Origin of the sequence: Agrobacterium tumefaciens, assembly GCF_013337285.1 — a bacterium.
Taxonomy (GTDB): Bacteria; Pseudomonadota; Alphaproteobacteria; order Rhizobiales; family Rhizobiaceae; genus Agrobacterium; species Agrobacterium burrii.
Genome location: NZ_SUPW01000005.1, coordinates 115,343 through 170,607, shown reverse-complemented (window position 1 = coordinate 170,607; position 55,265 = coordinate 115,343). Strand labels below are relative to the sequence as shown.

Sequence of the window (55,265 nt, the reverse complement as noted above, 5' to 3'; positions counted from 1 at the left end):
GCGCAGTCCGTCGTGCGGGAGCGTCGTGGAGCATCATTCACCGAGCTTGTAGTCGAGGAACCATTTCTTATCGAGCGCGGCAAAGGTGCCGTCCGCCTTCAGGGCTGCAATAGCGGCGTTGACAGGGGCGACGAGATCGGAGCCCTTCTTGAAGATGAAGCCGAAATCGTCTCCTCCCAATGGCTCGCCAACCAGCTTCAGAGCGCCGTTGGAAGCATCGACATACCCCTTGCCGGCGACGCCGTCGGTGAGCACCAGATCGACATCGCCGGTCTTCAGAGCCTGAACGCTGGCGCCGAAGGTTTCCATCAGCCGCAGACGCGGGTTCTGTTCGTTACCATCGAGAACGTCATAAACGGCGGTATAGAAGGGCGTCGTGCCGGCCTGTGCGCCGACGAGACCTTTTTCGAAGGCGGCGAAACTCTTCGCATCGGTGAAGCGGGTCTCGTCGGCCCGCACGAGCATGAACATTTCCGAGCGCATATAGGGTGCTGAGAAATCCACCTTTTGCATGCGGTCTTCCTTGATGCTGATACCGGTCATGCCGGTGTCGTATTGCCCGGCGGAAACGGCCTGTATCATCGCATCCCAGGAGGTGTTCTGATATTCCAGCTTGAAATTCAGCCTTTTGGCGATTTCCTTCATCGCGTCATATTCCCAGCCGATGGCCTCGCCGGATTTCGGATCAACGAATTGCAGCGGGGGATAGGCGTTTTCCGTGACCACGACGACGGCGCGTCCCTTCAGATCCGGCAGATCGGCGGCGGCGGCGAGGGTGGGTATGATGGCAAGCGCGGCAAGGGCGGCAATAAATGGGCGTCTGGCGATCATGGGAGGCTCCGGCAACGATTTTTTTGAAAATGCACGCTTGCCGTAACGCGCGCAAGTCACGTCGACGCAACAAAAAAGGCGATCCGAAGACCGCCTTTCCCGTAAATCCATCTAAATGGAAATCTTATTCCGCTGCAGTTTCCGCAGCCTTTGCTGCTTCTTCCGCTGCCTTGGCTTCTGCGGCTTCGGCTGCTGCCTTGGCTTCCGCTGCCTCGGCGGCTGCCTTTTCGGCGGCGAGAGCCTGCGCTGCTGCTACCTTTTCGGCTTCCAGACGTGCCTTTTCTTCGGCTGCTGCCTGGCGCTCGGACTCGTTCAGCTTGCGGGCGCGCGTACCGGTGTTTTCAACGATACGGGCAGCCTTGCCGCGACGATCGCGCAGGTAGTAAAGCTTCGCACGGCGAACCTTACCGCGGCGAACGATTTCAACGCCTTCGACCAGCGGGGAGTAGATCGGGAATACGCGCTCGACGCCTTCACCGTAGGAGATCTTGCGAACGGTGAAGCTCTCGGAAAGGCCACCGCCGGAACGGGCAATGCAAACGCCTTCGTAAGCCTGAACACGGGTACGGGTACCTTCCGTCACGCGAACGTTGACGCGCAGGGTGTCGCCCGGAGAAAAGTCAGGCAGAGTGCGCTTTGCTTCGATCTTGGCAGCCTGTTCGGCTTCCAGCTGCTGAATGATATTGGTCATATTAACCTCTGATTTCTTCTGAAACAGCCAGAGCGCTCAACGTTCATCCTTCGGTCAAAGCCTTGGGATCATGCCTAGCGGCAGGAGCGGGTTCACCATTCTTTGCTTGCGGTTAAAGGGGGAAACCCCAATTCCAAGCGCGCACATATACTAGCAGGCGCCATTTGTCATCCCTTTCATGACAAAATTTTATCAATTCTGCGTCGCGTTGCAGCAGTTGCGAAGCGGCGTCTTGCCGGATATGGCATGAGAACCTTGGGAGGGGCCATGTCCATCTTTATCATTATTATGCTGTTTGCGACCGGTTTTCTGTCTGGCGTCGTCAATGCGATTGCCGGTGGCGGCACCTTCCTGACCTTCGGGGCGATGACGCTTGCCGGTCTGCCGCCCATCGTCGCCAATGCCACATCGGCTATCGTGCAGTTTCCGGGCTATATTACCTCCGTTATCGCCTATGGGCCGGAAATCCGGGCGCATTGGCGCGAGGCGATCCTGCTGTCAGCCGTGTCCGTCGTCGGCGGGCTGGCCGGGTCTCTACTGCTGCTGTCGCTCGACAACCCCTCTTTCCGCCAGCTGGTGCCATGGCTGCTGCTGGCCGCCACCGCCGTTTTCGCCGCCGGCCCGTGGCTGCGGCCCAAGACGAGTGCCGAACGTTCACCCGGCAATCTGCCGAGCCTCGTCTTTCAGGGGCTCGCCTCCATCTATGGCGGTTTTTTCGGAGCGGGCATGGGCATCATGATGCTGGCCATCCTCGGAATAACCTCGGGCGGCAGCTATCATCACCTGAACGCGCTGAAGAACCTGCTGTCGGTGGTGATCGCCGTCATAGCGATCACGATCTTCGTCAGCGGCGGGGTCGTGTCCTGGTGGGCTGCGCTCATCATGTTTCCGGCAGCCGCACTGGGCGGCTATGTCGGCGTTCACACCGCGAGGCGGGTGCCGCAATGGATCATCCGCTGGCTGGTGATTGCGGTCGGGCTGGTGTTGACAGCTTATTATTTCGTCTCGGCCTGAGCTTTTTTGAGAAGGTCGGGGCGTCTTTCGTGGGTCAACGCCAGCGCCTGTTCGCGCCGCCATTTTTCGATGGCGGCATGGTTGCCGGAGGTGAGAACGGCGGGAATTTCCCTGCCTTCCCAAACCTGCGGGCGGGTGTAATGTGGATGTTCCAGCAGTCCGCCTTCGAAGCTCTCATGCACGCCGGACAGATCGTTGCCCATGACACCAGGAAGTATGCGGACGATGGCGTCCAGAAGCGTCAACGCGGCCGGTTCGCCACCGGAGAGGATGTAATCGCCGATCGACACCTCCTCCAGCCGACGGGCCTCGATCACCCGCTGATCTACACCTTCGAAACGGCCGCAGATGATGATCGCGCCTTCACCCGCCGCCAGTTCGCGCACGCGGTTCTGCGATAGCGGTTTGCCGCGCGGACTCATCAGCAGGCGCGGCCGCGTATCGCCATCCGAAACATGGTCGATGGCTGCGGCCAGAATATCGGGTTTCAGCACCATGCCGGCGCCGCCGCCCGCGGGCGTGTCGTCGACGCTTCTGTGTCTGTCGGTGGCGAATTCGCGGATTTGTACGGCCTCGAGCGACCATTGCTCGCGCTCCAGCGCCTTGCCTGCCAGCGAATATCCCAAGTGCCCCGGAAACATTTCCGGGTAGAGCGTCAGAACGGTAGCCTTGAAAGTCATGGCTTTATTTCTTGCCGAAAGGCGGTACGCCGGTTTCGTCCTTGTCGTCGGGATTGTCGATCAGGCCGGCAGCCATCGGATCGATGAGAATACGCCCGGCCTCGAGATCGATCTCGAGCACGGCCGCCTCCGAAAACGGAATGAGGGCAGGGCGTCGGCCGGCGCCCTTCAACTCCAGCAGATCGCCCGCGCCGAAATCGTAAACGGCGCTGACCGCGCCATAACTTTTGCCTTCAGCATCGACGGCCTCCAGCCCTTCGAGATCGGCATAATAAAACTCATCGTCATCAAGCTCGTCATCCGGAAGATTGTCGCGTTCGATGAACAGTTCCAGCCCGTTCAGCGTTTCGGCCGCATTGCGGTCGTTGATGCCCCGGAAACGCACGACGACGACATTTTTGCCCTCGCGAACCTCCAGAATTTCAAAGACGCGGCCATCGGCTGTGACCAGATTGCCGTAATCGCCGAGCGCCATCGGGTCGTCCGTATAGGTGCTGACACGAACTTCGCCGCGCAGGCCCTGCGCGCCGCCGATTTTTGCCATGAGTATCGGGTTTTCCAGCTTTGCCATCGGGCCGTCCGTCTTCTGGTGTTGGTTGCGTCAGCTTTAAGGTTTGTTGACGCCAAAATAAACAAAAAACGGGTGGCATGGAAAACCACGCCACCCGTTCTTTAGAAAATCCAGCGCAGATTATTCTGCGGCAGTGGCTTCTGCTGCAGCAGCTGCTGCATCTTCAGCCTTCTGCTTCTTTTCAGCAACGCGCTCCAGGGCGCGCTTGCCCGGCTTTGCTTTTTCCGGGTTGTTGCGAGCTTCGCGCTCGGTGATGCCGGCTTCAGCGAGGAAGCGCAGAACGCGGTCGGTCGGCTGTGCGCCCTTGGCGATCCATTCCTTGATGAGGTCAGCCTTCAGCTCGATGCGCTGCGGGTTGTCCTTGGCGAGCATCGGGTTCCAGGAACCGACCTTTTCGAGGAAGCGGCCGTCGCGGGGCGAACGGGCGTCTGCAACGACGATCTGGTAATACGGGCGCTTCTTGGAACCACCGCGTGCGAGACGAATTTTAAGTGCCATGTGATATACTCCTTAGGATGGCTTGTCCGCCGGTCAGGCGGTCTTTTCGTTACCGCCATGTTCGGCGGCGATTGCTTCATGATGCCGGATGACTTCCCTGATGATGAAGTTCAAGAACTTCTCAGCGAAATCCGGGTCCAGATTGGCGTCCTTGGCCAGATGGCGAAGGCGTTCGATCTGGTATTCCTCGCGCGCCGGGTCTGCCGGCGGCAAATTATATTTTGCCTTCAGCACGCCCACCGCCTTGGTACAGCGGAAACGTTCGGCAAGAATGTGAACCAGTGCGGCGTCGATATTGTCGATCGACTGGCGATATTCGGAAAGCTGGGCTTTCACTTCTATGTTGTTCACTGGCGTCCCCTCACTTCTTCTTCGGGAAGCCGGGCAGGCCCGGCATACCGCCAAGACCCGGCAGCTTTGCGCCACCAAGACCAGGCAATCCACCCGGCATCCCACCAAGACCCGGCATTGCGCCCGGCTTGCCGAGACCGGCAGCTTCAGCCTGCTTCTGGAGCGCTTCGAGCTGCTTCGGATCGATGTTCGACAGATCAGGCATACCGCCGCCGAGGCCACCGAGACCCATCTTGCCGGCAAGGCCGCCCATCATCTGCTTCATGATGCCGCCTTTGCCCTTGCCGCCCATGGCTTTCATCATGTCAGCCATACCGCGGTGCATCTTCAGGAGCTTGTTGATTTCGGCAGCATCCGTGCCGGAACCGGCGGCGATGCGTTTCTTGCGGCTGTGTTTGAGAATATCGGGATTGGCGCGTTCCGCCCTGGTCATCGAAGAGATAATGGCGATCTGGCGGTCGAACATCTTGTCGTTCATACCGGCCGAAGCCATCTTGTCCTTCATGCCTGCCATGCCGGGCATCAGCCCCATAATGCCGCCCATGCCGCCCATCTTCTTCATCTGGCCAAGCTGGTCGGCCAGATCGTTGAGGTCGAACTTGCCCTTGGCCATCTTCTCGGCCATGGCACGGGCTTTTTCTGCATCGATGTTTTCAGCGGCCTTTTCGACCAGCGACACGATGTCGCCCATGCCGAGAATACGGTCGGCGATACGGCGCGGATGGAACTCGTCGAGTTCATTCATGCGCTCGCCGATACCGATCAGCTTGATCGGCTTGCCGGTAACGGCGCGCATGGAAAGGGCCGCACCGCCACGACCGTCACCATCCATACGGGTCAGCACGAGGCCGGTAATGCCGACGCGCTCATCGAAATTGCGCGCCAGATTGACGGCGTCCTGACCGGTCAGCGAATCCGCGACCAGCAGGATTTCGTGCGGGTTGGACTTCTTCTTGATGTCGGCCATTTCCAGCATCAAGGGTTCATCGATATGGGTGCGGCCGGCGGTGTCGAGGATCACGACGTCATGGCCGCCGAGCTTTGCGGCCTGCACGGCGCGCGCGGCGATATCTGTCGGCGACTGGCCGGCGATGACCGGCAGCGTGTCGACGCCGGTCTGGACGCCCAGCTGGCGAAGCTGTTCCTGTGCGGCCGGACGACGCGTGTCGAGAGATGCCATCAGCACCTTCTTCTTCTCGCGGTCGGTCAGGCGCTTGGCGATCTTGCCGGTCGTGGTTGTCTTGCCCGAACCCTGAAGGCCGACCATCATGATGACGACGGGGGCGGCCGCATGCAGGTCGATGGAGACGCCTTCGGTGCCGAGCATTTCGACAAGCTCGTCATGGACGATCTTGACGACCATCTGGCCGGGCTTGATGGATTTGAGAACGGCTGCACCAACAGCCTTTTCACGCACCCTGTCGGTGAAGGAGCGCACGACTTCTAGCGCCACGTCCGCTTCCAGAAGCGCACGGCGAACCTCGCGCAGGGCGGCGGCAACATCGGCTTCCGTCAGCGCGCCACGGCCGGTCAGTCCATTCAGAATGGAACCAAGGCGGTCCTGGAGGTTTTCAAACATCGTTTCTTCCTTCTTCGTTCCGGGGTTCCCGAAACGTCGGTGCTTTCGCTGGCAAAAACAAGACGCAAAGCCAAAAAGCACCCGAGGGCGCATCGCGCTGTCGGGTGTTGACCTCCGGGATCTCTTTATACCTATGCGGGTCCCGGTCGGCGGCTTGGAGTCGTGAAACTGCCAGCTGATTGGCGGGGATAAACAGGAAAGTGGCGGGAAAGTCAAGGCGGCGGCAGTTTTCAGCTGCGCGGCCATGCATTTCATCTTTGCGTGATCGGCTGCAAGCCGCGATTGGTGCGGCTTGAACGGCACCATTCCGCTCCCTATACCTTTAGCATGAACCGTCGAAACTTCTTTCGTTTTTCAACCCTTGGATTGCTCGCTGTCGCGGGCGGGGCGCTGTTTGCCCGCCGTTCGAACGCCAGCGCCTATTATAGCGGCCCGATCTCCGATCATTTCGACGGGGTGCGCTTCTTTAATCCCGGCGGCTCGCCGCCCGGCAATTTCATGGGCCTGTTGAAATGGCGTTTCAACGGCGAGCGCGCCACATGGCCGGAAAACTATCCGAGCCCTTTTCCTTTCGCAAAGCCGGAAATGCGGATTGGCGGCAAGGACATCCGGGTGACCTTTGTCGGCCACGCCTCGTTCCTCATCCAGACGGCAGGGATGAATATTCTTATCGATCCGGTCTGGTCGCAGCGCACCAGCCCGTTCAGCTTCGCCGGTCCAAAACGGGTCAATCCGCCCGGCATCCGTTTTGAGGATCTGCCTCCCATCGATCTGGTGCTGGTGACGCATAATCACTACGACCATCTGGACATGGAAACGCTGAAGCGGCTGCATGTGGCGCACAAGCCGCTTTTCATCACGCCGCTCGGCAATGACGCGATCATCCGCACCGGCGTGGAGGCAGCGCGCATCAAGGTGGGCGACTGGGGCGATGTGGTTGAGGTCGGTTCGTCGGTTAAAATTCATTTCGAACCCTGCCACCATTGGTCAGCCCGCGGGCTCAACGACCGCAGCATGGCATTGTGGGCCGCCTTCGTCATCGAGGGGCCGGGTGGGAAAATCTACCACATCGGCGATACCGGCTTTCACGAAGGCCTCAATTATCACGCTGCGCGCAAGAAACATGGCGAATTCCGACTCGCCAACCTGCCCTTCGGCGCTTACGAGCCGCGCTGGTTCATGAAAGGCCAGCACCAGAACCCGGCGGAAGCCGTTGAGGGCATGAAGCTTTGCGGTGCCGCGCATGTCTGCGGCCACCATTGGGGTACGGTGCAACTCACCGACGAGGCCGTCGATGCGCCACTTGCGGCGCTGAAAACGGCGCTTGTGGAGCAGGGTGTGGAGGAAAGCCGTTTCCGGCCCATGCGCCCTGGTGAGGTTTTCGACGTACCCTCCGCCTGAGCGCTGCCCGGTTTGCGCCGCAACAGTCTGGTAATTTGCCGGTCTTTCCGCCATATAGGGCGAAAGCGCGGGGTAAATCCCGTATGCAATCCGATTTCAGATAGTTTTCAGGTTCAAGGCGATGGCGGATACGGTTGAATTTGCGAAGATGAACGGGCTTGGCAACAAGATCCTCGTTGTCGACATGCGCGGCCGCAAGGATATGGTCACGCCTGCGGCGGCCATCGCCCTCAATGCCGATCCCGCGACCCAGTTCGACCAGATCATGGCCATCCACGATCCGCGTGTCAGTGGCACGGATGCCTTTATCGATATTCTCAATTGCGATGGCACGAAGGCGCAAGCCTGCGGCAATGGTACGCGCTGCGTGGTGCAGGCTCTGTCTTCCGAAACCGGCAAGACCAGCTTCACCTTCCAGACGGTGGCCGGCATTTTGAATGCCGTCGAGCATGAAGACGGCATGATATCAGTCGATATGGGCCTGCCGCGTTTCCGCTGGAGCGATATTCCGCTTTCGGAAGAATTCCACGATACCAGCCGTATCGAATTGCAGATCGGGCCTATCGATGCGCCAATCCTGCATTCGCCCGCCGTCATGTCGATGGGCAACCCGCATGCGATTTTCTGGGTGGACCGCGATCCGATGGATTTCGATCTTGAGCGGTTCGGGCCGCTGCTCGAAAACCATCCGATGTTTCCGGAAAAGGCCAATATCACGCTCGCACAGGTAATGTCCGACAGCGCGCTTCGCACCCGCACCTGGGAGCGTGGCGCCGGGCTGACGCTCGCCTGCGGTTCCGCAGCTTGCGCCGCCGCCGTTTCCGCCGCCCGCACTGGCCGCACGGGCAGAAAGGTCACCATTGATGTGGCTTCCAGCCCCATTCGGGTGCCGCTGACAATCGACTGGCGCGAGGACAACCACGTCATCATGACAGGCCCGGCCGAATGGGAATGGTCCGGCATCGTCGATCCCGTCACGGGTGTCTGGTCACGGGATGCGGCGGCCGAGCAGGGGGCCGTATGAGCGGCGTCGAGGTCATAACCTTCGGCTGTCGTCTCAACACCTATGAATCGGAAGTGATGCGGGCGGAGGCCGAAAAGGCCGGGCTGAACAATGCCGTACTGGTCAATACCTGCGCCGTGACGGGCGAGGCGGTGCGCCAGGCGCGTCAGGCCATCCGCCGCGCCAGGCGTGACAATCCGCATGCGCGCATCATAGTCACCGGTTGCGCTGCCCAGACGGAAAAACAGACCTTTGCCGAAATGCCCGAGGTGGATGCGGTGCTGGGCAATGAGGAAAAGCTGAAAAGCGCCTCCTACCGCGCGCTGCCGGATTTCGGCGTCTCGGCGGAAGAGAAGCTGCGCGTCAACGACATCATGAGCATCAAGGCGACCGCGCCGCAGATGGTCAAGCACATTGACGGGCATGTGCGCGCTTTCATTCAGGTACAGAACGGCTGCGATCATCGCTGCACCTTCTGCATCATTCCCTATGGGCGCGGCAATTCCCGCTCCGTGCCGATGGGTGCGGTGGTGGATCAGGCGCGCAGACTGACGGAGAGCGGTTATTGCGAGATCGTGCTGACCGGAGTGGATGCGACCAGCTATGGGGCTGATCTGCCGGGTGAACCTTCCCTCGGTTACCTCGCCAAGACTTTGCTGAAGCAGGTGCCGGACATTCTGCGCCTGCGGCTTTCCTCCATCGACAGTATCGAGGCCGACCATCATCTGATGGATCTGATTGGTGGTGAGCCGCGTTTCATGCCGCATCTGCACCTGTCCCTCCAGCATGGCGATGACATGATCCTGAAACGCATGAAACGCCGCCATTCACGGGCCGATGCCATTCGCTTCTGTCGTGACGTGCGGTCGCTGAGGCCCGACATCGCCTTCGGCGCGGATATGATTGCCGGTTTTCCGACCGAGACGGAAGAGATGTTCGAAAATGCCGCGACGCTTGCGGAAGAATGCGGCATTTCCAGCCTGCACGTGTTTCCCTACAGCCCGCGTGCCGGTACGCCGGCGGCCCGCATGCCGCAGCTGGACCGCGCGCTGGTGAAGGACCGGGCGGCGAGGCTTCGCGAACGCGGCGAAGCGCTTAAGGTGGTGCAGTTGCAGGATATGGTCGGTTCGGTGCAAACGATCCTGGTGGAAAACACCGGTTTTGCCCATACCGATAATTTCACGCTTGTGGCGGCGCCTGATCTTGCCCCGCGCACTCTTGCGCAGGTTGCGATTACCGGCCACAACGGCAAACATCTGAACATGCAGCTTCTGGCGGCGAACGCTGCCTGAGGCGGCTCAAGAGAAAAGACACGGGAACGACCATGGCCCTCGGCTTCATCAAAAAAGTCTTTTCGTTCGGCAAGGACAAAGCCGAAACGAATGAGCGGCCGCAAGAGGATGCTGTGTCTGAACACGGCAACGAAAATGCCTCTTTCGAAGCGGCGCTGAGCGAGGCCGAAGCGCATAACCCGGTAGATGAGGATCCCGTTTCCGAGCTGGAGATGGAGACGGCCGGCGGTCCCGCTCCGGACGAGACAGCGGATGCCACACCTTCTGAAGAAGAAGACGAAGAAGAAGCTCCGCTTCTGCCCGGTGCCGAGCTTTCCGGCGATATGGGGTTGGTGCCGTTGTCGCTGCTGCAGGCGGAAGCCGCTGCCGAAGAGCAGGCCGAACCTTCGCGGGAGGTTGTTGATGCCGTGCTCGACGCGGATGTGATGGATGCGCTGCTCGATGAGGCGGAGTCCGTAGATGCAGTCGACCTCCCTGTCGTGCCGCAAGCTTTGCCGAAGGGCTTTTCATCGGCAAGCGAGCGTGAAGAGCCTGTTGTCGCTGCGCCTGAGCCGAAGCTCAGCTGGTTTCAGCGCCTGCGGGCCGGGCTTGCGCGCACGTCGTCGCAGCTGACCACACAGATTTCGGCGCTGTTCACCAAGCGCAAGCTGGACGAGGACACGCTTGACGAGCTGGAAGACCTTCTCATCCAGTCGGATCTGGGCGTCGAGACCGCCATGCGTATCACCGGCGCTTTGTCTTCAGAGCGGTACGGCAAGGATGTGAGTGGTGAGGATGTGGCGCGCATTATGGCGGGCGAGATCACCAAGGTCCTGAAACCTGTTGCGAAGCCGCTGGAACTCGATCTTTCGCACAAGCCGCATGTCATTCTTGTCGTGGGTGTGAACGGTACCGGCAAGACGACGACCATCGGCAAGTTGGCTGCCAAGCTTTCCGGCTCAGGCCTCAAGGTGATGCTTGCGGCCGGTGATACTTTTCGCGCGGCGGCCATCGAGCAGCTGAAGATTTGGGCCGACCGCACCGGTTCGCAATTCATCGGCACCAAGCTCGGCGCGGACGCCTCGGGTCTCGCTTACGATGCCTATGAACAGGCGCGGGCGGAAAAAAGCGATGTGCTCATCATCGATACGGCCGGCCGTCTGCAGAACAAGACGGAACTGATGGCGGAACTGGAAAAGATCGTGCGGGTGCTCGGCAAGCTCGATCCGGATGCGCCGCACACCGTGCTGCAGACACTGGATGCAACGACCGGCCAGAACGCCCTGAACCAGGTGGAGATATTCCGCAACGTTGCGGGTGTTTCGGGCCTGATTATGACAAAATTGGATGGCACGGCGCGGGGCGGTATCCTCGTCGCCATCGCTGCCAAACACAAGCTGCCGGTCTATTTCATCGGCGTGGGTGAAGGTGTTGATGATCTGGAGCCCTTCGAGGCGGAAGATTTCGCCAAGGCCATTGCGGGAGTTTGAGTATGGATATTGAAAGCAATTCCAAGGAAAGCGAAAAAATGGTGGCGGAAATCAGCCCGCTGCTGAAATTTGTGCTCGAGCTTGGCCCGCTCATGGTGTTCTTTTTCGCCAATTCCCGCGGCGAATGGCTGGCCTCAACTTTTCCGGTGCTGACGGAGTTCGGCGGGCCGATCTTCATCGCCACCGGCCTGTTCATGATCGCGACCGCCGCCGCCCTGACCGTGTCGTGGATTTTGACGCGCAAACTTCCGATCATGCCGCTGATATCAGGCATCGTGGTTTTTGTGTTCGGCGCGCTGACGCTGTGGCTGCAGAACGATACATTCATCAAGATGAAGCCGACCATCGTCAACACGCTGTTCGGCGTCATCCTGCTGGGCGGCCTGTTCTTCGGCCAGTCTTTGCTGGGTTACGTGTTCAATTCCGCCTTCAAGCTGACGGATGAAGGCTGGCGTAAGCTGACGTTGCGCTGGGGTTTGTTTTTCCTGTTTCTCGCGGTGCTGAACGAGGTTGTCTGGCGTGGTTTCACGACGGATCAATGGGTGGCCTTCAAGGTGTGGGGCACCATGCCGATCACCATCATTTTCACCATGGCGCAAATGCCGCTTGTGATGCGCCATTCTGTAGAACCGCTTGGCAAGGACGAAAAATGACAGTTGCGGAGATGTCGGCTTCCCGTTCGCGTTCGCTCAAATGGTTCGGCTTGGCTGCCGGGCTGCTTCTCCTGCAGATCGTCATTCTCTACGCCATGGGCCGGGTTCCCATCTGCGAATGCGGTTATGTGAAGCTGTTCGAGCCGGGCGTGAACACGCCGGGCAATTCCCAGCATCTGGCTGATTGGTATACGCCGTCGCATATTATACACGGCTTTCTATTCTACTGGTTCGCTTGGCTGCTGTTCCGCAACAAACCTTTTTCCATGCGGCTTTCTTTCGCGGTTCTGATCGAGGCGGCGTGGGAACTTCTCGAAAACTCGCCCATCATTATCGATCGCTATCGCACGGCGACCATGGCGCTGGGTTACACCGGCGACAGCATCCTGAACTCGGCGATGGACACGGTTTTCATGGCGCTGGGTTTCCTTTTTGCCGCCCGCGTGCCGGTGTGGCTGACGGTACTAATCGCCATCTTCTTCGAAATCTTCACGGGCTGGCTGATCCGCGATAATCTGACGCTGAACGTGGTCATGCTGGTCTGGCCGCTCGATGCGATCAAGGAATGGCAGAACGCGCTCCCGCAAATGTGAACGAGCCGGCGGACGATATAAGCCAGTTTCTTAATGGCATTGCGGTAATGTTCGGTGCTTAAAGGCTTGTCTCTCGTTCCGGCAGAACACATTGCAAGATAATTTCGCCTATCTTCTCCCCTTCATCATGCTGACATTTGGCGTCGTGTTCCTGTTCCTGCAAAGGATAGGTCACGTTTCGGCGCGGTATTGGGGTATCGGCTATCTTGCGGCGGCTTTTGGTTTTGCCTCCCCTCTGGTGCTCGGTGGCCTGCCCTTCGAATTGCAGGCGATTGTCTCGAACCTGCTGTTCTTCTCCGCATTTTTTCTTTACGGCCATGCGCTGCTTACCCATTTCGGGCGGCCGCGCCATACGATGGCGCGCCTGTCGCTCGTGCTTGCCGCTGTTTTGCTGGTTTCATTTCACGTTTTCATCACGCCCGATCTGAAGCGCGAACTCGTCATCGGCGATCTTGTTTGCGCCCTGCTGCTCGCTTTTCCGGTCTGGCTTGTGCGAAAGCGGCCTGTCGCCCTTGCCGATCGGCTGATGGTGGCGATCGCTTCGCTTGTGGTGCTGGAAACGCTGGTGCGTATCGGCATGCTGCTGGTAATGACGCCGAACGGCTCGATGATCGAGCTCAGCGAATTTTTCGAGTCGGATTATGCCTTCTATATGCAGCTTGCCGCGAGCATATTCGGCTTCCTGCTGGCGCTTTCCGTGCTTGCAAGCCAGATTTCCGTAACCGTCGACCGGCACCTGCATGCCGCGGAACAGGATCCGTTGACGGATGTGCTGAACCGCCGCGGGTTCGACCGTCGCGTTCCCGATTTCCGCAACGACACGCCTGATGGTGCGGTCATTGCCTGCGATATAGACCATTTCAAGCGCATCAACGATGTTTACGGCCATGCGGCCGGAGATATCGTGCTTATCGGCCTTTCCGATCTCCTCAGGCGAAATTCGCCCGAAGACGCGCTGGTGGCGCGTTTCGGTGGTGAGGAATTCGTGGTCTTCCTGCCCGGCCACACGGCTGCTGCTGCCGGTCAGCTTGCCAATGGCATGCGTTCAAACCTCCTGTCGCTCGATTGGCGTAACCGGGGTGTGACCACCCAAATTACGGCAAGCTTTGGCGTTTCGGCTGTCGCGAGGGGAGACCATTCCATCCATGATGCCATCAAGCGGGCCGATGACAGCCTTTATGCTGCAAAGCGCGGCGGTCGCGATCAGGTCGTGCTGGAAGGTATACGTATGCCGGCCGAAGGCCCGTCGCTCCGGGTTATTTCGAAGAATTGAACCTTCCCGCCCGGGGGCTATTTTCCGGCTGCGGTCGTGATGGCCGGCAGCAGGTCGCGCTCGACGCTACGGGCATCGAAGGGGCCAACCTTTTTATAGAGGATCGTGCCGTCTGCGCCGACAAGGTAACTTTCGGGGATGCCGTAAACGCCCCAGTCGATCGCGGCTTTGCCGTTCGGATCGACGCCTATTGCGGCAAAGGGGTTGCCAAGTTCGCCAAGGAAGCGGAGTGCATTGTCCTGCTTATCCTTGTAATTAATGCCGACGACGGTGATGCGGCTGTCTTTCGCCAGTTCCTGCAATAGCGGATGCTCCTGCCGGCAGGGAATGCACCAGGAGGCAAAGACGTTGACCAGTGTCAGTTTGCCTTTGATGGCGGCATCGGTGAGCGCCGGCAGGTTCGAGCCTTCCAGCGGCGGCAGCGACAGGGAAGGCGCCTTGGTGCCGATGAGTGCGGAGGGAATGGCGCTGATATCCAGCCCGTTGACATCCTGATCATAGAGCATCTTGCCGGCGATGAAGGCAAAACCGCCGAAGAGCAGCAGTGGCAGCAGCGCCAGCCCGTAACGTGCGCGGCCGGTGGTTTTGGTTTTGGTGTCCTGATCCTGGCTGGCCTGCGTCATTGCGCGTCACCTGTAGAACCGGCTCTTGCCCTGCGGCGCACACCGGATGCCTCCAGCTGCTTCAGTTCCCGTTTGCGTGCCTGACCGTCCACAACGACCCAGGCGATGAGACAGAGAACGACAAGGCCGGTGGCCGCGTAAGACATGCCGATATAAAAGGCGTGCGTCATGCCTCAGCCCTCCCGGTTGGCCAAACGGGCGGCAAGCCGCCGCTGCGCGGCCACGCGCCGGCGCCAGATTTCGTTGCGCATGGCGGCGATGTGTAATGTGAAGAACAGCAGTGTGAAGCCGATCGCCATGGTCAGAAGCGGCCAGAGAAATTCCGCATCGATGGCGGAACCACCCATGCGGATGACGCTGGCCGGCTGGTGCAGCGTGTTCCACCATTCGACCGAAAATTTGATGATCGGAATATTCACGAAACCAACGAGGATCAGCACGGCGCTGACACGGGCGGCTCTGGAGGGGTCATCCATGGCGCGGTTGAGCGCGATAAGGCCGAGATACATCAGGAAAAGCACGAATACGGAAGTCAGTCGCGCATCCCACACCCACCAGGTTCCCCACATGGGTTTGCCCCAAAGCGAGCCGGTAATGAGGGCGATGAGCGTGAAGGCGGCACCGATGGGGGCGGCGGCCTTGTGGCTGACATCTGCGATTGGGTGACGCCAGACCAGCGTGCCGATCGCCGAGACCGCCATGACAGTATAGCACATCATTGAAAGCCAAGCGGAGGGCACATGCACATACATGATGCGCACAGTGTAACCCTGCTGGTAATCGCCTTCTGTCGTAAAAGTCAGATAGAGACCGGCGGCTAGCACCAGCGCCGTCAGGACAGCGAGCCAGGGCAGAATGCGTGCTGCCAGCGCCAGAAACCGCGTGGGATTGGCGAGATCACTGAATTTGGTGATGGTGAAGGTCTGCTCGTTCATGCCGCCTGTGTAACCCGAGAATGGCCGCCCCGCAATTGATCCCTGTCAACAGGGGATCGTCAATCGCGGCTTCATCAATCCATAACATTGCGCAGGGCCAAAGCGGCAAAGAAAGGGCCGGTCACAGCTGAAAATAACGTGATCGCGCAGAGAATGAGGAATGGCGGCATAAAGGGCGCTGGATCCTGCACCGCCGCATAAGAAGCGCTGACGCCGAAAATCAGCACCGGAATGGCGAGCGGTAGCACGAGGATGGAGACCAGAAGCCCGCCTCGCGGCAGGGCGACCGCGACTGCCGCTCCTACCGCGCCGATGAAGGTGATGGCCGGTGAGCCGACGAAAAGCGTGAGCATCACAGCGCCGATTGCCACCTCGTCCATATTCATGAACAGGCCGAGCAGGGGGGAGGCCAGCACCAGCGGCAGGCCGGTTCCCACCCAGTGCGCCAGGCATTTGACGAGCACCGTCAGCACCAGCGGGTTTTCCTGCATGAGAATGAGGTCCAGCGACCCGTCATCCCGCTCTGCCTGAAACAGCCGGTCGAGGCCGAGAAGGGCGGACAGAAGTGCGCCGATCCAGACGATGGCGGGGCCGATGCGGGCGAGTAGGTTGAGATCGGGGCCGACACCGAAGGGGATGACGGCAACGACCGTCATGAAGAAGAGTACGCCGATCAGGGCACCGCCGCCGGCGCGGATGGAGAGTTTGATGTCGCGGAGGAGGAGGGCGGTCATTGGAAAGGCCTCTGCGGGTGTGGTTTACCCCCCTCTGCCCTGCCGGGCATCTCCCCCTCAAGGGGGGAGATCGGCAGGATGCCCTTCCACCACTCCATTCTCGAGCGTTGAGATTGTCGAGGCCTAGCCGCGAGTCGATCTCCCCCCTTGAGGGGGAGATGCCCGGCAGGGCAGAGGGGGGTATTTCCCGCGCGCATACGCATCATGCCCAAGCCTCCACACCCGCAAAACCCGTCATCTGCAATTCCCGGGCATTCGCCAGCCCAAGCGGCTGATGAGTTGCTGCAATGACGATACCGCCCTTCGATAAATGGCCTTTGACAAGATCGGTAAACATGCCATCCGCAGCTTTATCAAGCGCTGCCGTCGGCTCATCGAGAATCCATACCGGCCGCCAGGCGATCAGAAGTTTCGCCATGGCAAAACGCCGTTGCTGGCCGGCGGAGAGATAACCGAAGGGCAGATGAGTAATGCCGGCGAGACCGACGATCTCAGCCGCCTCATCGATTGTGATGCCAGTACCACCGGAAAAATCACCGAGGAAATTTTTCCAGAAACTCAGATTTTCCGAAACGGTCAGTTCCATTTTCATCGCGTTGCGATGGCCGAGATAATGACAGGCTTCTGATGGGCGCATGTCCTTTTCTATCTCTTCGCCGGCTATCTTTATCCACCCCTGTTCGGGGCGTAGCAGGCCGGCCACGGTGCGCAGGAGAGTGGATTTTCCCGAGCCGTTTCGGCCGGTCAGCACCAGTGCCGCACCGTCGCTTAACTTGAAGGAAATATTCATGAATATGAAATCTTCGCCGCGTCGCACGCCAAGATTTTCCGCCGTCAAATCCATGCTGCGGTTCCGTTTCAGATTTCGTCGTCTCGATAAAAAAATCGATTAGCTTCGTTGAATGGTCTGGCACGTTTCTCCGAAATTATCTATATGAGTGTCAACCACGCCAGCGGCCGGCGTGAACATCATCTTGCGCCGGACCTGAATGTTACGAGGAGTAACTTTCACGTGCGGACAGCGGAAATGGTCGTACCCGCATCCTGATGTGCTTGCGAGCACAGGGGTCCGCACGCGCGTGTTGGCTAATCAGATTATGCGGGGTTTTAAACCGTGGCCAAATCTCTCGACAGTTTCCAATGTCGTTCCGTCCTTACCGTGGATGGTAAGGACTATGTTTATTTCAGCCTTCCCAAGGCTGAGGCAAACGGTCTCAAGGGCGTTTCCAAGCTGCCTTATTCCATGAAGGTTCTTCTGGAGAACCTGCTTCGTTTCGAGGACGGCCAGTCCGTCACAAAGGAGCACATTCTGGCCGTCGCCGAATGGCTTGATAATAAGGGCCTCACCGAAACGGAAATCGCCTATCGTCCAGCCCGCGTTCTCATGCAGGACTTTACAGGCGTTCCCGCCGTGGTCGATCTTGCCGCCATGCGTGACGCCATGGTGTCGCTCGGTGGCGATCCGGAAAAGATCAATCCGCTCGTTCCCGTCGATCTCGTTATCGACCACTCGGTCATCGTCGATGAATTCGGCACGCCGACCGCGTTTGCCCGCAACGTCGAGTTGGAATATGAGCGCAATGGCGAGCGTTACCGCTTCCTGAAGTGGGGCCAGCAGGCGTTCAAGAATTTCCGTGTGGTTCCGCCCGGCACCGGCATCTGTCACCAGGTCAACCTCGAATATCTCGGCCAGACCGTCTGGACCAAGGAAGAGGACGGCGAAACGATCGCTTACCCGGATACCTGCGTCGGCACCGATTCGCACACGACGATGATCAATGGTCTTGGCGTTCTCGGCTGGGGCGTGGGTGGTATCGAGGCTGAAGCGGCGATGCTCGGCCAGCCGGTTTCCATGCTTTTGCCTGAGGTCATCGGCTTCAAGCTGACCGGTAAGGTGAAGGAAGGCGTGACCGCGACCGACCTCGTTTTGACCGTCGTGCAGATGCTGCGCAAGAAGGGTGTCGTCTCCAAATTTGTCGAATTCTTCGGCCCGGGCCTTGATTCGATGACGCTTGCCGACCGCGCGACCATCGGCAATATGGGTCCGGAATATGGTGCGACCTGTGGTTTCTTCCCGGTTGACGGCGAGACCATCAATTACCTGACCATGTCCGGCCGCGCCAAGGACCGCATCGCGCTCGTTGAAGCCTATTCGAAGGCGCAGGACATGTGGCGCACCGGCGACGGTTCCGACCTCGTCTTCACCGACACGCTGGAACTCGACCTCGGCGACGTGGTGCCGTCCATGGCTGGTCCAAAGCGTCCGGAAGGCCGCCTGCCGCTCGAAACCATTGCGCCGAATTTCGCAACGGCTCTCGAAAACGACTACAAGAAGCCCGGCCAGCTCACCAACCGCTATGCGGTTGACGGCGAAGACTTCGATCTCGGCCACGGTGATGTGGCGATTGCGGCCATCACCTCCTGCACCAACACCTCCAACCCTTCGGTTCTCATCGCCGCCGGGCTTCTCGCCCGTAATGCGGTTGCCAGGGGGCTGAAGTCCCAGCCGTGGGTGAAAACCTCGCTGGCGCCGGGAAGCCAAGTGGTTGCCGAATATCTCGACAAGTCGGGCCTGCAGAAGGATCTGGACGCGATCGGCTTCAATCTCGTCGGCTTTGGTTGCACGACCTGCATCGGCAATTCCGGCCCGCTGCCGGCGCCGATCTCCAAGACGATCAACGACAAGGGTCTCATCACCGCCGGTGTTCTCTCGGGCAACCGTAACTTCGAAGGCCGTATTTCGCCAGACGTTCAGGCGAACTACCTCGCTTCACCGCCGCTCGTCGTGGCCTACGCCCTTGCCGGCACGGTCCAGAAAGACCTGACGAAGGAGCCGATCGGCGACGACCAGAACGGCAACCCGGTCTATCTCAAGGATATCTGGCCGACCTCTAAGGAAATCCAGGAATTCATCCTGAAATACGTCACCCGCGAACTCTACGAATCGAAATATGCCGATGTGTTCAAGGGCGATGAAAACTGGCAGGCCGTTCAGGTTCCGCCGGGCCAGACCTATGCCTGGGACGACAAGTCGACCTATGTGCAGAACCCGCCTTATTTCGTCGGCATGGGCAAGAAGGGCACTGGTCTCAAGAACATCAAGGGCGCGCGCGTCCTCGGCCTGTTCGGCGACAAGATCACCACCGACCATATTTCCCCGGCCGGTTCGATCAAGGCTGCCTCGCCAGCCGGCGCCTATCTGACGGAAAACGGCGTTGCTGTTATCGACTTCAACCAGTATGGCACGCGGCGCGGCAATCATGAGGTGATGATGCGTGGCACCTTCGCCAATATCCGCATTCGCAACCACATGCTCGGCCCGAACGGCAAGGAAGGGGGCTACACCATCCATTATCCGTCCAAGGAAGAGATGTCGATCTATGACGCCGCCATGAAATACAAGGCGGAGGGCGTTCCGCTCGTCATCTTCGCCGGTGTCGAATATGGCAACGGTTCTTCCCGCGACTGGGCGGCAAAGGGCACCAACCTGCTTGGCGTGAAGGCGGTCATCGCGCAGTCCTTCGAGCGTATCCACCGTTCGAACCTCGTCGGCATGGGCGTCGTGCCTTTCGTCTTCGAGGAGGGCACGACCTGGGCGAGCCTCGACCTCAAGGGTGACGAAGTCGTCGAGATCGACGGCCTCGAGGGCGACATCAAGCCACGCGAGAAGAAAGTCGCCAAGATAACTTACAGCGATGGTTCGGTGAAGGAAGTTCCGCTTCTTTGCCGCATCGATACGCTGGACGAAGTGATTTACATGAACAATGGCGGCATTCTGCAGACCGTTCTTCGTGATCTGGCTGGCTGATAAAGCTTAAACCAACAAAAGACGCCGGGAAAAATCCCGGCGTCTCTTTCGTTTCTTGATCTCTTTTTTTGTGATTGCCGCTCACCCCTTCGTGACTTTCTATTGAGGGGCATTAGACGTTATTTTCCGGTTTGCATCCCGGCAGGATTGATCGCATCAATTCGTCTGGATATCTTGCCGGACAAAGGTTTTTGTAATGCCACTGAAATTTCCCCTGTCGATATGTCTTCTCGGCACGTTCCTTGTCACCTCCGCGCAGGCGCAGGAGGCAGTGAAGGGCGTTGTCGAATTGTTCACATCGCAGGGATGCTCATCCTGCCCGCCGGCGGACGAAGCGCTGCGCAAGATGATCCAGAAGGGTGATGTCGTCGGTCTTTCCTACCACGTCGACTACTGGAATTATCTCGGCTGGACGGATTCGCTGGCGTCCAAGGAAAATACTGAACGGCAATATGGGTATATGCGGGCGCTCGGCCGTAATGGGGTCTATACGCCGCAGGCAATTCTGAACGGCCGTGACCACGTCAAGGGCGCGGATGTTCGCGGCATCTATGACAGGCTCGATGCTTTCAAGCGCGAAGGCCAGGGGCTGAGCGTGCCGGTCTCGTCAAAATTCGCCGGTGACGAGGTGGAGATCGATATTGGCGCCGGTAGTGGCAAGGCCGATGTGGTCGTTGCCTATTTCTCGCGCGAGCAGACGGTGGATGTACAGAAGGGCGAGAACCAGGGAAAAAAAATGTCCTACTGGCACAGCGTTTACGATGTGCAGACGGTCGGCATGTGGGATGGTTCGCCGATGACGGTGAAGCTTCCGGCAAGCGTCGTGGCAAAGGTGAAAAAGGGCGGCTGCGCCGTGCTGTTACAGACGGCCAATGCCAGCGGCGATCCGGCGGCAATCGTCGGCGCAAGTATCCTGCTTGGAAATGAACCCCCCTGATCGCCTGTCAGGCGACTGAAGATCCGGTCCGGGCATTGGGGGCTGGGGGTAAAGGGTCAATGCACCGGACCGGGTCATCTTGGTGCCTAGGCATCAATTGACAATAGGACTATTCCATCCAATTCGGGCCATGGTTTGACCGAAATACGGCAGGCTATGCCAAAATGGCTGCCTAAATGGTTACCATTTTTTACCCCTGCTTTTGTTGCGGGCAGCATCTTCGGGGTTGTTTGGCAGCATTTTTCAATGTCACTTTCTCCCGGTTTTATAGCCGTCTGAAAGCCATTCTGGCCCCTGCCGCGACTTCTGCGCCGGTGCGCAAGCGTCTCGCGAGGCTTGCAATTTTGTTTTCACAGGCTCACATTGATGGGAAGACTTGGGTGGAATCGGAGGTATTGGATGACCGATCAACCGGATGTGCAGCAGGTGCAGACCGCTTCACGCGATAATTCCACCGTTGTCGATCTCCGCGAATACAAAAAAGACAAAGACCCTTTGCCGGTCACCTTTCACCGGCGCGAGCTGGATGCGATCCTGCGCATCTATGGCCGCATGGTGGGAGAGGGAGAGTGGCGCGATTACGCCATTGACCACCTGAAGGAAAAGGCGGTGTTTTCCGTCTTCAAACGCTCAGGTGAAATGCCGCTTTACCGGATTGAAAAGAACCCCAGGCTGGCGGCGAAGCAGGGCGCTTATTGTGTGGTGAATTCGGATGGCCGCATTCTCAAGCGTGGGCACGAACTGCCGCAGGTTCTCAAGGTTTTCGATAAGGTTCTGAAGCTTATCGAGTGAGTTTCGGACGAACAGCTACCTGTTGTCACTCGATGCGGATAAGCGGGTCGACAGGCTGGCAGATTTCGAATCTTCATAAATAAAAAGGCGGCCGATGGGCCGCCTTTCATTTGTTTGCCGTTCGGGTTCTTACCCTTACTTGTCACGGTTACCCATGAACTGCAGGAGGAACATGAACAGGTTGATGAAGTCGAGATACAGCGTCAGCGCACCCATGATCGCCTTGCGGCCGGCCACGGCAACCTCGTCGCCATCGAAATACATTTCCTTGATCTTCTGCGTATCGTAGGCGGTGAGGCCCGCGAAGATCAGCACGCCGATTGCGGAGATCGCAAACTGCAGAGCGGAAGAAGCGAGGAAGATATTGACGATGGACGCGATGATGAGGCCGAACAGACCCATGATCAGGAACGAACCGAGACCGGAAAGGTTCTTCTTCGTCGTGTAACCGTAAAGCGAGAGCGCGCCGAACGAAGCAGCGGTCACGAAGAATGTCTGCACAACGCTCTGGCCGGTATAGACCAGGAAGATCGAGGACAGAGACACACCCATCAACGCCGCATAGACCCAGAAGGTCATCTGGGCGGCGGAAACGCTCATGTTCTGGATGCGGAAGCTAAGGAAGAACACCAGTCCCAGCGGTGCGAGCATGACAACCCAGCGCAGCGGCGACGCATAGAGCAACTGGGCGAAAGCCGGATTGGTCGTCGCGAGCGTATAGGTGGCGAACGCTGCAACGCCGGTGATGACCAGAGCCAGCGCCATCAGGTTGTAAACCTTCAGCATATAGGCGCGAAGACCTTCATCGATCATCGCACCAGTCTGTGCACGGGTCTGCGCCATGCGGTTCTGGTAGTTATTGAAGTCAGCCATTGTTTCCTCTTTTGAGCTCCGTAATTGCTACGGTGTCGGGATACCTCCCGGGCGCCGCTGCGGAGCTTCAGCAAGCCTGTCCAAGAATATGATGGCAGAACGTGTCTGATACAAGGCCTTTTGCAGTCGAAAAGACACCATATGCGCGAAAAGCGCTCACGTTTTGGCGATCATTACAAAGAATTAATCGCTAAAGTTAAGCGGGGCACAACCGATGATCATTCCCCTGCCTGCCTGAGAACCGGCGCCGCTTTCTGGCCGAGAATCCGCCAGGTGCCGATAAGGCCGATGCCGACCGTCATGACGAGGGCGACAACGAGGGTTCCGATCGCCACATCCGGCAGGAAACTGGAGGGCAGCTTCATGATGCGGGCGATCACGAACCATGCGGAGACGCCGCCGGCGAAAAGCGCGAAGACGGCGGTGGCGAGACCGAGCATCATGTATTCGTAGGAGAAAGCGCGGATGAGCAGATTTCGCGTGCCGCCGAGTGTTTTCAGGATCACCGCATCATGGGTGCGGGCCCGGTTTCCGGCGGCGAGAGCACCGGCGAGAACGAGCACGGATGCTATCAATGCAACGGCTGCGGCGGCGCGAATGGCGGTGGCGAGCTGGCCAACCAGTCGGTTGACGACATCGAGAGCGTCCTTCACGCGCACGCTGGTGATCGTCGGGTAGGTGTTGGTAACGGAGCGCAATATCCGGCCTTCGTCGCTTGCGGAAGCGGAAGGATCGGCAAGTGTCGCCAACCAGGCATGCGGTGCGCCGCGGAACGTGTTCGGCGAAAAGACCATGACGAAATTGATCGACAGGGATTCCCATTCGACATTGCGCATACTGGCGATCTTTGCCGTGATGCTGCGGCCAAGGACATTGACGGTCACTGTGTCGCCGATCTTGAGGCCGAGTTCCTGTGCCTCTTTTGCCGCGAAGGAGACCAGCGGTTCGCCGCTATAGTCCGGCCCCCACCACGCTCCTTCCGTCAGTTTCGTGTTTTCCGGCATGTTTTCGGAATAGGTGATGCCGCGGTCGCCACGTAGTAACCAGCGGCCGGATGGCGGCACCTCCATCTTCGTCACATCTTCGCCGTTGAGCGCCAGAATGCGGCCGCGCAACATTGGCACTTCGGTCAGCGTGCCTTGTGGTGCTTCCCGTTTCAGCAAATCACGGAAGCCCTGCACCTCGCTGCCCTGAATATCCACAAAGAAGAAATTCGGCGCGCGTTCCGGCAGGCTGTCGGTCAGCTCGCGGCGCAGATTGCCGTCGATCAGTGTCAGGGTCACGAGCAGGGTCAGGCCGAGGCCAAGTGAAAGGACGACCGAGGGCGTGAGCGCTCCAGGCCGGTGAATATTGCCGATCGCCAGCCGAAGGGCGGCGGAATGAACGCGCGGGCTGCGTTTGGCGATGGCCTTGACCCCGGAAGCCACCAGCCGCAGCACCACAAAGGCAAAAGCGATGGCGGCGAGGAAAACCGAGGCAATGAAACGGTCTTCCGCCGAGAAGATGGCAAGGGCGGCCAGCGCTGCCAGCAACAGGCCCGTTGCGGCCAGATAGGGCCAGGACGGCCAGCTGCCTTCCTCGAAACCCTGTTCGCGGAAAAGTGCCGTTGCCGGAACCTCACGTGCCTGACCGAGCGGCACGATGGCGAAAGCGAACGTCGTCAAGAGGCCGAACAAGGCGGCGAGGCCGAGCGCACCGGGATAGAAGGCAAGTTCTTCCGGCACGGGCAGCACACCTTCCAGAAACCGCATGGCAATCAGCGGTGCAATGGCGCCAACAACGAGGCCGATGACGATACCGACGGCGGCAATGAAGGCGATCTGGAAGAGATAGGTCATGGTGACCACGGAGGCCGGCGCGCCGAGGCATTTCAGCGAGGCGATCGTGGTGCGCTTGGAATCGAGAAAGGCGCGAACGGCGTTGGCGACGCCAACCCCGCCGACGATGAGGGCGGTAAGGCCCACCAATGTGAGGAATTGCGAGAAGCGGTTGACGTTTTCGGTGAGCGACGGTGCTGCCCGGTCACTGGTGCGGATGGACCAGCCGGCATCGGGAAGAGCCTTGTTGGCGGCATCGGTCATCGTTGCCCGCGCTGCGGGATCGTTCAGTTTGATCTTATAGGCGTGTTCAACGAGGCTGCCGGTCTGAACGAGGCCGGAGGCGAAGAGCGCGTCGCGGCTGACCATCAGCCTTGGGGCAAAACCGAAACCGTCGGATAGTGCATCCGGCTCATCGACGACGGTGCCGGTCAGTTTCAGCTTCACATTGCCGAGCAGTATTTCGTCGCCAACCTTGATGCCCAGCCGTTCCAGCAATAGCGGCGCAGCAATGGCGCCATAGCTGTCGCCGTTGCCGGCCAGAAGTTCACTCAGCGGCCGGTTGGGATCGGCCGCGAAGGTGCCATAAAGCGGATAGGCGCCGTCAATGGCTTTCACTTCCGTCAGGGTCTGTTCGGAGCCATCGGCAAGGCGGGCCATGGAGCGAAGCCCGGTGGAAACCGCGACGGCGCCGAGGCCATCGAGATAGCTACGCTCTGTTTCCGTCGCTTCCCTGTTGCGCAGTTCGAAACGCACGTCGCCGGCCAGAATCGACTGGCCTTCGGTGGCAATGGCGCTGGTGACTGCGCGCGACACGGAATTGACGGCGGCGATGGCCCCGGTTCCAAGCGCGATACAGGCGAGGAAAATGTAAAAGCCGCTCAACCCGCCGCGAATTTCGCGCCGTGCGAGTCTCATGGCATTTCTGATATTCGCGACAGATGGAAGAAGGGATCCGATCATGCCGATACCGCCCGCGCCATCTGGGGGCGGGCGCTGTCGCCCTCAATCTCGCCGGAGCGCACCTTGATCTGCCGCGAGCAGCGGGCGGCGAGCGACGGATCATGGGTAACGAGGACCATTGTCATGCCGCGTTCGGCCTGTTTGGCAAAAAGAAGATCGGCGATCTGCTTGCCGGTATCGGTATCGAGATTGCCCGTGGGTTCATCGGCGATCAGCACGGCGGGGGAGGGGGCAAGCGCGCGGGCGATGGCCACACGCTGTTGCTCGCCGCCGGAGAGCTGGCCGGGATAATGGCTGAGGCGTTCTCCAAGGCCAACGGCGACGAGTTCGCGCCTGGCGATCTCGAAGGGGGTGGGGGTATTGGCCAGTTCCAGCGGAACGGCGACGTTTTCGAGCGCCGTCATATTGGCGATGAGGTGGAAGGACTGGAAAACGATGCCGATATTCTTGCCGCGAAAATCCGCCAGCGCATCTTCACCAAGCTTGTGCAACTCCGTATCCGCGATGACGATCTCGCCGCTATCCAGCCTCTCGAGGCCGGCCAGCACCATCAGAAGGGTCGATTTCCCCGAGCCGGAAGGGCCGACGATGCCAACCGCCTCGCTTTCGTCGATGACAAGATCGATGTTCTTGAGAACGTGAACGGAGGCGGCGGCGTTGCCGAGCGTGAGGTCGGCTTTCTTCAGCTCTATGATGCTTTTCGTCACAATTCTCGTTCCTATATAGAAAGATGAAAACGGGCTGGCGGCGTCGATGCGGTCGGTATTTCAGGCAACGAGAACCAAGTTAGGAAAGCCGTGATGAGATTTAAAGCTGCCCTGTTTCACTTCATCGTCATTTTAGCCACCGTCTTTTTCGCTTCTGTGGCCACGGCTCAGGAGCGGACATTGCAACTGGTTGGCCTCGGCGACAGCCTCATGGCCGGGTATCAGCTGCCGCCCACCGACAGCTATACCGCACAGCTTGAAGCTGCATTAAAGGCTAAAGGCATCAATGTCGTCGTCACCAATGCCGGGGTGTCCGGCGATACCTCCTCCGGTGGTCTGTCGCGGGCCGAATGGTCTGTGCCTGATGGAACGGACGGGGTCATTCTGGAACTTGGCGCCAATGATGCACTGCGCGGTATTGCCCCGGAACAGACGGAAAAGAACCTCGATGCCATCATTTCCGGTTTTCAGAAGCGTAATATAGCCGTGCTGCTGGTCGGTATTATGGCGCCGCCGAACATGGGTGACGACTATGCCAGGCGCTTCAATCCGATCTTTCCAAAGCTTGCGGGAAAATACAACCTGCCGCTTTATCCCTTCTTTCTGGACGGTGTCGTGACAGATGACAAGCTGAAGCTGGAGGACAAGATGCACCCGAATACGCAGGGTGTGGCGATGATGGTGGAGAAATCTTTGCCGGCTGTTGAAAGCTTCATCAAGACAATCGGTGCGCAAAAAAAATAAGCACTTGCGCCCGTCTGCATTGCGTGATTCGCTATGCTTGTTCTGCCAAGAGATTCGGGGAGCTCGCCATGCCGAGACTGTTTACCGCCCTCGAAATTCCGCGCAATGCGGCTATGAGCCTCTCATTGTTGCGCGGTGGTCTGCCGGGAGCCCGGTGGATCGATGTGGAGAATTATCACATAACCCTGCGTTTTATCGGTGATATCGACGGGCGAACCGCCGATGAGGTTGTCGACAGGCTGGATCGGATCGAAAGACCGGAATTCCAGCTCAATCTCACCGGTATGGGTTCCTTCGGCTCCAAGAAACCGCACTCCATCTGGGCCGGGGTTTCTCCCTCACCGGAAATGCAGGCGCTGCAGGCGGAAGTCGAGAGAATTTGTCAAAGGATCGGTCTCCCGCCTGATCCGCGCAAATTCATGCCGCATGTGACGCTGGCGCGGTTGCGCTCATCCCGTCTGGACGATGTGGTGCACTATCTTTCCGGACGCGGCAATTTCCGCACGTCGCCCTTCACGGTGGGACGTTTCGTGCTGATGTCGTCGAAGGAATCGGTGGGCGGCGGCCCCTATGTCGTGGAAGAGGCGTTTCCGCTTCACGAAGCGCGGTCGAGCTCCAGCTTTTCGAGCAACGAGCTGCATCCCGCCAAAAGCATGTTGTAGACGGTCAGAAAGCCGTCTTCACCACCGAAATAGGGATCCGGGACGCTCTCGTGGCGTCCCGACGCGTAGTGTAGAAACAGGTGGATTTTGTGCCTGCGGTTTTCCGGCGCCTTTTGAAGCAGTTTCGCCAGATTGCTCGTATCCATGGCAAGGATGAGATCGAAGGTGTCGAAATCGGCATGACTGACCTGCCGCGCGCGCTGCCCTGAAATATCGATGCCATGCTTGCGGGCTACCGCGACTGATCGGCGATCCGGGGCGGTGCCCGTGTGCCAGCCGCCGGTGCCGGCGGAATCGACGGTGAGTTGGCGGGATACACCCTCTCTATTGGCGAGGTTTGTTAAAACGCCTTCGGCAAGCGGTGAGCGGCAGATATTACCCATGCAGACAAAAAGAACAGCTATATGTTTCATGGAATATGCGTCGATCCGGTCGTTGAGGCGTTAATGGGTATCAAGCGGAGGCAAGATTGATGAAATATCCCAGAGTTGAACCGGATGCTATCCGGCAGGCATTGTCGAAACTCGAAGGATGGGCTTTGCGTGAGGACGGAGCGGCGATCGTCAGGTCCTTCAAGTTTTCCAGTTTTGCGGAAGCCTTCGGTTTCATGGCTGAATCGGCTCTTGCGGCGGAAAGGCTCAATCATCACCCGGAATGGTCCAATGTCTATTCGCGCGTGAAAGTCTGCCTCACAACCCATGATTCACAGGGCATAACCGAGCGGGATTTTCTTCTGGCCGAAGCGATGCAGAAGGCAGCGGCGGGCCGGGGGAATTGAATGGCGGGCGTTAAGTCCCATATAATAGCCGTGACCGGAGGACCGTCGATCATGGATGATGTGAAAATCGGTGAAATTCTTCTGCCGGGTGAAACCGACAAGCAGCAGGAGCGCGAGACTGTGGTGCGGGCGAAATTCTGGCCCAAGCTGAAGCGCGTCATGACAAAGGTGCCCTTCGCGCGCGATGCGGCGGCTGCCTATTATTGCGCGATTGATCGCGACACGCCGTTGCGCGCCAAGGGCATTATTCTTGCTGCGCTCGCCTATTTCATCATGCCCATCGACGCCGTGCCGGACATGCTGGCGGTCGTCGGTTTTACCGATGATATCGCCGTCATCACCGCGGCACTCGCCATGATCCGCGCCCATATCAAGATGGAACATTACGATGCGGCGGATGCCATGCTGAAGAGACAGCAGGAAGCCGGGTAACGCCTCTGTGATGTGCCTTCCCGGCGCAGCCTGGCGGGCGACAAATTCTTGCCTGAATTTGTGTGTCATACACAAGAAGGAAGGTCGTTCCGCGCCCTTCCTTCAGGGTGCGGGGAGTCGCCAATCTGTAACACTGCAAGACGTTTTAGGCATTTTATGCGTGTTGTTGACGGTTTGGTAACCGCTTCCTGACCACAATGAGAAAAGACGATCCGCACCCGAATGTGGCCGCTCCATGAACATGGAGCCCGCCGCCGCCTCGGGCTAATGGAAGACAATAACCCGGCAGGAAATTTTATGTTTGTAAGAAGTGTAGCAACCGCAGTGGCCATTCTGCTGACCAGCGTCGGCGTAGCATCTGCACAGTCGCCCACGCGCATCCAGCAGTTCAATGCCTGGGGCGCCTATTCGTACAAATCGGGTAACAGCACCGTTTGCTATGTTCTTTCCATTCCGACATCGAAGGAACCGGCGAGCGTCGATCACGGTGATATTTTCTTCATCGTATCGCAGCGCCCTGGTCAGAACATTTCCTATGAGCCGCAGGCCATGGTGGGTTATCCGCTGAAGCAGGGTTCCAAGGTCAACGTCACGATCGACAACAAGAACTTCGTGATGTTCACCAAGGACAAGGCTGCCTGGGTTGAAAACGCTGCCGAAGAACCGGCCCTCGTCGCAGCGATGAAAAGCGGCAAGTCGATGACGGTGAAGGCGACGTCTGGTCGCGGAACCGGCACTTCCTATTCCTATTCACTCTCGGGTATTTCGGCTGCTCTCAAGCAGATCGAGAGTTGCAAGTAATTCTGACGCCTCGTCAGCTTTGTGATTGGCCGGTCATCGACCGGCCATTTGCGTTTTTGCCAGTTTGATGCTAAAGGCGCGGCAACATTGACAGGCGGATGCGCGAAAGGTGCTCCGCCTTTGATTTTCTCGACATGCAGACGATTTTCCGCCTATCCCACAGGCCGGTCGTGCGATGCATGGAATGATTGGATAGCGTGATGTCCGTAATGCAAGCCCCTGCCGGCCTGGCAGTCAAAGCCCCCTTGATCGCCAACAGCGATCTCATGTCCGGCAAGCCGTCGCTGATCGGCTTGACGCGTGAGGAAATGGGCGAGGCGCTGGCCGAGGTCGGCGTGCCGCAAAAGCAGGTGAAGATGCGTGTCAGCCAGTTGTGGAACTGGCTTTATGTGCGCGGGGTCTCGGATTTCGACAATATGACGAATGTCGCCAAGGAGCTTCGTGAGACGCTGAAGGCGGCCTTTACCATCGCTCGCCCGGAAATCGTCGAGGAGCAGATCTCCAATGACGGCACCCGCAAATGGTTGATGCGGTTTCCGCCGCGCGGCGCGGGACGTCCCGTCGAGATCGAAACGGTTTATATTCCGGAAGAAGGGCGCGGCACGCTGTGCATTTCAAGCCAGGTGGGCTGTTCGCTGACCTGTTCCTTCTGTCACACCGGCACGCAGCGTCTGGTGCGCAATCTGACAGCCGAGGAAATTCTCGCCCAGCTTCTGCTGGCTCGTGACCGGCTTGGCGATTTTCCGGATGGTTCGACGCCGGTCGGTGCTTATGTGCCGAGCGAAGGCCGCAAGGTGTCCAACATCGTGATGATGGGCATGGGCGAACCGCTCTATAATTTCGAGCATGTGAAGACTGCGCTTCTGATCGCGACCGATGGTGATGGCCTGTCGCTTTCCAAGCGCCGCGTGACGCTCTCCACCTCGGGCGTCGTGCCGGAAATCTTCCGCACGGGCGATGAGATCGGCGTGATGCTGGCGATTTCACTGCATGCGGTGCGTGATGATCTGCGCGACATGCTGGTGCCGATCAACAAGAAATATCCGCTGAAGGAGCTGATCGAGGCTTGCCGCAACTATCCGAGTGTTTCCAATGCCCGCCGCATCACCTTCGAATATGTGATGCTGAAGGATGTGAACGACAGCCTGGAAGACGCCAAGATGCTGGTGCAGCTGCTGAAGGGCGTTCCGGCCAAGATCAACCTCATTCCGTTCAATCCATGGCCGGGCACGAACTACCAGTGTTCCGAATGGGCGCAGATCGAGAAGTTCGCCGATTTCATCAATCAGGCGGGTTATGCCTCGCCGATCCGCACGCCGCGCGGCCGCGATATTCTCGCCGCCTGTGGTCAGTTGAAGTCGGAATCGGAACGCATGCGCAAGACCGAAAGACTGGCTTTCGAGGCGATGATGATCGCCAATCACGGCGCGGATGACTGAATAAGCCGCAATTGCGCCATAAAGCTGGTTTTGCGGCGGTTCTCCGATTGATTTCGCGCTGTCTTGTTCCTAAAAAGACGACAATAGGGAACCAACAGGAGGATATCCATGCGCGCATTCATTATGGCTCTCGCTGCCGCGAGCGCCCTCGTTCTGCCGGCCAAGGCTGAAAACGTCACCGTTGCCGTCACCGCCATCGTCGAACATCCGGCGCTTGACGCCGCCCGTGATGGCGTCAAGGCAGCGCTTGCCGAAGCCGGTTACAAGGAAGGCGAGAACCTCAAATTCCTTTACGAGTCCGCGCAGGGCAATCCTGGCACCGCAGCGCAGATTGCGCGCCAGTTCGTGGGTGACGCGCCGAACGTTATCGTGCCGATCTCCACGCCGTCGGCCCAGGCCGTCGTTGCGGCCACGCGCGATATTCCGGTCGTCTTCACGGCCGTGTCCGATCCGGTTGGCGCACAGCTCATCAAGAGCATGGAGAAGCCCGGCGGTAACGTGACCGGCCTTTCCGACATGCTGCCGGTTGGCGAACATCTGGCGCTCATCAAGGAAATCTCGCCGAATGCCAAGTCCATCGGCTTCATCTACAACTCGGCCGAAGCCAATTCCGCCTCGACCCTCGCCCTGCTGAAGGCCGAAGCCGACAAGGCCGGCCTGAAGATCGTCGAGTCCGTCGCCACAAAGTCCGCTGAAGTTCAGGGCGCGACGCGCGCTCTGGTCGGCAAGGCCGACGTGATCTACGTTCCGACCGACAACACCATCGTTTCCGCTTTCGAGGCGGCAGCCGGTGTTGCGAGCGAAGCCAAGATCCCGCTTTACGCCGCTGATACGGATTCCGTCGCGCGTGGTGCGGTTGCAGCCCTCGGTTTCAACTATTTCGACGTGGGCAAGCAGACCGGCGCCGTTGTTGTCCGCATCCTCAAGGGTGAAAAGCCCGGTGAAATTCCGGCAACCGTGGCTGTCGGCACCGATCTCGTGATCAACAAGAAGGTTGCCGAAAAAGTTGGCGTCACCTTCCCTGAAAGCGTGACGAAGCGCGCCACCAAGGTCATCGACTGAACCGAAACCTGACTGAATTGCGGGCGGCGGTATTTCGCCGCCCGTTTTACGTGGCACGAGACGGTGCCCGTATCCGCCTGATGGCGGCAATAACAAGGACATTACCGTGAGCCAAATCGCCTTCTGGGGTGCCGTGGAGCTGGGACTGGTCTTCGCTTTCGTGGCGATCGGCGTCTATCTCGCTTTCCGGGTGCTAGATTTTCCTGACCTGACCGTGGACGGTTCGTTTCCGCTCGGCGCTGCTGTTGCCGCCGTGCTGATCATCGCCGGTCTGAATGCCTGGGTCGCGACGGCGGTTGCGATGGTTGCCGGTGCCGCTGCGGGCATGGTCACCGCAACGCTCAACGTTCGTTTCAAAATCCTCAACCTGCTTGCTTCGATCCTGACGATGATCGCGCTGTTTTCCGTCAATCTGCGGGTGATGGGAAAGCCGAATGTGGCGCTGCTCAATCAGGATACGATGGTATCGCCGTTTTACGGCCTCGGCCTTTCCGAATATCTGGTGCGGCCGCTCTTCGTCGGCGCGCTGGTGCTGATCGCGGTCATTCTCGTCTGGCGTTTTCTTGAAAGCGATGCGGGCCTTGCCATGCGGGCGACGGGGGCCAATGCGCGAATGGCGCGGGCGCAGGGCGTGAAGACGGGTAACCAGATCTATCTCGGCATGGCGCTTTCGAATGCGCTGGTCGCCCTCGGCGGTGCGCTGTTTGCGCAGACCAATGGTTTTGCGGATGTGACAGCCGGTGTCGGCACCATCGTCGTTGGGCTTGCGGCCGTCATCATCGGCGAAACGCTGTTTGGTGCACGCGGCATTCTGATCGCACTCATCGGCTGTGTTTTCGGCTCCATTGCCTATCGTCTCGCCATCCAGCTTGCCTTGTCGAGTGATGTGCTGGGTCTCAAGGCATCCGACCTCAATTTCGTAACGGCGGTATTGGTGGCCATCGCATTGATCCTGCCCCGACTGCGCCGTGGGGGAGCAACATCGTGATTTCCCTTTCCGATATCCAGGTCGTCTTCGGGCGCGGTACGCCACTGCAAAAACAGGCGCTGGCCAAGATCGACCTCACCATCGAAGATGGTTCCTTCGTCACCGTCATCGGTTCCAATGGCGCCGGTAAATCCACGCTTCTCGGTGTATTGGCCGGCGACGTCCTGCCGACGGCGGGCAAAGTGGTGATCGGTGGTGCCGATGTTACCCGCAAACCGACGGCCAGCAGGGCCGGTCGGGTGGCACGCGTGTTTCAGGATCCACTGGCAGGCAGCTGCGGCGCGCTCACCATCGAAGAAAATCTGGCGCTGGCGGCGTCACGCGGCGAGCGTCGCGGTTTGTTGTCGGCACTTGGACGCGGCAGGCGGGATTTCTTTAGAGAACGTATCGCGTCGCTCAATCTCGGTCTCGAAAACCGACTGAAGGATCGCATGGACCTGTTGTCCGGCGGACAAAGACAGGCAGTGTCGCTTGTCATGGCGACGCTTTCCGGCTCGGATGTGCTGCTGCTTGACGAACATACGGCAGCACTCGATCCCGGCATGGCGGAATTCGTGATGGAATTGACCCGTAAGGTTGTGTCGGAGCGCAAGCTGACGACGTTGATGGTCACGCATTCCATGCGTCAGGCGCTGGATTATGGCACCCGCACCATCATGCTGCATGCCGGCGAAATCGTGCTCGACGTGTCCGGCGACAGCCGCAAGGATCTTGAAGTCGAAGATTTGATCGATATGTTCCGCAAGATACGCGGCCAGAAGCTGGATGACGACGAGCTTTTGATCGGCTAATCATTCCTAAATGCGCCTTCCGGCGCCTTTTTTATTTGCGGTCAGCGCGTTTGCGTGAAGAAAATCTTGACGGCGAAGAGTGAAAAGACGCCGGCGATCGTGTAATCCAGCCCGCGCAGAACCTTCCGGTTGCGTTGCAGCCACGCGGACAGGACATCGGCGGCGACAACGATGCCGATACCGATCGGCAATGCCACGATGATGGACCAGATGCCGAGGAAGATCAGCTTGCCGGTGACGTGTGGGTCGGAGGCGCTGACGAATTGCGGCAGGAAGGTCATGAAGAAAATAATGACCTTGGGGTTGAGCAGATTGACCCAGATGCCGTTCAGCAAGGCTGATCTGAGCGAGGATTGCTGCTTTTCTCCGTTGGTTTTCACCATCACGAAATCCGAGCCTTTACGGATCGCCTGAATGGCGAGCCAGACCAGATAGGCGGCCCCGCCGGTTTTCAGGATCATGAAGGCCGTGGGCGAGGCGACGATGAGGGCGGCGACGCCAAAGGCGACCAGCATCGTGTGCACGGTGATGCCGATATTGGTTCCGACCAGTGTCATGAAACCCGCCGCCCGGCCTTCGCGCAGCGAGCGGCTGATCCAGAGCGTCATGTCTGGCCCCGGCGTCACCGCCAGAAGCAGAATGGCGATGGTAAAGGCGACAAGTGTTGGCAGGCTTGGAACGAAATCCATCGCGGCACCCATGAAAGCGGCAAATGATGGCGTTGCTTAACGCGATTTCGCGCTTCTGCCAATGTTTTTGAGCCGCAACGCGCGATGCGACTATGGGGAGCCGCCACACCGTTCAAAGCGCGGCGGCTGACTATTCAGTTCTTGAGGAAGCTTGTGAAGGCTGCGGAATATTCCGTGTGCCAGCGCGAAAGTGGCGGGCGGTTCTGGACGATGTCCTGGGCCGCCCAGAGAATGCGTTTCTCGTCTGTCGGGCGGTCTACTTCGCCGTCCGGGCAGAGAATGTAGAAATCGCCCCGGCTGATACTCTCGATCATGAAATCGACGGTCTGCTCGCCGGTCCATGCGCCCTGTGGCTTTTCCGTCCTGCCATTGGCGGTCAGGCCGGTGAAGACGAAGCCGGGGATTAGCAGATGGGCGGAGGCCGCGCCGTTCGGAATATTGCGCAATTCGTGCTGAAGCGCTTCCGTGAAGGTTTTGACGCCTGATTTGGAGACATTGTAGGCCGGATCGCCGGGCGGCGTGGTGATGCCCTGTTTCGAGCCGGTATTGATGATGAGCGACGCCTCGCCATGGGCGACCATGCCCTGGCCGAAGACACGGCTGCCGTTCACCACGCCCATCAGATTGACGTTGATGACCTTTTCCCAATTGGCCTGCGGGCCGAATATGGCGCTTCCTGGCTGGATGCCGGCATTATTCATCAATACGTGAACCCTTCCGAAACGCTGGATGACGGCGCGCTCCAGCGCCTCCAGTTCATCGAGTTTCGATACGTCGGTCGGGATGGCGACGATCTGCGCTTCGCCGTCCTTGGCGACGTTCAAAATATCCGCATGCGCTGCGGCGAGCTTTTCCCCGTCGAGATCGACGAGCACGACACTCATGCCAAAACTCGCAAATTTGCGGGCGGCGGCAAGTCCGATACCGGATGCCGCACCTGTTATGACAGCGACATTATCTTCCTTGAATGCGGGGTGGATGTTCGTCATAGGTTTCTCCTTCGCGTCGTTTCTGCTGTTTCCAGCGGTTTGCAACGTTGCCTGAACCTGAGTGGCTTCATTCACGGTCTTCAAGTCGATCGCGCCGCTTCATGATAAAGCGCGAATTTTCTAAATGCATGTGACAATTGCTTCGTTCCCATCGGCAGCGGTCGGTCATCACCCGCCGTCATATGCGCCCATCAATTGTTTTGTCGCGTATCTTACGGAAAATCGCTTCACACATTTCGGGTTGCACTGTAAAAGTGCCGAAATCCCAAGGAAATGACGGTACGCGGATGCCGTCATCATGCAGATGGACATCACTATGGCTCTCCCGAAAGACGTTAAGAAAGTCGTTCTCGCCTATTCCGGCGGCCTCGACACCTCGATCATCCTGAAATGGCTCCAGACGGAACTGGGCGCTGAGGTCGTGACCTTCACCGCCGATCTTGGCCAGGGCGAAGAGCTTGAGCCGGCGCGCAAGAAGGCCGAGATGCTGGGCATCAAGGAAATCTTCGTCGAGGACGTCCGCGAAGAGTTCGTACGTGATTTCGTGTTCCCGATGTTCCGCGCCAACGCCGTTTATGAAGGCGTCTATCTGCTCGGCACCTCAATTGCCCGTCCGCTGATTTCCAAGCACCTGATCGAGATCGCCAAGAAGACCGGCGCCGACGCCATTGCGCATGGCGCCACCGGAAAGGGCAACGACCAGGTCCGTTTCGAGCTTTCGGCCTATGCGCTGAACCCCGACATCAAGATCATTGCGCCGTGGCGCGACTGGACGTTCAAGAGCCGTACCGATCTTCTGCAGTTCGCCGAACAGAACCAGATCCCGGTTGCCAAGGACAAGAAGGGCGAAGCGCCTTTCTCGGTTGATGCCAACCTGCTGCATTCCTCTTCCGAGGGCAAGGTTCTGGAAGATCCCGCCAAGGAAGCGCCGGAATATGTGCATATGCGCACCATTTCCCCGGAAGCTGCTCCCGACAAGGCAACCGTCATCAAGGTCGGTTTCCGCAAGGGCGATGCCTGCTCCATCAATGGCGTTGAAATGTCTCCAGCCACACTTCTGGCGACGCTCAACAATTACGGTCGTGAAAACGGCATCGGTCGTCTCGATCTGGTCGAGAACCGTTTCGTCGGCATGAAGTCGCGCGGTGTCTACGAGACGCCCGGCGGTACCATCCTGCTTGCCGCGCATCGTGCCATCGAATCCATCACGCTCGACCGGGGTGCAGCGCATCTCAAGGACGATCTGATGCCGCGTTACGCCGAGCTTATCTATTACGGTTTCTGGTTCTCGCCGGAGCGTGAAATGCTCCAGGCCCTGATCGACAAGAGCCAGGAACATGTAGAAGGCGAAGTGACGCTGAAGCTCTACAAGGGCAATGTCATGGTAACCGGCCGCGAGAGCGAAAAGTCGCTCTATTCCGACGCGCTGGTGACGTTCGAAGACGACCACGGCGCTTACGACCAGAAGGATGCTGCGGGCTTCATCAAGCTCAATGCGCTGCGTCTTCGCACGCTGGCCAAGCGTAATCTCAGCAAGTAATTCAGCTGAGATGAGAACAGGAACCCGCAGGCGGTGACGCCGGCGGGTTTTTTCATGACTGCCTTTTGGAGACGATGCGGAAGCCGATGTAGCTGGCGACTGCCGTGAATTCCATGACCGGGATGATAATGCCAAAACCGGTCAGCGGGGAACCGATGAGTGAGGCCGCAGTCCCACCCGCAAAGCCCGATCCCATCTGGATGAAGCCCATCATCGCCGATGCCGAACCGGCGATGTGCGGAAAGGGGGCAAGGGCCGCCGTCACCATCGAGGGTGTCAACAAAGCGATGCCGACCGTTGCGACCGCCACGGGTACCATGATGGAAAGGAAGGATGGCGGCACCAGCAATACTGACAGCATGATGAGAAGACCGCCGGTGCCCGAAAAACAGAGGCCGAGCATCACCGAACGCCGGTCACCCAACTTCGGTGCGATATAACGCAAGGCAATGGAGCCGAAGAAATAAGCGCCGGTCTGCATCAGCATTCCGACGCCGAAGGCGGTGGGGGTCATGCCGACTTCGTTAATAAGAATGAAGGTCAGCATGGTGGCCTGCGCATAAAGCGCGCCGATGGAGCCGCCGAGCACGAGTGCGGCGAATAGAAACCGTGGCTGGGTCAGCAACGTGCCATAGGCAGACAGGAGACGGCAGGGGCGGATCAGGTTTTTGTCCGGGACTGTCGTTTCGCGCAGAAAGACAACCACGGCGAAGATGGCCATGGCCCCGAGGCCGGCCATGAGGAAAAACACCGATTTCCAGCCGAAGGCTGCAAGGGATAGCCCGCCGATTGTCGGTCCCATGGCCGGTCCGACGGCCAGCATGATGCCGATGAGGTTCATGATGCTGGAGGCATCAGCGCCGGTGAACTGGTCGCGCACGACGGCGCGCGCCACCGTCATGCCAACGGAGGCGCCGATGCCCTGTACCAACCGGGCGAAGAGCAGGACTTCAATTGTCGGGGCAAAAACCGCAAGCAGTCCGCCGCCGAGAAAGATTGAAAGAAAGAACAGACTGGCCTTTCGCCGCCCGAAGGCGTCGGATGCCGGTCCGGCGAGCAGCTGGGTTATGGCGAAACCGGCAAAATAGAGCGACAGGCTGAGCTTGACGGCGGACTCGGTGGTGGCGAAAACCCGTGTCAGTTCCGGCATGGCCGGTGTATAGATTGCCATGGAAATGGGTGCCAGCGCCGTCAGCAGCGCACCGAGTATTGCCGTGCGCTTTCTGGACATGATTGTTTCTGACGACATTGCGATCAGCTGTTTTGGCCCGGCTGTTCCGGCTGCAGATTGTTGCGAAGCGTCTGCAGGAAGCTGCGGAACAGCGCGACCTCCTCCTCATTCATGCCCTGCGTGGCGTGGCTGACGAGCTGGTCGATTTCCAGTCGTACGGCTTCCAGCATGTCGGTGGAGGCCTTTGTCAGCACGATGCGTTTGGAGCGCCTGTCCTGCGGGTCCTGCTGGCGTTCGACGAGATTGAGGGACTGCAACTTGTCGAGATAGGCGCAGATCGTCATGGGCTCGATGCCGAGGCGGGCGGCGATCTCCGACTGTTTGCTGCCATCCACGACCGCAACCGTCAGCAATGCGCGTGCCTCACCGGGGGTCAGGCCCAACCCGGCCTCGGAAATGCGGCGCTCAAATGCACTGTTCAGCAGGCGTGCGCCGCTGTTCAGCAAAAATGCCAATGAATCTTTTTCGCGTTTCGTGCCCATGCTTCGCCTTTTGTAAGTCAGCCTTACTAAATTCCGGGCGATAAGCAATGGTACGCAAATCATATTGTCGAAAATCGAGTAAAGTATGTGTCAGTTCGGTTGCTTTATGTTCAGCAAGATAGTCGAAGATCGTTACGCCAAAGCAAAAAAAGACAGGACGTCCTGCATTTTTTGTGCCTCATCCGTCGTGCCGATGGAGCTGGCGATTTCGGCCCGGTCGGAAAAATACGACAGGAAGTCGAAATCCGTATCATCGGTCACGCCGGATATGTCGATTACCTCGCCATTGGCGTTCAGAGTTTGGGCCGGCAGTTCGGAGGAAAGCTCAAGCCAGGTATCGTGGCCGATTTTCCCCGCATCGTAATATTCCTGGGCGATTTCGCGCAACTCGCGCAGGCTGAGGCGGGTGAAATCGATGCGTTTCACCGTCTCCTCGAAGCCTGCACCTGCGTCGGATTTGGCCGCCTTGCCGAAATCGGTATTGCCCACGGATCTGGCGTTTCTGGAATTGTCCCTGAAAAGGAAATTATTAGAGGACCTTAAAGAATAAATCTCCATAATACATATCTCCATCATGGGATATTATTTCAACAAACCAGATCATGTCGCCGTGGCACCGGTCAATACTTTGCCGTGAAGACATCGGCGTATTCCACACCAAATTCCGGATATTGAATTGGCGGTGGGGGCGTGCCCATATGGCTTTAATCTAGAATTGTACAAGGAAGATGAAATGCCATCCAAGACCGCACTTTATCCTGCACTCGTTACCTGGAACGGTCACAACGGTCTGCCGAAATTCGATGCGGTCAAAGATGAGGATTTCGGCCCGGCCTTCGAAGCCGCCCTTCTGTCGCACGAGCAGGAAATCAATGCGATTGCCGGCAATGCGCAGGCGCCGAGCTTCGAAAACACCGTGACCGCGCTCGAAATGGCGGGCGACGAGCTTTCGCGCATTTCAGCCCTGTTCTGGAACAAGGCGGGGGCGCATACCAATAGCGCCATTCAGGCATTGGAGCGGGAAATCGCACCGAAAATGTCGCGGCACTATTCGAAGATCGGCATGAATGAGGCCCTGTTCAAGCGCATCGATACATTGTGGGAAAAGCACGAGTCGCTTGCGCTGACGGGCGAGGAGAAGCGCGTTCTCGAGCGCCACTGGAAGGGTTTTGTGCGCTCCGGCGCAAAGTTGCCGAAGGACCGGCAGGAGCGGCTGGCGGCGATCAACGAGGAGCTTGCCGGTCTCGGTGCGAGCTTCGGGCAGAATGTGCTTGCGGATGAAAAGAGCTGGAAGCTGCTGCTTTCCACGGAAGACGAACTTGCCGGCATTCCCGGTTTTCTGCGCGATGCGATGGCGGGTGCTGCCCGCGAACATGGCGAAGACGGGAAATTCGCGGTTACCCTCTCCCGTTCGATCATCGAGCCTTTTCTAACCTTTTCCGAACGCCGTGATTTGCGCGAACAGGCCTTCAAGGCCTGGGTGGCGCGGGGTGAAAACGGCGGCGAGACCGACAATCGCAAGATTGTCCACCGCACGCTCGAACTGCGCGAGGAAAAGGCAAAGCTTCTTGGTTACGCGAATTTCGCCGCCTATAAGCTCGACGATACGATGGCGAAAACGCCTGATGCCGTGAACGGCCTTCTGGGTCAGGTCTGGGAAAAGGCGGTGCTGCGCGCCGGTGAAGAAGAGGCCGAGCTTGCCGCCATCATTGCCGAGGAAGGCAGGAACCACGAGGTTTTGCCGTGGGACTGGCGTCATTATGCCGAAAAGCTGCGGACGCGGAAATTCAGCTTTTCCGAGACTGAGTTGAAGCCCTATCTGCAACTGGAAAAGATCATCGAGGCCTGCTTCGATGTGGCCAACCGGCTCTTTTCCATTCGCGTCACCGAAGTAAAAGGCATCGCAGCCTACCACCCGGATGTGCGGGTTTTTGAAATCCGCGACGAAAAAGGCGATTTGAGAGCCATGTTCCTGGGCGATTATTTCGCCCGTCCTTCCAAGCGTTCCGGTGCGTGGATGAGTTCGTTCCAGTCGCAGCACAAGCTGCCCTTGAAGGACGGCACCGTCGGTGAGATACCGATCATCTACAATGTCTGCAATTTCGCAAAACCGGCTGAGGGAAAACCGGCACTGCTGTCGCTGGATGATGCGCGCACGCTGTTTCATGAATTTGGTCATGCGCTGCATGGCATGTTGTCCGATGTCACTTACCCTTCTGTTTCCGGAACGGGTGTCTCGCGCGATTTCGTTGAGTTGCCGTCGCAGCTTTACGAACATTGGCTGACGGTGCCGGAAATCCTCGAAAAATACGCAGTTCATTATGAAACCGGCGCGCCAATGCCAAAGGCGTTGCTGGACAAGGTTCTGGCCGCGCAGACATTCAATGCCGGTTTCAGCACGGTGGAATTCACTTCTTCGGCCATCGTCGACATGGCGTTTCACACCCGCGACGATGTCGGTGATCCAATGGCTGTGCAGGGTGAGGTGCTTTCCGCGCTCAACATGCCGAAGTCCATCGTCATGCGGCATGCGACGCCGCATTTCCAGCATGTGTTCTCTGGCGACGGCTATTCCGCCGGCTATTATTCCTACATGTGGTCGGAAGTGCTGGATGCCGATGCGTTTTCCGCTTTCGAGGAAACCGGCAATGCCTTTGATGGTGAGATGGCGCGCCGGCTGAAGGACAATATCTATTCCGTCGGCGGTTCCGTGGATCCTGAAGAGGCTTATCTCGCCTTCCGTGGCAGGATGCCGAGCCCGGACGCCATGCTTTTGAAGCGCGGCCTTGTATAAGAGACTGTCATAATTCTCAGCTAGAACCTGAGCGCAGGGGGCTTATGACACAGGCCCCCCTTTCGCATTTGCAAAAAAAAGGTTATGAGCGCGCCAAACTAAATTGGCGTTTCTCATCATTGTAGCGCCCAACCTCAGAGATTTTGAACAATGGCACTTCGCAACATCGCGATCATCGCGCACGTTGACCATGGAAAAACGACGCTCGTGGACGAGCTTCTGAAGCAGTCCGGCTCGTTCCGCGACAACCAGCGCGTCGCCGAGCGTGTGATGGATAGCAACGACCTCGAAAAGGAACGTGGCATCACCATTCTCGCCAAGGCGACCTCGGTGGAGTGGAAGGGTGTTCGCATCAACATCGTCGACACCCCCGGCCACGCCGACTTCGGCGGTGAAGTCGAGCGTATCCTGTCGATGGTGGATGGCGCGATCGTTCTGGTCGATAGTTCCGAAGGCCCGATGCCGCAGACGAAGTTCGTGGTCTCCAAGGCGCTGAAGGTTGGTCTTCGCCCGATCGTCGCGATCAACAAGATCGACCGTCCGGATGGCCGTCATGAAGAAGTCATCAACGAAGTCTTCGACCTCTTTGCGAACCTCGACGCCACCGACGAGCAGCTTGATTTCCCGATCCTTTACGGTTCCGGTCGTGACGGCTGGATGAACGTCAACCCGGAAGGCCCGAAGGATCAGGGTCTTGCGCCGTTGCTTGATCTGGTTCTCGAACATGTTCCGGAGCCCAAGGTTGAAGAAGGTCCGTTCCGTCTGATCGGTACGATCCTCGAAGCCAACCCCTTCCTCGGCCGCATCATCACCGGCCGTATCGCTTCCGGTTCCATCAAGCCGAACCAGGCTGTGAAGGTTCTGGGTCAGGACGGCAAGCTGATCGAAACTGGCCGTATTTCCAAGATCCTCGCATTCCGTGGTATCGAGCGCACTGCAATCGAAGAAGCCCATGCGGGCGACATCGTTGCCATCGCCGGCCTTTCCAAGGGCACCGTCGCCGACACGTTCTGCGATCCGTCCGTGACCGAAGCGATGACCGCGCAGCCGATCGATCCGCCGACCGTTACCATGTCCTTCATCGTCAACGACAGCCCGCTTGCCGGCACCGAAGGCGACAAGGTGACGAGCCGCGTTATCCGCGACCGTCTGTTCAAGGAAGCCGAAGGCAACGTCGCTCTGAAGATCGAAGAAGCCGAAGGCAAGGATTCGTTCTTCGTTTCCGGCCGTGGCGAATTGCAGCTGGCGGTTCTGATTGAAACCATGCGCCGCGAAGGCTTCGAGCTTGCCGTGTCGCGTCCGCGCGTTGTGATGCACAAGGATGAGAACGGCACCCTGCTGGAGCCGATTGAAGAAGTCGTGATCGACGTTGACGAAGAGCATTCCGGCGTGGTCGTTCAGAAGATGTCCGAGCGCAAGGCTGAAATGGCCGAGCTTCGTCCTTCCGGCGGTAACCGCGTTCGTCTGAAGTTCTACGCACCGACCCGTGGTCTGATCGGTTACCAGTCCGAACTGCTCACCGACACGCGCGGTACGGCGATCATGAACCGTCTGTTCCATGACTATCAGCCCTTCAAGGGCCAGATTGCCGGTCGTATCAACGGCGTTCTGCTGTCGAATGGTTCGGGCGAAGCCGTCGCTTACGCCATGTTCAACCTGGAAGATCGCGGCCCGATGATCATCGAGCCGGGTGAAAAGGTTTATGCAGGCATGATCATCGGCATTCACACGCGTGATAACGATCTCGAAGTGAACGTGCTGAAGGGCAAGCAGCTGACCAACATCCGCGCCGCCGGTAAGGATGAAGCCGTGAAGCTGACACCGCCGATCCGCATGACGCTTGATCGTGCTCTTTCCTGGATCCAGGAAGATGAGCTGATGGAAGTGACGCCGAAGTCCATCCGCCTGCGCAAGATGTTCCTCGACGCCAATGACCGCAAGCGTTTCGAAAAGGCCAAGCTTGCTGTCTGATTGCGGTTTGTCGTGACGAATTTGAAAAAACCCGGCTTCGAGCCGGGTTTTTTTATGCATTCGTTTTTATGTGTGCATGAGTCGAAAGGTGCTTGTGTGAAAGGTTAAGGATGCGTTAATTTTTCCTGGTCGTCCACATGAATAGGCTGTGGGTAAGCTTGCCGGCGTTAACCTTTATGACTGGTAAGTTTCCGTGGCCGGGGCCAGAATCGCGTTATGAAAACGTTATCCATCGATGTTCGCCGTGCCGAGCCGCATGATGCGCGCGCCATATCCGAAGCGCACCGTCTGTCGTGGAACCAAGCCTATGCCGGGCTTATCCCGCACCGGCCGTTGACGCAGATGCTGGAGCGCCGTGGCGAAATCTGGTGGAAGAAGGCGACCCGTGGGTCTGCCACCATGCTGGTGGTGGAGGTGGCCGGTGTGGTTGCAGGATATGCGACGCTGGGCCTCAGTCGCGCACGCGGTTTGCCACATGACGGCGAGATCTACGAACTTTATCTGCGCCCGGAATATCAGGGCATCGGGCTCGGTTCGTTGCTGTTCACGGAAGCGCGCAGACTACTGACGTCACTTGGCTGCAACGGCATCGTTGTCTGGTGCCTTGAAGACAGCGATGTGGCCAATCGGTTTTTCCGCTCGCATGGCGGACGGGATATTGCCGAGGGCATGGAAGATTTTGGCGGCAAGTCACTGCGCAAGGTTGGTTTCGTCTGGAACTGATAAAAATTGCGGGTGGATTTTATGCCCGTTTGCGCCACGCATGCCCAATTGCGATACCCTCAAATCTTGCATTCTGCCTTATCCGCCCAAAGCCATGTTGCATTGCGGCGACTTTCCCAGTATCGAAAACCAAATCCAACCCGATGAATTGAGGGAAGCGAATGCGTATCGATGCAATTTCCATAGGCAAGAACCCGCCGGATGACGTGAATGTTATCGTTGAGGTGCCGGTCGGTGGCCACCCGATCAAGTACGAGATGGACAAGGACGCCGGTGCGCTGATCGTCGATCGCTTCCTCTACACGCCGATGACCTATCCGGGTAACTATGGCTTCGTGCCGCACACGCTGTCCGATGATGGCGACCCGATCGATGTTCTCATCTGCAACACCCGTCCGCTGGTTCCCGGCTGCGTAATCAATGTTCGCCCCATCGGCGTCATGATCATGGAAGATGACGGCGGCAAGGACGAGAAGATCCTCGCTGTGCCGGCTCCGAAGCTGACGCAACGTTACGACAAGGTTCACAACTACACCGACCTGCCGGAAATCACGCTGAAGCAGATCGAGCACTTCTTCGAGCACTACAAGGATCTGGAGCCCGGCAAGTGGGTGAAGATGGGCGGCTGGCAGGATGTCGACGTCGCCAAGAAGCTGATCGTCGAAGCCATCGAGCGCTACAAGGCGCAGGGCTGATAGGTCTAACCCGTAAGCTTATTAAAACGCTCTTCGAAATCCTCCGGGTCGGTGTCGATCCGGAGGATTTTTTTACGCGCTGTTTCGCCTGAAATGAAGGTGATGGAAGATTTGGGCAGCCTGAGTTTTTTCGCCAGCAAAACAATCAGGGCCTTGTTCGCCTTGCCGTCTTCCGGCACGGCGCTGACGCGGGCTTTCAGATAAGCGCGTCCGTCCGCATCCTGCTCCACGCCGTCAATCGCATCCCGCCCGCCGCTCGGCGTCAGGCGAACGGACAGGCGGACATGATCATTTTGTTTCTGCCAGAAGCCGCTCAAACGGTCATCGGATAAAGCGTGTTCCACATGAAGGAGCGGATGAAGAAGATGATCAGCAACAGGATGATCGGCGAAATGTCGATGCCGCCGAGATTGGGCAGAATGCGGCGGATGGGGCGCAGGGCCGGTTCCGTGACATTGACCAGGAAGCTGCCGATGGCATTCACGAACTGGTTGCGGGAATTGATGACGTTGAAGGCGTAAAGCCAGGAAAAAATGGCGCTGGCGATCAGCACCCACGTATAGAGGTTCAAAGCCAGATCGATGGTCTGAAACAGGGCAAGCATCAATATCTCCGTATCTTGGTTGCAAGACATTTAGACATTCGCTGGTGAACCGGCAAGTGTTGCGCCAATAGGGCTGGCGATTCTTGTGATATCGCTCTATTGCAAACGTCTCATATTCTCTCGAGAGCACCCAGCCGATGTCCCTGCCTTCTGCCGAAAACCGTTTCGGTGCATTCCGGCATAGTTCCTATCGTCGCTTCTTCAGCGCCCGGTTTTTTTCAGCCTTCGCCATTCAGATCGTCAGCGTCTCAGTCGGCTGGCAGATGTATGAGGTGACCGGAAACGCCTTTTATCTCGGTCTGATCGGGCTTTTTCAGTTTCTGCCATCGCTGCTTCTGATCCTCGTGACCGGAACGGTCGCCGATAGACACAATCGCCGGCGCATCATGGCCATTTGCCTGGTGATCGCGGCCGGCTGCGCCGCCGCCCTGCTTGGCTTGACGCTGACGCACAGCTTTTCTCCCTGGCCGGTCTTCGCCATTCTCGTGGTGTTTGGCATAGAGCGGGCATTCATGGGGCCGGCGGTTCAATCACTGGCGCCCAATCTTGTGCCTGTCGAGGATTTGCCGAACGCTATCGCGTGGAATTCTTCTTCCTGGCAAATGGCATCCATTCTCGGTCCGGTTGCCGGCGGTCTGCTTTATGGCCTCGGCGCTTCCGTCGCCTATATCGTGGCGTTCGTGCTCTTCATCGTGTCCGCAACGCTGGCGGTGACGATCCACAAGCCGGAACAGCGCGGCCCGGCGAAAGCCATCAGCCTCGAAACGATGCTGGCCGGGTTCAAATTCATCTCGCAGGAAAAAATTGTCCTTGGGGCCATTTCGCTCGACCTCTTCGCGGTCCTGCTGGGCGGCGCCGTCGCCCTGATGCCGATTTTCGCCAAGGAAGTTCTGACGCTCGGGCCATGGGGTCTCGGGCTTTTGCGCGCCGCCCCCGGCATCGGCGCAATAACCGTTGCAGTCATTCTGGCCTTCAGGCCCATTCGCCACCATGCCGGCCTGCTGATGTTTATCGGTGTCGGCCTCTTCGGCGTTTCCACTGTCGTGTTCGGCCTTTCCGAAACCGCGTGGGTGTCGATTGCCGCGCTGGTGGTCATGGGCGCATCGGACATGGTGTCGGTTTATGTGCGGGAAACCCTGATCGCGCTCTGGACGCCGGATGAAGTGCGCGGGCGTGTGAATGCGGTGAACATGGTGTTTGTGGGTGCTTCGAACGAGCTGGGCGAATTCCGCGCCGGCACCATGGCGCATGTCGTGGGAGCGGTGCCTGCCGTCGTCATCGGCGGAGCAGGCACGCTTGCTGTCGCGGTCATCTGGGCGCTCGGTTTTTCGAAGCTGCGCAAGATCGACAATCTCGACGCACCGCACTGATGGCGATGGGTTTCAGCGCTGCGCCTTGCCTTCAAAAACCAGATCGAGGAAATTGCTGAGCCACGAGCGGAGCGGCGTGTCGAACAACATGCGGCCCTCAAGGTGCTGGCTGCCGACCTGCGCATTCGGCATGCCGAAACGCTGTGCGCCGCGCACCACCCAGCTGTGCATCATGGCGCGGGTGAGTTCGGCGTGAAACTGTAGGCCCCAAGCATTTTTTCCATACCGATAAGCCTGATTGGGATAGGTTTCGCCCGATGCCAGAAGCTCGGCTCCGCGCGGCAGCTCAAACCCTTCCTTGTGGAAATGATAAACCATCTTCGGCCAATGCGGCATCAAAAGCCGTCCGTGTTCGGTAGCGTGAAGCGGATACCAGCCGATTTCCACCTTGCCTTCTCTATCGGCCTCAACCTTGCCGCCCAGATGTTTGGACAACATCTGCGCACCAAGACAGATGCCGAGAAACGGCTTGTTTTCCTTCAGCGGCACCTTCAGCCAGTCAATTTCGGCTTTGACATAGTCATGCGGATCGTTGGCGCTCATCGGGCCGCCGAAAATGATGGCGCCGGCATGTTTTTCCAGCGTTTGCGGCAGGTCGTCGCCAAGCGCAGGCCGCCTTATATCCAGCCGATAGCCTTTTTCCACCAGCATCTGGCCAACGCGACCGGGCGTGGAGCGTTCCTGATGCAGGACGACTAGCAGGGAAGGTTGTTTGCTCTGTTGCCTGGAGGGGTCAAACAGCATCGTCTTGGTTTTCGCTTTCTTCAGCCGGCCCGGACCGCGTGGCGGCCTGCTGACGTTGCAGAACCCTGTCGCGAACGGAAACGCCGAGCAGATCGGCGACTCGCCAGATCACATGGTCTTCCATTTCGCTTCGTTCGCCGTCAGCGTAAACAATATCCCATAATATTCCAATAAGCTCCACGCGCTGATCTTCATCGAGATGGCGGCGGATATCGGTGGTGAAGCGGTAATAATCGACGGCTTCCTTGCCGGCCTCCTGACCGGCGGCGAGAAGAGCATCGAGTTTACGGGCATCGAGATGGTAATAATCCTGCAGGATTCCACGCAGGCGGTCACGCTCGCTTTTCGAGACGGTGCCATCCGCTTCCATCACCTGAAAACAGAGGGCGGCGACTGTCACCCTCAAATCATCAGGGCTGAAATCATCCGCATGCGGACCGACGAGGTTTTGAATAAACGACTGAATCCGGTTGAGCATCGATATCCTGTTCGTCAGAAGAGTTTGAGCCGGGTCTTGGGTTCGGCTTCCGCGCCGGGTTTCTTGACGCCGGGGTCATCCGGCGCGCCGCCGAAGAAGGGCACGGCTTCCACCTTTTCATCTGCTGCTTTGGTCTCAACCGGCGCTTCGATTATGACGGGCTTTTTCTCCTTCGGAACCGATACGGTCGGCGTGACCTCGATCGGTGCGGCGGGAACGGGTTTCGGCTCGGCACGAGGCTCGGGAGCAGCTTCGACAACGATTGTTTTAGCAACCGGCTCCGTCCTTGCGGGCGCTGCGGCAATCGCATTTTCGATTGTCAGGTCTTCGACGGGGCCTTCGAGCTGGCCAAATGGTGCTTTCCATTCGAAGGCATCGAGACGGCCCGTCACTGGCGAGACCGGCAGCCATTTTTCCGAAACGACGCCATCCGCCACCCAGGCAGGGTCACGTGGTGCGCGCAGGGCCTGCGACATCCAGTAGCGCACCCGGCCCTGATCGCCGGTTTCGGCCTCTTCGATATCGGCCATCAGCAGGAAGATGCTTTCGCGGGGCTCGATGCGGGCTGCGGCTTCGGCCTTGGCCCGCGCCTTGGCAAATTCCTTGGCGTCAAGCGCTGCCTGCGCCACGGCAAACAGGGATTCGATATTGTTTGGCTTCAGGCTCTCAAGCCGCTCGGCCCGTTTCAGCCGGTCGATGGCGGTATCGCCGCTGCGGGCGCGGACATAAAGTTCGGCGATCTGCGGGTGCGGATCAGTTTTCCAGACCGGCTCCAGAACCGTGGCGGCCTTGCGCAGATTGTCTTCGCGCAGATAGGATTTTGCTGCGATCAGCGCTGCCGGAACGAGGCTCTTTGCGAGCTTGAGGGCGTGTTTGGCGTCCTCGCGGGCGCCTATCGGATCGCTTTCCAGCTTTTCGCCGGCTTTGGCGGTGAGAAGCACGGCTTTCAGTCGCTCCGCCTCGCCGCGTTCGATGACGCTGGCCGCCTTTTGCTGGTCGAGCAGGCGGATCGCGTCATCCCATTGTCCATTACGACAACGGTTTTCCAGCGTTGCCTGCGCGGCCCAGGGTAGGTAAGGGGCTTTTTCCGCTGCGTCCTCGGCATACTGCTGGGCTGCTTCATAAGCGCCCTGCCGGCGGGCCTCGATATAAAGACCGCGAAGGCCGAGTTCGCGGGTTTCGGGATCGCGGGCCATCGCCTCGAACTTGCGGCGCGCCTCGTCATATTTGCCTTCGATGAGATCGGCCTGAGCATCCAGCAGATGGATCAGCGGCTCCTGATCGGCGCTGAGCAGCCCTTGCGTGCGGGCCGTCATCTTGCGGGCGAGAATGGCGTTGCCGGCGCCGGCGGCGATGAGGCCGGTGGAGAGCGCCTGATAACCGCGGTCACGCTTGCGGGCGCGGAAATACCGCCGGGCGGCATTGGGCGAGGTCCACACGGCGTTGATGATCCACCAGACCAGCATGACCGCAGCAACCAGCGCCGCGATGATGGAGGCGGCGACCATCAAGCTCATTTCGTACAGCTGGCCCTGCCAGACGATGGAAAGCACACCCGGCCTGTCGGCCAGCCAGGAGAAACCAAAACCGAGCGCCAGAACGATGAGGGCGAAAGTCAAAATTCTGGTCATGCCCTTACCCCTGCCTGCCGGTGCTGGTGATGGCGCGGTTCAACGTGCCGCCCACCAGATTTTCGACCTCGATGCGCGCATCCAGAGATTTTTTATAATCGGCGGATGCCGTCCTGGCCGCCTCGGGAAGCCCGTTCCATTCCAGCGCGGCACCCTGCAGATCGCCATTGCGCAGCTTGTTTTCCATGCGCGCGATCATGGCTTCGGGTGTCTCACCCTCGATATTTCCGACCGGGCGGACCTTTACCAGCGAAAAGGCGCTTTCGGTCAGGCGTTGCACAATGCCCTGATTGGGATCGGGCTGATTGATGGCCGACAGCATCGCATTGGCGACATCAGGGAATTTCTGCATCAGCTCCGAACGCGACGGCACGCCGGTTGCGGCAAAGGATTGCAGTGATGCAATGGCCGGATCGTCAGGCGTGACCTTGGAGAGTGTGTCGAGTTCCGTCAGGAACGGCCCACCACGATCGATCGCGGCTTTCAGCGCGGCCGACGCGATGGCGCGGGCGACTTCGATATCGTCGCGCGGTTCGTTGATCTTGGTTTCAGCGTCAGCAAGGCGGCGTGTCAGTTCCGCCGTTGCCGAGGCCTGTGCGGATCGTTCCGACTGCAGGGCGCCTTCCAGTGCGGTGATTTTCTCCGCAAGCCCATCCACCTGCGGGGCCTCTCCCTTTGCACCTTCGAGGGCTGCGATGCGCTGCTCCAGTGCCGAGGTATCTGCTGCCGGGGCATTAGCGAGTTGCTGCCGCATGCCGGTGATATCGGTTTTCAGTGCAGCGATCTCATCGCTTCCGGCTCTTCCGGAATTGGAGGAGGGCAGGATACCGGCATATTGCATGCTGCCGGCGGCGGCGAGGGCGATAAGGCCGCCGACGATACCGGCTGCGATCAGGCCGGAGGTTGCCGCCTGCTTGCGCTCCGCCTGCTGTGGGGTGGACGGCTTGGCCGGTCCTGAAGACGAGGTTGTGGTCGAGGATTTGGCAGCAGAGGCATTGCTGGATGTGCTGGCGGAGGCTGTAGAGCCAAAGGCCGGTTTCGAAGCCGCAGCAGCAGTTGCGGCGGCGCTCGTCCCGGCAGTATCCGTCATCGGTTTTGCATCGACTTTGGGCGGAACAGGAGCCGGTGAGCCGGGCTCTTTCTGCTTGTCCCCCGGGCTTTCAGCCTTCGGCCCGGCGGCTGCGGCGTCCGCTTTGCCGACATTGGGTTCGGGCTCAATAGAGGTTTTCTTCGGTTGGTCCCAGACGGGGGCCGGATTGCCGGTTGCTGCTGCTGCTTCAGGCTTCGTTTCCGGGAGGCTGGGTTCTATCGTCGCAGCCGGCGTCTTGTCACCGGGCTCTTCGTCCGTCCTGGCAGCGTCCCCATCGGCGGAAATTGCTTTCACGTCTTTTGCGTCCAGGTCGATTGTGACCGGTTCGGCTTTGGACTTGGAGTGGCGTGGCGGCTTTCCCGATACCATGACAACCTCATTTTCTGCCTGCAGTAATCTAAACCTAGTCAGTGACGGCGGCAAAGGAAAGGGGCGAACGCCAATTAGGTTCCAGAGTCCTGGCGCAGAAGTTCGAACATCGCCGCCTCGCTCGGCTCTTCGGCTGCTATGGCCTTTAGGCGGAAAATTTCCGGAACCAGAGAAAGCACATTGCGGCTGATGCAGATGAATTGGACCGCTGCCAGCGCCGCCACATATTTTTCCGCCGACGCATGGCTAAAAAAGGCCCGTGCCGCTTCGGATGAATAGAGCAGGACTACATCGGCAGCGGTGTCGAGAAGGGCCGTTTCGAGCGTGTTTTCGGCGATGTCCGAGGGCAGCATCTCGTAACAGTCGACAGTTCTGAAGGGAATGCCCGCTGCGGCAAGGCCTTCCTCGAAGACGGAGCCACGTGGCCTGCCGGCGAGATAGAGCAGGGGTTGCCTTTCGGAAAGAAGAGCGCGGTGCTCCGTCACCAGCGCGGTCAGACCCAGGGCATCACCGGAGGCGGTGAATATCTGTTTGAAGCCAGTATTTTCCGCCGCTTGCGCCGTTGCTCCGCCGACGGCAAAAAGCGGTTTCGACAGATGCGGTGCCAGCTGCCACCTGAATGTATCCAGCGCCCGCACGGCTTCCGCGCTGGTTACCGCGATGGCAGCCAATGGGGTGAACAGCGCCGAGATGGCGCGTTCGCCGTGATGGGCAGGATGAAACAGCGGAAGAAGCACCGGCTCGTGGCCGAGCGCTTCAAGCTTTGCGGCCGTCCTTTCGCCCGAACGCTGCGGCCGGGTGACGACGATCCGCATCGGCTTAGCTCCAGCCTTCGAAGAAGGCGCTGCCCGCCTTTGCACGCACCTCTTCGCCGGCCTGTCGGCCGAGCTTTGCCGCATCCATCCGGTTGCCCGAGATTTCGATGCCGTGGCTCGTCTGGCCATCGGGGGTGAGGATCAGCCCGGAAAAATGCAGCTCCTCGCCGTCGCAGGTGGCATAGCCGGCAATCGGCGTGCGACAGGAGCCGTCAAGTGCGGCCAGAAAGGCGCGCTCACAGGTCACGGCGTCAAAAGTCGGCCTGTCATTTATGGGGGTAAGCAGCTCGTCCATGCGCGTATCGCCGATGCGGCTTTCCACACAGATCGCGCCTTGGGCCGGAGCAGGGGGAAATTCCTTTGGGTCGAGAATTTCCGTCGGGACATTCTCCTTGCCGAGCCGCTTCAGGCCGGCAAAGGCAAGAAGCGTGGCATCCGCCTGGCCTTCTTCGAGCTTGCGCAGGCGGGTATCGACCAGACCTCGGAAAACGATGACGCTCAGATCCGGCCGCAGGCGGCGGATCAGAGCCTGACGGCGCAGAGAGGCGGAGCCGACGACGGCACCCTGCGGCAGTTCCAGAAGCTTCGGCGCGGTGCGGCCGATGAAGGCGTCACGCATGTCTTCACGCGGCAGGAAGGCGGAGAGATGCAGGCCCTCGGGCAAAATAGTCGGCATGTCCTTGGAGGAATGCACGGCAATATCGAGTTCGCCGGACAGAAGCTGGTTTTCCAGCTCCTCCGTGAACAGGCCCTTGCCGCCGATCTCCGACAAGGCGCGGTCGGTTATCCGATCACCCTTGGTGGATAGCACGACGATTTCGAACATGTCTTCCGGCAGGCCATGCGCCGACATCAGCCGGTTGCGGGTCTCATAAGCCTGCGCAAGCGCCAGAGGGCTGCCGCGCGTGCCGATTCGGAAAGGTTTTGTTTGCATCCGCGTCTATCCATTGTTACCGGAGTTGTCTTAGACCAACTCAGCGCATGATCGCAATGAACGAACAGATTTGATGACCCCCTTTCTTCGTATCCTCGGCATAGAGACAAGCTGTGACGAAACCGCTGCATCCATTGTGGTTCGGCATGCGGACGGTCGTGGCGAGATCGTCTCCGACGTCGTTTTGTCGCAGCTTGAGGAACACAGCGCCTATGGCGGCGTAGTGCCGGAGATTGCCGCGCGCGCCCATGTCGAGGCGCTGGATACGCTGGTGGAAGAAGCGCTGGAGCAGGCGGGCGTCACCCTTGCCGATGTCGATGCCATTGCCGCCACATCCGGCCCCGGCCTCATCGGCGGCCTGCTGGTGGGGCTGATGACCGGCAAGGCGATTGCCATGGCTGCGGATAAGCCGCTCTACGCCATCAACCATCTGGAAGGTCATGCGCTGACGGCGCGGCTGACCGATGGTCTGTCTTTCCCCTATCTGATGCTGCTGGTCTCCGGCGGCCATACCCAGCTGGTGCTAGTGCGTGGCGTTGGCGATTATGAGCGCTGGGGCACCACCATCGATGACGCGCTTGGTGAAGCTTTCGACAAGACCGCGAAACTTTTAGGCCTCCCCTATCCCGGCGGGCCTGCCGTTGAAAAGGCGGCTGCGAAGGGTGACCCGGACCGTTTTCCGCTACCGCGCCCAATGGTTGGCGAGGTCAGGCTCGATTTTTCCTTCTCCGGCCTGAAGACAGCGGTGCGGCAGGCCGCAACTGCCATTGCGCCGCTGTCAGAGCAGGATATTGCCGATATCTGTGCCTCCTTCCAGAAGGCGGTGTCACGCACTCTGAAAGACCGCATTGGCCGTGGCCTTGCCCGCTTCAAGCAAGAATTTCCACATATTGATGGAGAACCGGCTCTTGTGGTGGCCGGCGGCGTCGCCGCCAATCAGGAAATCCGTCAGACCCTGCAGACACTTTGCGATACCAACGGCTTCCGCTTCGTCGCGCCACCGCATCGGCTTTGCACCGATAATGCTGCGATGATCGCCTGGGCAGGGCTGGAGCGCATGGCGGAAGGTAAGGAGCCCGATCCGCTGGAGATACCGCCGCGCTCGCGCTGGCCACTTGATGGCAATGCGGAGACGTTGATCGGTTTCGGTAAAAGGGGAGCCAAGGCCTGATGCAGCGGGAGAAAATCGTCGTTATCGGCGCTGGTGCCTTCGGAACCGCGCTTGCGGTCGTCATCGCGCTGGAAAACCGGCACGACGTCACTCTGCTTGGCCGTGATGCATCCCTGATGGCCGATCTCAGGAGCGACCGTGTGCATGAAGCGACCCTGCCGGGCGTTGAACTGCCGGATGCGCTTGAATTTTCGGTCGAGCCGGATGTGCTAGCCGGTGCTAGTATCGTGTTGTTCGCCATGCCCTCGCAGGTTCATGCGGATGCGGCCCGTCATTATGGTCCTTATCTGGCTAATGACTCTATTATCGTCACCTGCGCCAAGGGTATCGACCGCAACTCCGGTCGCCTGCTCACGGAGCTTCTGGAAGCGGAACTGCCGCATCATCCGATTGCGGTCCTTTCCGGTCCGGGATTTGCAGCGGATATTGCGCGCGGCCTGCCCACCGCCATGGCGATTGCGGCGGAAGACGCAGCGGTTGCCGAGCGGCTGGCGACCACGATTTCCGGCAGAACCTTCCGGCTTTATGCCTCCACCGACCGTATTGGCGTGCAGCTTGGCGGGGCGCTGAAGAATGTTCTCGCCATTGCCGCGGGCATCGTCGAAGGCGCGGGTCTTGGCGATTCCGCCCGGGCGGCGTTGATTTCGCGCGGCCTTGCCGAGATGTCGCGTCTCATCGTCGCCATGGGCGGTAAGGCCGATACGGTACGCGGTCTTTCCGGTCTTGGTGATCTGGTGCTGACCGCCACCAGCCACCAGTCGCGCAACCTGCGTTTCGGCATCGCGCTTGGCCGGGGTGGAGGCAAGGACATGTCCGGCGGGTTGGTGGAGGGTGCTTTTACGGCTGCCGTCGCGGCCCGGCTCGGAGAAAGTCATGCCGTCGACATGCCGGTTACCGAATCGGTGGCTGCCATCATCGACGGCAATCTGGATGTGGCAAGCGCCATGCAACAATTGATGACACGGCCAATCACCACCGAATGAGGGTGGGGCCTTTGAATAGTTTTTACGCATGTCCTGGTCCCGAAACCGCTGACACTTTTGGGAGACATGCTCTAGCGAGGAGACGAAAATGCTGTTTGCGTTTATCTGCAAGGACAAGCCCGGCCATCTGAACGTGCGCATGGAAACACGCCCGGCCCATCTGGAACATCTGAACAA

59 protein-coding genes (2 of these 59 running past the window's edge) are annotated in these 55,265 nt (G+C 59.0%); 29 read left to right on the top strand and 30 right to left on the bottom strand.

Annotated features, from left to right (window positions below; all coding sequences use genetic code 11):
- The 3 genes from FCH38_RS15500 to rplS form a co-directional block, all read right to left on the bottom strand.
- Window positions 1-37: the beginning of an amino acid ABC transporter permease gene (locus tag FCH38_RS15500; RefSeq protein WP_371418888.1), read on the bottom strand. Its footprint begins 797 nt before the window's first position; 37 of the gene's 834 nt are visible here — the first part of the coding sequence; the start codon lies at window positions 35-37; its stop codon lies beyond the left edge, outside the window.
- A complete protein-coding gene (locus tag FCH38_RS15495; RefSeq protein WP_153515491.1) occupies window positions 34-831 on the bottom strand; it encodes a transporter substrate-binding domain-containing protein in 798 nt (265 codons plus the stop codon). Before FCH38_RS15495 ends, FCH38_RS15500 begins: the two co-directional genes overlap by 4 nt.
- 124 nt (window positions 832-955) lie before the next feature.
- Window positions 956-1,522, bottom strand: a complete 567-nt coding sequence (gene rplS / locus FCH38_RS15490; protein ID WP_149900461.1) for a 50S ribosomal protein L19 — start codon at window positions 1,520-1,522, stop codon at window positions 956-958.
- 267 nt (window positions 1,523-1,789) lie between these two features.
- Here rplS and FCH38_RS15485 point away from each other — a divergent pair, with 267 nt between their 5' ends.
- Entirely contained in the window at window positions 1,790-2,536 is a 747-nt protein-coding gene (locus FCH38_RS15485; RefSeq protein WP_174374288.1) for a sulfite exporter TauE/SafE family protein, read from the top strand.
- Here FCH38_RS15485 and trmD read toward each other — a convergent pair.
- The 5 genes from trmD to ffh all read right to left on the bottom strand — a co-directional run bounded on the left by trmD (window position 2,518) and on the right by ffh (window position 6,215).
- A complete protein-coding gene (trmD, locus tag FCH38_RS15480; protein ID WP_174374287.1) occupies window positions 2,518-3,216 on the bottom strand; it encodes a tRNA (guanosine(37)-N1)-methyltransferase TrmD in 699 nt (232 codons plus the stop codon). The genes FCH38_RS15485 and trmD overlap by 19 nt on opposite strands.
- A 4-nt stretch (window positions 3,217-3,220) precedes the next feature.
- Complete coding sequence (gene rimM, locus FCH38_RS15475) at window positions 3,221-3,787, bottom strand: ribosome maturation factor RimM (protein WP_153515494.1); 567 nt, start codon at window positions 3,785-3,787, stop codon at window positions 3,221-3,223.
- 120 nt (window positions 3,788-3,907) lie between these two features.
- A complete protein-coding gene (gene rpsP / locus FCH38_RS15470) occupies window positions 3,908-4,285 on the bottom strand; it encodes a 30S ribosomal protein S16 (protein ID WP_149900465.1) in 378 nt (125 codons plus the stop codon).
- Window positions 4,286-4,318: 33 nt separating this feature from the next.
- The gene (locus tag FCH38_RS15465; RefSeq protein WP_174374286.1) at window positions 4,319-4,636 is read right to left on the bottom strand and encodes a chorismate mutase; all 318 of its coding nucleotides are present in this window, start codon (window positions 4,634-4,636) and stop codon (window positions 4,319-4,321) included.
- Window positions 4,637-4,646: 10 nt separating this feature from the next.
- The gene (gene ffh, locus FCH38_RS15460; protein WP_153515496.1) at window positions 4,647-6,215 is read right to left on the bottom strand and encodes a signal recognition particle protein; all 1,569 of its coding nucleotides are present in this window, start codon (window positions 6,213-6,215) and stop codon (window positions 4,647-4,649) included.
- Window positions 6,216-6,542: 327 nt separating this feature from the next.
- Here ffh and FCH38_RS15455 point away from each other — a divergent pair, with 327 nt between their 5' ends.
- The 7 genes from FCH38_RS15455 (at window position 6,543) to FCH38_RS15425 (ending at window position 13,899) form a co-directional block, all read left to right on the top strand.
- Window positions 6,543-7,616, top strand: a complete 1,074-nt coding sequence (locus FCH38_RS15455; protein WP_174374285.1) for an MBL fold metallo-hydrolase — start codon at window positions 6,543-6,545, stop codon at window positions 7,614-7,616.
- 121 nt (window positions 7,617-7,737) lie between these two features.
- Entirely contained in the window at window positions 7,738-8,640 is a 903-nt protein-coding gene (gene dapF / locus FCH38_RS15450) for a diaminopimelate epimerase (protein ID WP_174374284.1), read from the top strand.
- Window positions 8,637-9,911, top strand: a complete 1,275-nt coding sequence (gene mtaB, locus FCH38_RS15445; RefSeq protein ID WP_174374283.1) for a tRNA (N(6)-L-threonylcarbamoyladenosine(37)-C(2))-methylthiotransferase MtaB — start codon at window positions 8,637-8,639, stop codon at window positions 9,909-9,911. The genes dapF and mtaB overlap by 4 nt, the downstream gene beginning before the upstream one ends.
- Window positions 9,912-9,943: 32 nt before the next feature.
- Window positions 9,944-11,380: a signal recognition particle-docking protein FtsY gene (gene ftsY, locus FCH38_RS15440; protein ID WP_174374282.1), complete on the top strand. Its 1,437-nt coding sequence runs from the start codon at window positions 9,944-9,946 to the stop codon at window positions 11,378-11,380.
- A 2-nt stretch (window positions 11,381-11,382) separates the two neighbouring features.
- Window positions 11,383-12,033: a septation protein A gene (locus tag FCH38_RS15435; protein WP_153515501.1), complete on the top strand. Its 651-nt coding sequence runs from the start codon at window positions 11,383-11,385 to the stop codon at window positions 12,031-12,033.
- Window positions 12,030-12,626 carry a DUF2585 domain-containing protein gene (locus FCH38_RS15430; RefSeq protein ID WP_174374281.1) on the top strand — a complete coding sequence of 199 codons (597 nt, stop codon included), beginning with the start codon at window positions 12,030-12,032 and terminating at the stop codon, window positions 12,624-12,626. The genes FCH38_RS15435 and FCH38_RS15430 overlap by 4 nt, the downstream gene beginning before the upstream one ends.
- A gap of 91 nt (window positions 12,627-12,717) precedes the next feature.
- Window positions 12,718-13,899 (top strand): GGDEF domain-containing protein, encoded by a 1,182-nt coding sequence (locus FCH38_RS15425; protein WP_174374280.1) that lies wholly within the window; start codon window positions 12,718-12,720, stop codon window positions 13,897-13,899.
- A gap of 17 nt (window positions 13,900-13,916) precedes the next feature.
- On the opposite strand, the gene FCH38_RS15420 is transcribed toward FCH38_RS15425, so the two are convergent.
- From FCH38_RS15420 to ccmA, 5 genes are all read right to left on the bottom strand, one after another.
- Window positions 13,917-14,522 (bottom strand): DsbE family thiol:disulfide interchange protein, encoded by a 606-nt coding sequence (locus FCH38_RS15420; protein WP_174374279.1) that lies wholly within the window; start codon window positions 14,520-14,522, stop codon window positions 13,917-13,919.
- Window positions 14,519-14,692: a heme exporter protein CcmD gene (gene ccmD / locus FCH38_RS15415; protein ID WP_153515503.1), complete on the bottom strand. Its 174-nt coding sequence runs from the start codon at window positions 14,690-14,692 to the stop codon at window positions 14,519-14,521. Before ccmD ends, FCH38_RS15420 begins: the two co-directional genes overlap by 4 nt.
- Before the next feature lie 3 nt (window positions 14,693-14,695).
- Complete coding sequence (locus FCH38_RS15410) at window positions 14,696-15,457, bottom strand: heme ABC transporter permease (protein ID WP_174374278.1); 762 nt, start codon at window positions 15,455-15,457, stop codon at window positions 14,696-14,698.
- Window positions 15,458-15,531: 74 nt separating this feature from the next.
- Entirely contained in the window at window positions 15,532-16,191 is a 660-nt protein-coding gene (ccmB, locus tag FCH38_RS15405; RefSeq protein WP_149900477.1) for a heme exporter protein CcmB, read from the bottom strand.
- A 202-nt stretch (window positions 16,192-16,393) separates the two neighbouring features.
- Window positions 16,394-17,035: a heme ABC exporter ATP-binding protein CcmA gene (gene ccmA, locus FCH38_RS15400; RefSeq protein WP_174374277.1), complete on the bottom strand. Its 642-nt coding sequence runs from the start codon at window positions 17,033-17,035 to the stop codon at window positions 16,394-16,396.
- Between the two features lie 270 nt (window positions 17,036-17,305).
- Between ccmA and acnA the strand changes: the two genes are divergently transcribed.
- The 3 genes from acnA (at window position 17,306) to FCH38_RS15385 (ending at window position 21,728) form a co-directional block, all read left to right on the top strand.
- Window positions 17,306-19,999, top strand: coding sequence for an aconitate hydratase AcnA (acnA, locus tag FCH38_RS15395; protein WP_174374276.1), 2,694 nt, complete (start codon window positions 17,306-17,308; stop codon window positions 19,997-19,999).
- Between the two features lie 196 nt (window positions 20,000-20,195).
- Window positions 20,196-20,936, top strand: coding sequence for a DUF1223 domain-containing protein (locus tag FCH38_RS15390; protein ID WP_174374275.1), 741 nt, complete (start codon window positions 20,196-20,198; stop codon window positions 20,934-20,936).
- Between the two features lie 399 nt (window positions 20,937-21,335).
- Window positions 21,336-21,728, top strand: a complete 393-nt coding sequence (locus FCH38_RS15385; RefSeq protein ID WP_174374274.1) for a DUF2794 domain-containing protein — start codon at window positions 21,336-21,338, stop codon at window positions 21,726-21,728.
- Between the two features lie 135 nt (window positions 21,729-21,863).
- Here FCH38_RS15385 and FCH38_RS15380 read toward each other — a convergent pair whose 3' ends face one another.
- From FCH38_RS15380 to FCH38_RS15370, 3 genes are all read right to left on the bottom strand, one after another.
- The gene (locus FCH38_RS15380; RefSeq protein ID WP_149900483.1) at window positions 21,864-22,601 is read right to left on the bottom strand and encodes a Bax inhibitor-1/YccA family protein; all 738 of its coding nucleotides are present in this window, start codon (window positions 22,599-22,601) and stop codon (window positions 21,864-21,866) included.
- A 218-nt stretch (window positions 22,602-22,819) separates the two neighbouring features.
- The gene (locus FCH38_RS15375; RefSeq protein WP_153515506.1) at window positions 22,820-25,381 is read right to left on the bottom strand and encodes an ABC transporter permease; all 2,562 of its coding nucleotides are present in this window, start codon (window positions 25,379-25,381) and stop codon (window positions 22,820-22,822) included.
- Window positions 25,378-26,088 (bottom strand): ATP-binding cassette domain-containing protein, encoded by a 711-nt coding sequence (locus FCH38_RS15370; RefSeq protein WP_174374273.1) that lies wholly within the window; start codon window positions 26,086-26,088, stop codon window positions 25,378-25,380. Before FCH38_RS15370 ends, FCH38_RS15375 begins: the two co-directional genes overlap by 4 nt.
- Before the next feature lie 93 nt (window positions 26,089-26,181).
- Between FCH38_RS15370 and FCH38_RS15365 the strand changes: the two genes are divergently transcribed.
- Both FCH38_RS15365 and thpR read left to right on the top strand, forming a co-directional pair.
- On the top strand, window positions 26,182-26,832 hold the full coding sequence (locus FCH38_RS15365) for an arylesterase (RefSeq protein WP_153515507.1): 651 nt from the start codon (window positions 26,182-26,184) through the stop codon (window positions 26,830-26,832).
- A 68-nt stretch (window positions 26,833-26,900) separates the two neighbouring features.
- Window positions 26,901-27,494 carry an RNA 2',3'-cyclic phosphodiesterase gene (gene thpR, locus FCH38_RS15360; RefSeq protein WP_153515508.1) on the top strand — a complete coding sequence of 198 codons (594 nt, stop codon included), beginning with the start codon at window positions 26,901-26,903 and terminating at the stop codon, window positions 27,492-27,494.
- Here thpR and FCH38_RS15355 read toward each other — a convergent pair.
- Complete coding sequence (locus FCH38_RS15355; protein ID WP_153515509.1) at window positions 27,428-27,907, bottom strand: low molecular weight protein-tyrosine-phosphatase; 480 nt, start codon at window positions 27,905-27,907, stop codon at window positions 27,428-27,430. The genes thpR and FCH38_RS15355 overlap by 67 nt on opposite strands.
- A 59-nt stretch (window positions 27,908-27,966) precedes the next feature.
- Here FCH38_RS15355 and FCH38_RS15350 point away from each other — a divergent pair, with 59 nt between their 5' ends.
- From FCH38_RS15350 to FCH38_RS15320, 7 genes are all read left to right on the top strand, one after another.
- On the top strand, window positions 27,967-28,272 hold the full coding sequence (locus tag FCH38_RS15350; protein WP_149900489.1) for a 4a-hydroxytetrahydrobiopterin dehydratase: 306 nt from the start codon (window positions 27,967-27,969) through the stop codon (window positions 28,270-28,272).
- Window positions 28,273-28,323: 51 nt separating this feature from the next.
- On the top strand, window positions 28,324-28,704 hold the full coding sequence (locus FCH38_RS15345) for a YkvA family protein (protein ID WP_153515510.1): 381 nt from the start codon (window positions 28,324-28,326) through the stop codon (window positions 28,702-28,704).
- A gap of 297 nt (window positions 28,705-29,001) precedes the next feature.
- Window positions 29,002-29,505, top strand: coding sequence for an invasion associated locus B family protein (locus tag FCH38_RS15340; protein ID WP_149900491.1), 504 nt, complete (start codon window positions 29,002-29,004; stop codon window positions 29,503-29,505).
- Between the two features lie 266 nt (window positions 29,506-29,771).
- Window positions 29,772-30,944 carry a 23S rRNA (adenine(2503)-C(2))-methyltransferase RlmN gene (rlmN, locus tag FCH38_RS15335; RefSeq protein ID WP_153515601.1) on the top strand — a complete coding sequence of 391 codons (1,173 nt, stop codon included), beginning with the start codon at window positions 29,772-29,774 and terminating at the stop codon, window positions 30,942-30,944.
- Window positions 30,945-31,052: 108 nt separating this feature from the next.
- The gene (locus FCH38_RS15330) at window positions 31,053-32,006 is read left to right on the top strand and encodes an ABC transporter substrate-binding protein (RefSeq protein ID WP_149900492.1); all 954 of its coding nucleotides are present in this window, start codon (window positions 31,053-31,055) and stop codon (window positions 32,004-32,006) included.
- 106 nt (window positions 32,007-32,112) lie between these two features.
- Complete coding sequence (locus FCH38_RS15325; RefSeq protein ID WP_149900493.1) at window positions 32,113-32,994, top strand: ABC transporter permease; 882 nt, start codon at window positions 32,113-32,115, stop codon at window positions 32,992-32,994.
- Window positions 32,991-33,785, top strand: a complete 795-nt coding sequence (locus FCH38_RS15320; protein WP_142842270.1) for an ABC transporter ATP-binding protein — start codon at window positions 32,991-32,993, stop codon at window positions 33,783-33,785. Before FCH38_RS15325 ends, FCH38_RS15320 begins: the two co-directional genes overlap by 4 nt.
- A 41-nt stretch (window positions 33,786-33,826) precedes the next feature.
- Here the strand turns inward: FCH38_RS15320 and FCH38_RS15315 are convergent, their stop codons facing one another.
- Entirely contained in the window at window positions 33,827-34,474 is a 648-nt protein-coding gene (locus tag FCH38_RS15315; protein WP_153515511.1) for a LysE family translocator, read from the bottom strand.
- Window positions 34,475-34,608: 134 nt separating this feature from the next.
- Window positions 34,609-35,463 (bottom strand): SDR family NAD(P)-dependent oxidoreductase, encoded by an 855-nt coding sequence (locus FCH38_RS15310; RefSeq protein WP_174374271.1) that lies wholly within the window; start codon window positions 35,461-35,463, stop codon window positions 34,609-34,611.
- 316 nt (window positions 35,464-35,779) lie between these two features.
- On the opposite strand from FCH38_RS15310, the gene FCH38_RS15305 reads away from it, so the two are divergent.
- Window positions 35,780-37,003: an argininosuccinate synthase gene (locus FCH38_RS15305; protein WP_149900496.1), complete on the top strand. Its 1,224-nt coding sequence runs from the start codon at window positions 35,780-35,782 to the stop codon at window positions 37,001-37,003.
- Window positions 37,004-37,055: 52 nt separating this feature from the next.
- Here the strand turns inward: FCH38_RS15305 and FCH38_RS15300 are convergent, their stop codons facing one another.
- From FCH38_RS15300 to FCH38_RS15290, 3 genes are all read right to left on the bottom strand, one after another.
- The gene (locus FCH38_RS15300; RefSeq protein ID WP_174374270.1) at window positions 37,056-38,252 is read right to left on the bottom strand and encodes a multidrug effflux MFS transporter; all 1,197 of its coding nucleotides are present in this window, start codon (window positions 38,250-38,252) and stop codon (window positions 37,056-37,058) included.
- A gap of 5 nt (window positions 38,253-38,257) precedes the next feature.
- Window positions 38,258-38,716 (bottom strand): MarR family winged helix-turn-helix transcriptional regulator, encoded by a 459-nt coding sequence (locus FCH38_RS15295; protein WP_153515513.1) that lies wholly within the window; start codon window positions 38,714-38,716, stop codon window positions 38,258-38,260.
- A gap of 132 nt (window positions 38,717-38,848) precedes the next feature.
- Complete coding sequence (locus FCH38_RS15290) at window positions 38,849-39,205, bottom strand: hypothetical protein (RefSeq protein ID WP_336510803.1); 357 nt, start codon at window positions 39,203-39,205, stop codon at window positions 38,849-38,851.
- A gap of 244 nt (window positions 39,206-39,449) precedes the next feature.
- On the opposite strand from FCH38_RS15290, the gene FCH38_RS15285 reads away from it, so the two are divergent.
- From FCH38_RS15285 to ppa, 4 genes are all read left to right on the top strand, one after another.
- Window positions 39,450-41,510, top strand: coding sequence for a M3 family metallopeptidase (locus FCH38_RS15285; protein ID WP_174374268.1), 2,061 nt, complete (start codon window positions 39,450-39,452; stop codon window positions 41,508-41,510).
- 150 nt (window positions 41,511-41,660) lie between these two features.
- The gene (typA, locus tag FCH38_RS15280) at window positions 41,661-43,481 is read left to right on the top strand and encodes a translational GTPase TypA (protein WP_149900501.1); all 1,821 of its coding nucleotides are present in this window, start codon (window positions 41,661-41,663) and stop codon (window positions 43,479-43,481) included.
- A 216-nt stretch (window positions 43,482-43,697) separates the two neighbouring features.
- Window positions 43,698-44,204: a GNAT family N-acetyltransferase gene (locus FCH38_RS15275; RefSeq protein WP_149900502.1), complete on the top strand. Its 507-nt coding sequence runs from the start codon at window positions 43,698-43,700 to the stop codon at window positions 44,202-44,204.
- 161 nt (window positions 44,205-44,365) lie between these two features.
- Window positions 44,366-44,899 (top strand): inorganic diphosphatase, encoded by a 534-nt coding sequence (gene ppa / locus FCH38_RS15270; RefSeq protein ID WP_149900503.1) that lies wholly within the window; start codon window positions 44,366-44,368, stop codon window positions 44,897-44,899.
- 5 nt (window positions 44,900-44,904) lie between these two features.
- Here the strand turns inward: ppa and FCH38_RS15265 are convergent, their stop codons facing one another.
- Together FCH38_RS15265 and FCH38_RS15260 are read right to left on the bottom strand one after the other, a co-directional pair.
- The gene (locus FCH38_RS15265; protein ID WP_174374267.1) at window positions 44,905-45,216 is read right to left on the bottom strand and encodes a DUF167 domain-containing protein; all 312 of its coding nucleotides are present in this window, start codon (window positions 45,214-45,216) and stop codon (window positions 44,905-44,907) included.
- Entirely contained in the window at window positions 45,213-45,503 is a 291-nt protein-coding gene (locus FCH38_RS15260) for a YggT family protein (protein ID WP_003492418.1), read from the bottom strand. Before FCH38_RS15260 ends, FCH38_RS15265 begins: the two co-directional genes overlap by 4 nt.
- A 137-nt stretch (window positions 45,504-45,640) precedes the next feature.
- On the opposite strand from FCH38_RS15260, the gene FCH38_RS15255 reads away from it, so the two are divergent.
- Window positions 45,641-46,873, top strand: coding sequence for an MFS transporter (locus FCH38_RS15255; RefSeq protein ID WP_149900505.1), 1,233 nt, complete (start codon window positions 45,641-45,643; stop codon window positions 46,871-46,873).
- Between the two features lie 12 nt (window positions 46,874-46,885).
- Here the strand turns inward: FCH38_RS15255 and FCH38_RS15250 are convergent, their stop codons facing one another.
- The 6 genes from FCH38_RS15250 to hemC form a co-directional block, all read right to left on the bottom strand.
- Window positions 46,886-47,617, bottom strand: a complete 732-nt coding sequence (locus tag FCH38_RS15250) for a glutamine amidotransferase (RefSeq protein WP_174374266.1) — start codon at window positions 47,615-47,617, stop codon at window positions 46,886-46,888.
- Window positions 47,607-48,095 (bottom strand): TerB family tellurite resistance protein, encoded by a 489-nt coding sequence (locus tag FCH38_RS15245; RefSeq protein WP_174374265.1) that lies wholly within the window; start codon window positions 48,093-48,095, stop codon window positions 47,607-47,609. The genes FCH38_RS15250 and FCH38_RS15245 overlap by 11 nt, the downstream gene beginning before the upstream one ends.
- A 14-nt stretch (window positions 48,096-48,109) precedes the next feature.
- Window positions 48,110-49,726 (bottom strand): heme biosynthesis protein HemY, encoded by a 1,617-nt coding sequence (locus FCH38_RS15240; RefSeq protein ID WP_153515518.1) that lies wholly within the window; start codon window positions 49,724-49,726, stop codon window positions 48,110-48,112.
- Between the two features lie 4 nt (window positions 49,727-49,730).
- Window positions 49,731-51,185 (bottom strand): COG4223 family protein, encoded by a 1,455-nt coding sequence (locus FCH38_RS15235; protein ID WP_174374264.1) that lies wholly within the window; start codon window positions 51,183-51,185, stop codon window positions 49,731-49,733.
- Window positions 51,186-51,259: 74 nt separating this feature from the next.
- Entirely contained in the window at window positions 51,260-52,000 is a 741-nt protein-coding gene (locus tag FCH38_RS15230; protein ID WP_174374263.1) for a uroporphyrinogen-III synthase, read from the bottom strand.
- Between the two features lie 4 nt (window positions 52,001-52,004).
- On the bottom strand, window positions 52,005-52,934 hold the full coding sequence (hemC, locus tag FCH38_RS15225) for a hydroxymethylbilane synthase (RefSeq protein ID WP_174374262.1): 930 nt from the start codon (window positions 52,932-52,934) through the stop codon (window positions 52,005-52,007).
- A gap of 73 nt (window positions 52,935-53,007) precedes the next feature.
- Here hemC and tsaD point away from each other — a divergent pair, with 73 nt between their 5' ends.
- The 3 genes from tsaD to FCH38_RS15210 all read left to right on the top strand — a co-directional run.
- Window positions 53,008-54,105, top strand: coding sequence for a tRNA (adenosine(37)-N6)-threonylcarbamoyltransferase complex transferase subunit TsaD (gene tsaD, locus FCH38_RS15220; RefSeq protein WP_174374261.1), 1,098 nt, complete (start codon window positions 53,008-53,010; stop codon window positions 54,103-54,105).
- Entirely contained in the window at window positions 54,105-55,088 is a 984-nt protein-coding gene (locus tag FCH38_RS15215; RefSeq protein ID WP_174374260.1) for an NAD(P)H-dependent glycerol-3-phosphate dehydrogenase, read from the top strand. Before tsaD ends, FCH38_RS15215 begins: the two co-directional genes overlap by 1 nt.
- Before the next feature lie 88 nt (window positions 55,089-55,176).
- On the top strand, window positions 55,177-55,265 hold the 5' end (the start) of the coding sequence (locus FCH38_RS15210; RefSeq protein WP_174374259.1) for a YciI-like protein. It continues 205 nt past the right edge of the window; the window shows 89 of its 294 coding nt (coding positions 1-89); it begins with the start codon at window positions 55,177-55,179; the stop codon falls past the right edge of the window.

Bases quoted from the DNA above. Each gene is read 5' to 3' on its own strand.
- FCH38_RS15390 (WP_174374275.1), top strand. From the start codon at position 20,196: ATGCCACTGAAATTTCCCCTGTCGATATGTCTTCTCGGCACGTTCCTT.
- FCH38_RS15485 (WP_174374288.1), top strand. From the start codon at position 1,790: ATGTCCATCTTTATCATTATTATGCTGTTTGCGACCGGTTTTCTGTCT.
- ccmB (WP_149900477.1), bottom strand. From the start codon at position 16,191: ATGACCGCCCTCCTCCTCCGCGACATCAAACTCTCCATCCGCGCCGGC.
- FCH38_RS15315 (WP_153515511.1), bottom strand. From the start codon at position 34,474: ATGGATTTCGTTCCAAGCCTGCCAACACTTGTCGCCTTTACCATCGCC.
- FCH38_RS15260 (WP_003492418.1), bottom strand. From the start codon at position 45,503: ATGCTTGCCCTGTTTCAGACCATCGATCTGGCTTTGAACCTCTATACG.
- FCH38_RS15420 (WP_174374279.1), bottom strand. From the start codon at position 14,522: ATGACGCAGGCCAGCCAGGATCAGGACACCAAAACCAAAACCACCGGC.
- FCH38_RS15300 (WP_174374270.1), bottom strand. From the start codon at position 38,252: ATGTCGTCAGAAACAATCATGTCCAGAAAGCGCACGGCAATACTCGGT.
- mtaB (WP_174374283.1), top strand. From the start codon at position 8,637: ATGAGCGGCGTCGAGGTCATAACCTTCGGCTGTCGTCTCAACACCTAT.
- hemC (WP_174374262.1), bottom strand. From the start codon at position 52,934: ATGCAAACAAAACCTTTCCGAATCGGCACGCGCGGCAGCCCTCTGGCG.
- FCH38_RS15215 (WP_174374260.1), top strand. From the start codon at position 54,105: ATGCAGCGGGAGAAAATCGTCGTTATCGGCGCTGGTGCCTTCGGAACC.
- FCH38_RS15230 (WP_174374263.1), bottom strand. From the start codon at position 52,000: ATGCGGATCGTCGTCACCCGGCCGCAGCGTTCGGGCGAAAGGACGGCC.
- FCH38_RS15495 (WP_153515491.1), bottom strand. From the start codon at position 831: ATGATCGCCAGACGCCCATTTATTGCCGCCCTTGCCGCGCTTGCCATC.
- FCH38_RS15295 (WP_153515513.1), bottom strand. From the start codon at position 38,716: ATGGGCACGAAACGCGAAAAAGATTCATTGGCATTTTTGCTGAACAGC.
- ccmA (WP_174374277.1), bottom strand. From the start codon at position 17,035: ATGGATTTGACGGCGGAAAATCTTGGCGTGCGACGCGGCGAAGATTTC.
- rplS (WP_149900461.1), bottom strand. From the start codon at position 1,522: ATGACCAATATCATTCAGCAGCTGGAAGCCGAACAGGCTGCCAAGATC.
- FCH38_RS15250 (WP_174374266.1), bottom strand. From the start codon at position 47,617: ATGCTGTTTGACCCCTCCAGGCAACAGAGCAAACAACCTTCCCTGCTA.
- rimM (WP_153515494.1), bottom strand. From the start codon at position 3,787: ATGGCAAAGCTGGAAAACCCGATACTCATGGCAAAAATCGGCGGCGCG.
- ffh (WP_153515496.1), bottom strand. From the start codon at position 6,215: ATGTTTGAAAACCTCCAGGACCGCCTTGGTTCCATTCTGAATGGACTG.
- dapF (WP_174374284.1), top strand. From the start codon at position 7,738: ATGGCGGATACGGTTGAATTTGCGAAGATGAACGGGCTTGGCAACAAG.
- FCH38_RS15355 (WP_153515509.1), bottom strand. From the start codon at position 27,907: ATGAAACATATAGCTGTTCTTTTTGTCTGCATGGGTAATATCTGCCGC.
- FCH38_RS15365 (WP_153515507.1), top strand. From the start codon at position 26,182: ATGAGATTTAAAGCTGCCCTGTTTCACTTCATCGTCATTTTAGCCACC.
- ftsY (WP_174374282.1), top strand. From the start codon at position 9,944: ATGGCCCTCGGCTTCATCAAAAAAGTCTTTTCGTTCGGCAAGGACAAA.
- FCH38_RS15380 (WP_149900483.1), bottom strand. From the start codon at position 22,601: ATGGCTGACTTCAATAACTACCAGAACCGCATGGCGCAGACCCGTGCA.
- rpsP (WP_149900465.1), bottom strand. From the start codon at position 4,285: ATGGCACTTAAAATTCGTCTCGCACGCGGTGGTTCCAAGAAGCGCCCG.
- FCH38_RS15255 (WP_149900505.1), top strand. From the start codon at position 45,641: ATGTCCCTGCCTTCTGCCGAAAACCGTTTCGGTGCATTCCGGCATAGT.
- ccmD (WP_153515503.1), bottom strand. From the start codon at position 14,692: ATGACGCACGCCTTTTATATCGGCATGTCTTACGCGGCCACCGGCCTT.
- typA (WP_149900501.1), top strand. From the start codon at position 41,661: ATGGCACTTCGCAACATCGCGATCATCGCGCACGTTGACCATGGAAAA.
- tsaD (WP_174374261.1), top strand. From the start codon at position 53,008: ATGACCCCCTTTCTTCGTATCCTCGGCATAGAGACAAGCTGTGACGAA.
- FCH38_RS15245 (WP_174374265.1), bottom strand. From the start codon at position 48,095: ATGCTCAACCGGATTCAGTCGTTTATTCAAAACCTCGTCGGTCCGCAT.
- FCH38_RS15350 (WP_149900489.1), top strand. From the start codon at position 27,967: ATGAAATATCCCAGAGTTGAACCGGATGCTATCCGGCAGGCATTGTCG.
- trmD (WP_174374287.1), bottom strand. From the start codon at position 3,216: ATGACTTTCAAGGCTACCGTTCTGACGCTCTACCCGGAAATGTTTCCG.
- FCH38_RS15330 (WP_149900492.1), top strand. From the start codon at position 31,053: ATGCGCGCATTCATTATGGCTCTCGCTGCCGCGAGCGCCCTCGTTCTG.
- FCH38_RS15240 (WP_153515518.1), bottom strand. From the start codon at position 49,726: ATGACCAGAATTTTGACTTTCGCCCTCATCGTTCTGGCGCTCGGTTTT.
- FCH38_RS15385 (WP_174374274.1), top strand. From the start codon at position 21,336: ATGACCGATCAACCGGATGTGCAGCAGGTGCAGACCGCTTCACGCGAT.
- FCH38_RS15275 (WP_149900502.1), top strand. From the start codon at position 43,698: ATGAAAACGTTATCCATCGATGTTCGCCGTGCCGAGCCGCATGATGCG.
- FCH38_RS15305 (WP_149900496.1), top strand. From the start codon at position 35,780: ATGGCTCTCCCGAAAGACGTTAAGAAAGTCGTTCTCGCCTATTCCGGC.
- FCH38_RS15285 (WP_174374268.1), top strand. From the start codon at position 39,450: ATGCCATCCAAGACCGCACTTTATCCTGCACTCGTTACCTGGAACGGT.
- FCH38_RS15375 (WP_153515506.1), bottom strand. From the start codon at position 25,381: ATGATCGGATCCCTTCTTCCATCTGTCGCGAATATCAGAAATGCCATG.
- thpR (WP_153515508.1), top strand. From the start codon at position 26,901: ATGCCGAGACTGTTTACCGCCCTCGAAATTCCGCGCAATGCGGCTATG.
- ppa (WP_149900503.1), top strand. From the start codon at position 44,366: ATGCGTATCGATGCAATTTCCATAGGCAAGAACCCGCCGGATGACGTG.
- FCH38_RS15435 (WP_153515501.1), top strand. From the start codon at position 11,383: ATGGATATTGAAAGCAATTCCAAGGAAAGCGAAAAAATGGTGGCGGAA.
- FCH38_RS15235 (WP_174374264.1), bottom strand. From the start codon at position 51,185: ATGGTATCGGGAAAGCCGCCACGCCACTCCAAGTCCAAAGCCGAACCG.
- FCH38_RS15455 (WP_174374285.1), top strand. From the start codon at position 6,543: ATGAACCGTCGAAACTTCTTTCGTTTTTCAACCCTTGGATTGCTCGCT.
- FCH38_RS15410 (WP_174374278.1), bottom strand. From the start codon at position 15,457: ATGAACGAGCAGACCTTCACCATCACCAAATTCAGTGATCTCGCCAAT.
- FCH38_RS15430 (WP_174374281.1), top strand. From the start codon at position 12,030: ATGACAGTTGCGGAGATGTCGGCTTCCCGTTCGCGTTCGCTCAAATGG.
- FCH38_RS15340 (WP_149900491.1), top strand. From the start codon at position 29,002: ATGTTTGTAAGAAGTGTAGCAACCGCAGTGGCCATTCTGCTGACCAGC.
- rlmN (WP_153515601.1), top strand. From the start codon at position 29,772: ATGTCCGGCAAGCCGTCGCTGATCGGCTTGACGCGTGAGGAAATGGGC.
- FCH38_RS15345 (WP_153515510.1), top strand. From the start codon at position 28,324: ATGGATGATGTGAAAATCGGTGAAATTCTTCTGCCGGGTGAAACCGAC.
- FCH38_RS15310 (WP_174374271.1), bottom strand. From the start codon at position 35,463: ATGACGAACATCCACCCCGCATTCAAGGAAGATAATGTCGCTGTCATA.